We start from the raw sequence: 57,671 nt of genomic DNA on the forward strand, positions 1-57,671 counted from the left end.
ACTCGATCTGATGTTCATCGCCTTTATCAACTTTGCCCTGATCGTCGAAGCCCTTCGTTAGTGTGAACACGCCCTAGCGCGCACATGGTCACGCTGTTGCGCCCGCCGTTGGTACTGCAACTTCCACACGTCACAAAAATCCACGCCCTCAACCACCGACTTCACGATCGAAACGCGCTTGCCGTGCGCACGAATGCGATCAGCAAGAAGCTGCGCATGGTGTTCACCCGGCCTGAATCCGCGCCGGTGATCCACCTTGTCTCGATCGGCGTAGATGATCACGTAGTCGTAGTCGTTCCAGTTGATATCGGCATGCTCCAGGCCACCGCAATTCAACAGGCAGCGGACCTCGATGCGATTCTCGTACCGTGCGACGACCGCAAAGCCAGTCTCGGCGCCCTCCACCAGCGCTAGCGTGCGAGAGCGCGTCGTGTTGAGCCGCACCGACGAACCGAAACTACCGGCCGGCGCGCTCATCTCCAGCTTCGCTCGCGGCTTCCCGTTCTTCGTGAGAAACGGAACCTTCTCGCCGTCAGCCGTGAGGTAGGTGCGATGGACACGCCGCGGCTTCCCGGCTTGCGATCGCGCGCGCTGAAGCATCACGGGAAACTTCCCCTGCTTCTTGCCGAAGGCGTCGACGTACTCCAAGCCTGGGTGACAGCGCACGTCGCGCCCGATCCACTCGAGCCGTAGCCCGGGAATCCGCGTCGATAGGTATGTCCAGACAGGCGAATCAACCGTCACCGGAGCGGCGCCGTCCCACGCGGCCTGCATTTCACGACACTTCTGCTCGTCGCTTTTTTCAGGCCGAACCGGGACCGGCTTTGCCTTGCGGACCACCGCGACCGGAATACCACCGTTGTAGTTGCCGGTTCCGAGCTCGTAGTAGATCTCGCGATACGGTTTACCGGTCACCTCGTGAATCAGCTGTACGCCGGTACCGCCCTTCAAGCAGCGCGCACAATGCCAACCACCGCGGGGGTCTTTCTCGGCGGGATAGAGCCGGAAGGTCTCTTCCCCATCGCAAAGCGGGCACGTCCACCAGCGCCCTTTTCCGTTCAAAAATCGACTGTCGATGTAGTGCGGAAAAACATTGGGCCAGTCGATGGCCGCGAGATTCAGCTTCTTCAGCTCTCCCATGATTCGTCCTCCGTTCGCACAACGGCGAAAACGCGTGCATTCGCCACCGGTCGGATAGCCAGCACAGATGGATCAACAAACCTTCCTACCGCCGCGGACTCCAACGGCACGTCGAATCGACGCGTCATGGAGAGCCCAGAGCGGGACGAAAGGCAGAAACACTTCACGTTCACGGATCTCTCCAGTTGGACTGCGGGTTTTTCGATGCCTGAGACAGGCGCGGAAACGCTTGCTCAACGAAGCCGCGCGCGGGCGCGTCGGCTTGGTTCAGCAACGTCAGCGGAACAGGGAATTGCGGGTGGGAAGGAAGACGGCGTGTGACGTGCCCGAAGGCACGTCGCACGCTATAGGTGAGAGAAAACGGGAGCGAGAATCGGGATGGTGAGCCCTTTCGGGATCGCGTTTGAATCGGACCGAATTAAATAGGGTCTGATCCTAGAACGGGATATCGTCATCCATCTCGTCGAAACCGCCACCACCGCCATACGACTGCGTCTCGGCCGGCGGGGGCGCCGAGCGTTGCGGACGCGCCGCAGTGCTTGCCGGCGGTTGACCGGACGGCTGTCGCGAGGCCGGGGCGCTCGCATGACGACGCGTACCCTGCTCGAATTCGTTATCGCCACCATTGCCGCCGCCGTCACTGCGACCGCCACCATTACGACCGCCGAGCATCTGCATCTGGTCCGCGACGATCTCGGTCGAGTAACGATCCTGCCCGTCCTGGCCTTGCCATTTGCGGGTGCGGATGCGGCCTTCGACGTAGATCGAGCTACCCTTCTTCAGGTACTCGCTCACGATCTCGGCCAATCGGCCGAAGAACGAGATGCGATGCCACTCGGTCATTTCTTTGTAGTCGCCGCTCGCCTTGTCCTTATAGCGATCGGTTGTCGCCACTCGAGCGTTCGCGACCGCGTCGCCACTGGGCAGGTATCGCACTTCCGGATCGGCGCCAAGGTTGCCGACGATGATCACTTTGTTAACAGATGCCATCTAGAACTCCTTCACTTGGTAATTGACCACAGCCACTTGTCCCACATGACTTGCTGGCCATCTTTGTAAATAGGTGAACCGTCTTCCTTGCGGAACGCCGGCACCTTGATCTTGCGCAGGCGCTTGACAGATACGCGGTCGCCAACGCGGCAACCACACTCGCTGATCGCTTCCTTCAGGCCCTCGCCCTGCAATACCTGTTCGCCCCCTCTCGTCTCGAGGCGAAGGGCAAACGACCGATAGCTCCGAGATTTGCCTGGTCGACGGTCGGGGAAGGTTTCTTCGCCCCAGCCGTTAATCCGGCCTTCGACCGGAGCGGAACGGCCCGTTTCGGCATCGCTACCTCGACGTGAAGAACGGAACCCACTCGATTCACCCACAGACGTCTGGCGACCAACTTCGCGCTCAACGTCGGCTGGCGTTTCCGCACCCTCCGACGAGCGTGCCGATCGAGCTTCCGAATCTGCGGTTGGTGATGCGATACCCATAGCGCCAGTGGCCGGTACGCTTGTGCGGCGGATCGCTGTCGCGATCGCGTCCTTCAGCGGGGCCGGGTGCTGCTGCAACATCGCCCAGTGCGGCGCGAGCGCCGGAAGGATCTTCGTGCCGAACATCGTGTCGCCAGGTGCGTCATCGAATGCCGGTACGAACTCGACGACACAGTCGCCCTCGTCGACGAACAGATGGACGATTCCCGCGATTGTCACGAGCGTCTCATTTTCGGCGCCAGTGCCAACAGGCTTCGCGCTGCCGCACGCTGACGAAGGCTGCTCGACCGTCGACGCCGATGCCCGCGGACTGCCGGGGAAGGCCTGAGCGAGCACGCGCGTGAAGAACATGGCTACGCCGCCCATTGCGCCTCCAGCGACAGTTGACCGCTACACCAGCGGTTGAGTCGGTTGAAGTCATAGTTGAGCAACGGAACGTCGCGGATCGCGTCCTGCATCGCGCGCGGTCGGACACGCCCGAGTGCGCAGACGACCGAGTACGGAATCGCCCCCGTCCAAAGCTCCATGATCCAGCCGAGCGTCGCGTAGTAATCGACCTTGTCCACCGGTCGGTTGCACAGCCGTTGATGGAGCATTTCGGCGCAGTCGATCAACGCCTCGGGGACGTTGTCGCTATGCCGGCTGTCGAGGGCGAAGAAAACCACGGCCTCGGCGAGCTTTTCCCGCACGTGCGGCTCCCAGCGATCGGGATCCGGCAAAGGATCGGGTTTGGGTCGAGTGATGAGAATCGGCGAATCACCGCCGAACATGTCGAGCTGCCAACCAGCTACTTGCGGTTTCATGAGCGTGCTCCGGATATCAACCGGGCACCTCATTCCCCTTACCGGGAACGTGGTTCCCGGTGGGAGATGGGGGCGCCTGCGCGAATTGCTTCGCGCGGGCGGACAGGGGCGACTTACTTCGTGCCCGTTTTCAGGTGTTGGGCATTCGTCCGGTTCGACGAAGCCTTGATGGGGATGACAACAGCGGATTTCGCATACTGACGTTGCGGGACTGCCGGTGCCTGAGCTTCGGCTTTCGCCGTCGTGACAGGGCCGCTCTTCGCGTGCCGCGGACTTTCGTCGACATCGTGGCGATCCGCGGTGTCAAGATCCGACTGACGCGGGGCACCCTTCGCGCTGCTCTTGAAGTGGTGAACTGCAGCAATAGCCATAAAAACGAAAACGATGATCGAGTGCGCGGCGATATAGGCCGCCAAGCACAGAGCGAGGAGCTTGACAGGCGATTTGAACGCACCGCTGAACAGGGACTTCAACATGTTTCTCTCCAGAGAAAATCGAACAAGGGGATGTCCGGACAACGCCCGGTGGTTTCGATGCTCGAAACGAGCAAGGAAATCGGCGCGAAGCGCTTTCGTCCGCGACCTCGTTGGTCAGCGCACGAAATCACTCAGGGCCGATTGCAGGGAAGGCGCGGGCAAGCCGCGAAACGGCAGAGCCGGTTGGCTCAGGTAGGTCGATGCGTCGGAAACGCGTGATAGAGGTAGGGTAAGCCGCACCAATGCGCGGCGCACGCGGAATGCTCGGCAATCGCGTACAGCTTTGGGCGCGTCGCCTCGACGCAACCAGTTGAGGGGCTAAACCGAGAATGCTCCAGAAAATCGTATAGCTTTCTCCGGAACTTGACTTCGAAAAATCCGAGACAAACTGGACGCGTCACTTCATCAACCGAGGCGCATCCCAATGTTCTGGATTCTCATCCTTGTAGCTGGTGTCTGGGCACTGGCCAAGCACTACGCGAAGGCCCGTCCCCGTCGCCAATCGACTCCCCCGGTTACCCGCAGCCAGGCATCGGGCGATGCTGGCGAGGCGCGCGTGCTCGGCGAGTTGCGCCGCGTCCTGTCACAACTCTGCGGAAATGACTTCTACGTCCACCCCACGGCGCTGTTGTTGCTACACGCGCCTGGCACCGAGTTCCCGACCGCCGAAGTCGACCATCTCGTCGTCACGCCGTTTGGCATCTTCGTGATCGAGACCAAGAACTGGGCCGGCGCCATCGCGCCTGGCAGCAGCGCCGATACGGTCGTGTGCCACCTGCCGAGCGGCAAGCTCGAGGAGCGTCGCTCGCCGATCAGCCAAAACCGGGCGAAGATTGCCTTCCTCCGCGGCACGTTGCCTTCCGTCTGGAACGTCCAGGGCCTCGGCGTCTTCGCGAACGACAACTGCTCGCTCTCCCCCGACCTCCCGCTTGCCCTCGTCACCCTGCGCGATCTGGGCTATTGGTTGCGTACCCAACGGGATCGAAACGCGAAGTCCGGAAATCCGAACATCAACGTGCAGGCTGCGTGGGGCGTCGTGCGCCGCCTGAGCGTGGACGACCCGACCGGATCGGCGCTATCGGCTCACCGCCATAAAGTTGCCGGAGATTCATCCGTAAACAACTGACCACCCCCATTACATTTTCTAACAAACTGAAACAATCCGTTTCATTTTGTCGGCGTGCGCGATTTGGCGAAAGACACATTGTTTCGTGCAGCTTTCGCCCCTTGGCGCCGAAAAGCGCCGCGTAAGCTGGTGCAGGCCGCCAGGTCTCATTTCCGTCGGTCGGGCCTCCCCGATCCGACTAGTCGCCTAACCCGTGCAAGGGAAGGCATCCTCCAACGGAGAACACCTTGTCCAAGAAACCGCCTAAGAAACCCGAAGACGACGAGAACTTCAACCCTACCGTTCCCGACAATGCCACGCCGGCGGACGGCGATCTCGAACTGAAAGCCACGTTCGCGCATGTGCCGGACCAGCTTGAACTCACCACCGCCGCCCGCGAGATGTTCACCGGTCTGCCGGACGGTCTGATTAGAACAATCATTCAGGAAAGTGAGGAAGTCGCCCACTCGACGCGCAAGATCCTGCAGGAACACATGCGGATCGGCGGCAATTTTGCGCACATCCATGCATCCGTCATTGGCCACTTCGTCAGCACCCAAGGCGACAATCAGAAGGTCAAGAACCGGGCGGCCGAGCTCGTCTACTCCTTCCTCACCAAGGTTTTCCAGAAGTCGAAGTCGTCGGTCAGCCTGTACATCCGTGTCTACAACAAGTTCTCGAGCAACATCGGCGCGGTCGAGATGTTGACGTACAGCGATATGTCTCTGCTGGTGCACAACCACATTGGCGACGACATCATCGAGAAGGTCATCGAAGCGAAGCGTGATGACCCGACGCTCACGAAGAGCGAAGTCAAACAGCTCATCGCGACGCTGGAAGACCAGATCGCCGGAAAGGACAACAGCATCGAGGAGGCAACTTCGCAGCTGCATGCCACCATCGGCCGGCTGGACGACGCTCAGAAAGAGATCGACCGCCTGTCGTCCGAACTCACCAACGTGCGGCAGGAGCAAGCCCGGGAGAAAGAGAAAGCGCAGGAAACTCAGGTTTCGCTCGCCTCGACCGGCAAGCAGGTCAGCACACTGCAGCACACGATCGCGACCAAGGAACGTGAAGTCGAGCAGCTCACTGCCGAAATCGTCAAGCTCAAAGCGAACCCGGTGAAGACCGAGGTCCCGGTGCCGACGCTGCCGGAATCCTACGCGACCCTGCAAGAGGCAATGAAGGACAAGCTGGCCGAATTCGAGGCCGCCAGCGCGCAGCTGGAACAAGCGCAAGCCCAACTGTCCGAGCTTGAGGCGCGTGCGCAGGAACACCGTGCGTCGATCGAAGCGAGCGAGGTGCTCGAAAAGCGGATTCGCGGGCTGATCGATACCTTCAGTTCCTTCGTTCAGGACTATCACAGCGCGCAGTTGCTCGCGACAGCCGACGGAAACCCTGCCCGCTTCAAACCGCTGTTCCAGGCGTTCAGTGACCTGATCGGCAAGTTCCACGGTGAGGTGACGGCGGCCGCACGCGCCTGATTTTGCACGGGCCACGCTTTATTGTTGTGCAGTAGAAGAGAGACTCAGAAAAATGGACAAGAAAAACTCGCGCGAGACCTACCGTTCGATCGAGCGACTGTACGTACCCAACTGGTTGGCCGAACGCATCCAGGTAACAAACTTCGACCTCGTCGATCAGATGAAGTGGCTGCTCGAAATGAATGGGGATTTCAACGATATCCTCGCCGTCGAGCGCAAAGAGATCGACCACGTCAAACATAACGAGGAGTCGCTGCGCAACCTCCTGCGCACGCCGTTCCTGATGGTCGCGCCGACCCTCGAGTCGGTTGAGGACTGGCGCTGCTTCGTCGACGACACACCCACAACCGTCGCGGTCGACCAGCTGATTCGCAAGCTTCCGCCGCTGGACGCGCTCGCGAAGTTCTCGGTCGAACAGCACAACCGCGTCTTCCTCGACCTGGTCACGAGCGTCATTCACCTCAGCGTACTGGCCGCTCCGCTTCTCGGGGTGACGACCGAAGTGGTCGCCTACCTCGCGTCCGTGCCGACCTACAAGCTGCGTATCGCACTCGGTCGAATGAACGGATTGCCGCTGTTTCGCTGGCGCTTCAACACGCCGACGTTCTGGTATCAGTTCACCGCCAGCGATCTGACCGACGAGATGGTGGCGCACCAGATCATGGCGACGTCGCCGATCAGGATGAACAGCGCGCCCGGCAAGGCCGGCTGGAGCGAACTGCGCTTGCCGCGCGAGAAGAACGAGACGTACGCACATGCCCTGATGGCATATGGTTGCCGCGCGTCGACGGCCGCCAGCCTGTTTCGCCTGAATCAAAACGCGATGCGCCAACGGTATGTCGAGATGCACGGCACCAGCTCACCATGCGGCAACACGCCGAACTCGCTCAACTGGTTTGTCGAGACGCCGACCAATCGCCTGCACGGCACGATCTTCACCTGGCTGTACCGCGCTGCGCTCGCATCCGGCGCCAACGCACCGCAAGCGCTGATCGCAACCAACGACGTCTACCAGCAGATCTTCGGCGGGCAGCACGCGATCTCCGTCGACCGCGGCTGCAACCTGACGCGGGCGATGGCCGCCGACAACCGGCTCACGATCGCACCGTGCCGGACCTGCCGTACGGAATACATCGTCAGCAACAACGATACCAAGATTGAGATGCACCATAGCTTCGACTGCCCGGCCTGCACCGGGCAGCTTGGCGCGAAGCGGCGGAGCACGAAGGCGAGGTTGCGCAATGGCGACTAACGACGAACGCGTGGCACTGCATGCCCTTCCGGAACTACCGGCGAGCCTGATTGTGATTAACGGCGATCGCCGACCGCAGTTCGCTTGGTATGACGCCGAGACCGAGCAGTACTACTCCGAGGCAGACGGCCGGGTCATCGTCGACGTCCGAGCCGCGCTGCCGTGGGCAGCAGCCTACGTTCACTAGAGGGCACATGGACGACCTCGCCTACCTGGTCGCAGAAAGCAACGCCGCGTGGCTCGACGGCCGCGGCGACGGCCGATTCGAGCGATACGAACGGTTCTATCTGGCGCAACGCGAGACAAGGGCGGAGTCGTTCGAGCTCGAGCAGGTAAACGAAGCCTATCCCGAGTGGGTGGGCAGTCAGCCGCCGCCGGTGCTTGGCATGCTGGCCAGGCCGTGGTTCGGCAAGGTGCTGGTCGCCCTCACCTGCATGTACGTCGGTGCGGCAGCCGTCCCCGCCGTGTCTTCGGCCATTCCGTACAAATCGACCGTATTGCTGGGCGTGGCCTTCATCGGGCTGCGCGTGTTCCACTGGAAGCGACGCAAATCCAGATGACCTTCAGACCTTGCCCCCCGCCCGATGGCGGGATTTTTTTGCCGATTCACCATTAAGTCTGACGAAATCGAACCGTAATCTAGAATTGGCGGTTTTTGGCTCGCCCAAGCCATTTCAAAAAATGGGCCGCCGGCCGCGCGAACTTGACTTCGCCGCCGGGTCGGTAGGATGAAATTAAGGGTTCGCAGGGTGCGCGCCCAACAACAAGACGAGGACTCCAAGCAATGAAGAAGCTCACGACCATCAGCCTTTCCGCACTCGCAGCGGCATCGCTGGTCGCGCTCGCAGCCTGCGGTGGCGGAGGTGGCGATAGTGGCAGCACGAACACGGGATCGAACGGCAACAACCCGTCCAACCCTGGCACCCCGTCGACGACGGTCCCGGGCACGGTCGATAGCACTCAATACCCGGCCGGCAGCGCTCAGCTCGCAGCGATGAACCTGCTGAACCAATACCGTACCCAATGCGGATTCCCTGCCCTCAAGCAGAATACCGTTCTGGACCAAGCGGCGCAGAACCATGCGAAGTACATCGGCCTCAATGGCGCTGTCATGGATACCGAAAACTCCGGGAATCAAGGTTACACCGGGGCCTCCTATTCGGACCGAGCGGTCGCTGCCGGGTTTCCCACCGGGACCATTGGCATCGGCGCAAGCGGAGCCGGCAATGCTGTCTTCACCACCAATTTCAACGCTACGCTCGCGGGTCAACAGTTTGTGTACTCGCTCCTCGGGGGCGCGTACCACGCGGTCGTAGCCACGTTCCCTGTGGACAATGTTGGGCTCGGCGAATTCGAAACCCAAGTCGCATCCGGCTCCTACACTTACACGGAATCGTGGCAGTCGATCAGCATGTACGGTGCGGCCGCGATGCCGCTTTCAAATGGTCCGAAAACCTTTCCCTGCGATGGCGTGACGGGAGTTCCCTATCGTGAAGTCGGAGAAATTCCTGCTCCTCCGAACGTCTCCACTGCAGGTTGGGGCACCCCCGTCACCGTGATGGGCAATCTCACCGATGTGATCGTGTTGCAATCGGCCTCAATTACTGGACCTTCGGGAGCAGTCTCGGTACAGGTCCTCAATTCCGACACTGATCCGAACAAGTTGCTCGGTAAGTATCAGGCCGTTGCCTATCCGACTTCGCAGTTACAGCCGAACACTACGTATAGCGTAACGATCAACGGGACGGCGAACGGCACCGCGTTCTCACGGAACTTTAGCTTTACGACTGGTAACGTCGTCGGCTGATTATTCAAGCCGACAGAGCACAAAAGCGCCCAAGATAGGCGCTTTTTTTATCCGCCTTGATATCCGGAAATCGGGGTTGCGTAGAATTGGTAGATCGTCCCGTTGTCTATTCGGACGGCACAATAAAATTGGTAATCCGTCCCTTGGTAGTCACCATTTACGTAGTACGGCCCGCTACCCCAGTTGGCGGCCACCATTGTCACCACGCCAGTCCCAAACTGGTATTGGTTGAAATCTCCCGCCTGAAACGTGACCTTGAACCTGCCGCCCGAATAGGTCCGGGACGCATCGTTGCAAATCGTCGCCCAGTCCTTTGTCGTTTGAGGAGGGGACGGCGTAACGTGCGGCGTGCATGTCGGTTGAGTCCAATTCGAGCCGGTCCAGGCCGGACCTGCGACTGTATCGTATCCGGGAGGACAGCCCGGGGGAGCCGCATAGTTGCATTGCGGCTCCGACCAACGCGATCCTTGCCAAACGGAGGCTGACACCGTCGTCCAGCCGGCGCCAGATTGACACTGGGGTTGCGGAATTGCCCCGTTACGCAACGGCACGGCGCACGTTGAATCCTGATAGCCCGGTGTACACGGGATCGGCGCGCATGCCTGCCGCATGCCGATGTACGCACCAGTCCGGTCGTAGAACGGGTACGAACGAAGACCGAAACCCGGCTGGCAGGATCCGTCCGCAAATGCGCTGCCAGCAGCGACCGACAGCATCGCTGCCACTACCCACCTCATCCAGCTTCTCACTCACCTCTCCCTCAATACGAACAATAGGTTTCGACGATGGCGGTGCCGCTGATCCCGTTACCGTTGCCGTCAGTAATGAACACGGTCCACGGGCCGCTGCCCGAGGCTGAAACATTCACGGTCGCAGTCGGATTCACGTAGAAGCTCACCGGACTGAAGACGATCTGTGGCGTGCCTCCGGTCGCGCAGTTGGGCGCCGGAACCCCCCATCCGTTCTGGACCATGAAGTACCCGTGTCGGAGCGCCGGACCGCCGATTGGCAACCAAACGTGGTCCTGACAGGACAACACCTGTCCGCGCCCGTCGCTGTTTTGTGCCATCGCGCCGTTTACCGGGCACGAAGCGCGCGGCGTTGCGATCGCCCCCGGTGTGATCGTCTGCGTCACTTGCAGCTGGCCGTTCACAGTGCTATCGCCGGTTGAAATCGGCGCCGGTGCGGAACCATCTGCTGTCTGAACAGCCAGCGTGCCGGGCGACCGCACCGCGTTGCTGACCGCAACGTTTGACGCTGCGAGCGTAGGCGCTGCAATCGTCCCTGTGGCGTCGATGTTGCCGACGTTGTGAAGGTCAACGCCGTTGACATCTTGGCTCCCGGTCCACTTCAGAGAACCGTCCCGCCGGATGAACACCGAGTTGCCGTCCGACAATGGCCCGTTCGTCGCCATCACAACAGCGGCCGGCGCGCCAGGAACCGGATTCGTCGCTTTCCACGCGCCATTCAACCCGTTGACCGTCGCCGGATTCTGGGTTGTCGAAAACCCAAAACCGGTTCCGGCTGCCTGCGCGACGATACCCGCGCCGGCGACGTCGGGTTGACCGAGCCTGGTCACCGGTTTCGACGGATAGAAGACGTAGCTCACCTTGCACGACGCCGTTCCGGTCGCACAGTCGTCCGGGCCGACGCTCATCTGGATCATGTACGTCCCGCCCCAGAACGGCCCGGCCGCGTAGTCCACCTTCAGATATTCGCCGGCGCGCAGTTCGGCGAACGTCGGTGGTGTGACGGGCGTGGACTTTCCCCCGACCATCTGCCCCACCAACGTGCCGTACTTGTCCGTCACCCAGTTCGACAACGCGGCATTAATGACCGCCAGATTCTGCCCTTCGAGGCTCAGCACGTCGTGCCGGCGCTTCTCGACGTCGCGCTGGATGCCTTGGACCGTCATTAGCGCAGCAGCGACCAGCACGATCACGGCTTCTACAATGCTGAGCATCGAAGATCCTTAGTTATCCTTGGTCGCGTACATGACGATGCTCGCCATCGCACCTGCCGACGCGCATGCTGTTGTCGCAGTTCCCGAACTGAAGTCCGTCGACGGTCCCTTAATCGTCGTGTTGTTCACTTTGACTTGCGTATAAGTCCGCGAAACCGCTTCGGCCGAAAGCGTGCAGACCGATGTCGGAACCGGATAGGTCAGCGCAACCGCGTCGTTCGTCGCGGTCACCGTAGCGGGTGCCGCCGTGACGGAACCCCCGAAGATTCCCGTCAGCGTTCCGGTCGTTTTGTTAAGACGGCGGCCCGCCGTGTTAAATGCCAAGCCCTGCGTGAGCGACAGCATCGATACACCTGAGTAGTCGATTTCACCCGCAGTCGCATCCTGAATACCACTCCGGAAGTACTGAGCCTCGCTCTTGAATTCCGATGCATGGATGCGATCCATAACGTATGGTCGCCCCATATAAACAAGAAGTGCGATAAGCGCCCCTGCAGCCATTACGCCCGCGGCCTCAACCAGCGACAGCTCCCCTTTTTGCTTGCGACGACTTTTTCCGACGAAGTATCGGCGCTTTGTCGCCAGTGGCTTCTTGATCGGTTTCATGCGATGACTCCAGTTAGTTTTGATTGGCAGAAATAGAGGACCCGTCGAATGCGACAGCGCCCGTCGCAAAGTATGATCCCACCCCGAAAACGATGAACATCAGAACTGCCCCGCCGAGGAGCAGGTAGTGGGTAACCTTCGCGTTGCGGCGCACGGCTTCGACTACACGCGCGAGAGAGTTCTGACCAAGATCCTTGATCGACTCGACGAACTGGTCTCGCGCGGCCGCATCGGTCAGGATGTCGATCGTCATTTCCGAGAAGATCCCGGTGTCGAGCGCATGCATCGACTTGTCGGGATTCGCCGTCAGTCGTGCACTCATCTGCCGGAGATGCCAACGCATCCACGGGTCCGCCGACCTCGTGAGCTTGTCCAGCGCGGCGCGCAGCGTCAGCCCAGAGTCGAATAGGCCGGCCAATGAAACGATCAACAAGGCGGCCCGAAGATCGCGTCGATTGCGCCACATGAGCGGCATCGCATCGACTCGGTTTCTAAGTTCACCCGTCCAACGCTTCAGCGTTTGGAAATAGCCGAGAACTAACCCCGCGACGACAGAGCTTGTCAGCCACCAGTATTCGGCGCAGAACGTATCAAAAGCGTAGATGAACTTCCCGAACGCGGACCACTTTTCGAGCGGCAGCACATCCAGCGTCGCCGGCAGGATTTCCGAGCCGAACAGCACGCAGAACACGTAGAGATAGACGATCAGAAAGGCGGGATAGGCCATCTGCATCGATGTCGTCGCGGACAGCACACCTTTTGCGTGCGCCGCCATTTCCGCGAGTTCGAGACCGCGAATCGCAGCATCGTCGCGCGGCGATTGGCCTGCCAGTTCAAGCAGTACAAATTCGTCGTTGGGGATGAACGACTTGATCGCGGTCGCGAAATCGTCGCCGGCGCGCATCCGTTGCGCGATCTTCTGGAACACGGGCCATGAAAGGTTCTTGCGCGAGCGATTCCGAGTCTCGAGTGTCGTCAGTCGCTCGAGCAGCGTTTCACTGTTGCGCAAACCCTTCTTGGCAACATCGAGACGCGTTTCGCGATAGAACATTTCGCGCATCGCGCGGAACCGCCAGGTCGCGACGCGCAGTCGCTCCTTCGCCGGGAACATCATGAAAACCGAGTAGACGAGCGACTTGATCACGACGGAACCACCCCATCAGAATCCGGCGCCACGCGGTATGCGTCGAACGCGCACATCGACTCGTCGATGAACCGCGGATCGATGAGCCCACGCGACGCCTTGTACAGCGCGTGCTCGTAGATGGTCTTGCCCGTCATGCCGGCATCGGCGAAGTCGGTCTTCCGGCTGCTGCGCCACACTTGCTCGGCGCCCCGCCAATCGCGCTCGGACACGCGCTCGAGAAAATCGGGCGTCGGTCGATACAGCTCCATCGCCAGCGTCTGCCCCTTGATGCCGGCGGCTACCTTGCCCGCACGCGTGAACAGACCCGGGCGGCGGCACTGCTCGCACCCGTCCTCGTCCCGGCAGGCCATGGTTGACGTGTCCAGGCCGAACTTGCGCTCCAGCGTCGCGATCTGCTCCGGCGACAGCACGTCGCGCGCCGGCCGCTTGCAGTGCGGGCAAAGAATCGGGATCAGCTTCTGGTTGCCGACCGCGTTCAGGAAGCTGCCGGACGTCACTTCATCCATCGGCAGTTTCAGTCGGCCACCGACCAGTCGCATCACCGCACCGAGGATGCTGTTGCCGTGCAGCGTCGCGCGGACCGGGTGGCCGGTCAGCGAGAGCTCTGCAACCAGGCCGGCCAGCACCGAGTCGCGCACCTCGCCGATCGTGAGGTCGTCTGGGTCCATTCGCATCAGCGTGCGGATCACCTCGACGATCTTGCGGTTCGCATCGTCTTCGGTCTCGCCCGGCCGGCGCTGAATCGAAATATCGGAAAGCCACGGCGCCGGTACCTCGGACGGCTCGTTGACCGCGAACTGTTTGATGCGATCGCGATTCGGCACGAGGTACGACATCGCGCGCAGGAGCGTCGTCTTCGCGGATCCCGTTTCCCCGGTCAGGAACGTGGCGCCGCCCGTCACCTTGCCGAGACTCTCGAGGATCTCCAGCTGACTCGCCTCCAGCCCCATCTCATGCGGGAGCAGCACCTTCACGTGCTTGAAGTTCCCATCGAGCAATCGCAGCGCGACGTCGAACCCACCAACAAGGGGAGCGCTCTGCCACCGGATATTGACCAGATCCATATGCGCTACGAGCGGGATCATCGCGGACTGCGGTGCCGTGGGCTGGAACGTTTCGCCCGAGTTCGTGTTGCGTTGGACGAGATCCTGATATGCCGCCGACAACGCGCGGCGCACGAGCGCCTTCGGCATTTTCCGGTACGAGTACAGGTCGCCGTCGACGCGCAAACGCAGTTCGACGTCGTCGGCAAACTCCCGATATTCCCAGTGCACGTCGCCGGCCCCATACGCTTTTGCTGCTTCGATCACGTCACGGAACGCCCCGATAGCGCGAGACGACTCCGGTACGGTTGTCGACGCGCGCTGCTTCTCCTTGCCGTAAAGCGCAGCGATGACGTCCTCGTCCGCGACCAACTCTTCATGCACGGAAATGTCCGCGCGCGCGAGATCTTTCAGATAGGCCGCGTACAACTGGCTTTCGTGGAATCGCTGCGTCGACACCACGATCGAGATACCCGCCTGCAGCTCGACGGCGATGAATTCGCGACGCGCCGATTCGGTTACGGCGAGCGCCGCGTTTTCCTCGCGTTGGCACAACACGCGCTTGAAGGTCAATGATTCGGCATGCACCAGCCGCGGTCGCCCCGTCTCGATCGAAACATCCGGTGCCTCGGTCACATCCATTCCGATCCGTCGCGCCGTCGGAGGTTCGTCGTAATCGGCCGGCCGGCGCGAAGTGGTTTCACCTTCCTGCGCAGCGCCCGCAGCGGGTGGTTCGGTCGACTCCGTCACGCGCGCTGACGCATGCACTGGGTCAGCCGCCCGCTCGGCGCTCGTGCCCCCTTCGGGTTGCGGTGAAGACGCCGTATCCGCCCGCACTTCGACAGTCGAGCCGCCCGTGTCGGAGTCAGCAGCCATGCGTGGGCCGTCCGCTTCCATATTTGCGGAGCCGCGAGACAGCGAGACGTCTTTGTCGTCGCCGCGATGCGAACCGATTACCTCGTCGATGACTGCAACATCCTCAATTTCTTCCTGCGCACGACGCAGCATCATGCCCATCGTCATCGGCTGACCCTGGCTCGCTTGCCGAGGGTTCACCGGCTTGCTCGACGACTTGAAGCGCGGTTCCCGCACACCATTCGGTTCGGCCGCCACCACGGCATCGCCACCGTCGATCGGCTCCCGACCAACGATCGGCATCGACGACGACGAGCTATCGGTAAAGCCCGCCGCAAACGCCTTGAGCCTGCCGAGCAGACCGCGCTTCGCCGGTTCCTGCGGCTCCATTTCCGCGAAGAGGCTCATTGCGCACCTCCGAGCGGAATACCCGGCAGCGGCGCACCGGTAGGCAACGGCGAACCCAGATCCACGAGCGAACGGATCGCGTTCGTCGCCGGCGACTGTATTGGCGCGGCGCCGCGAATCGGCTCCTTCCATGTGCTCTTGCCTTCGGCCACCGTCACCGCGTAGCCGTCTACGCTCTTGACGCTCCAACCGTTGAGCAGCGTCGCGCCAACTCGCGCTGGGTAGATCGCTTCGCGGAAGGAATACAGGACGTGTGCACCGGTCTCGTCGTTGAACGCACCGAGGAAAGCAACAGGTTCGGCATGCGCGCGCGGCATACGAAGCGGCTTCTCGACCGGCTTCGGCGGCGTCTCAGCCGCGACGCCGCTCGCGGCGATGCCCGGCTGCGGCTGCGACATGGCGCCAGGCGGCAACATACCGGGGCCGGTCGCGCCCCCGCCCAAGCTTCGGATGACGCTCGCGCGGGCCAGTTGATCGATGTCGTCGATCGAAAGCTTGGCCCCGACGGGATCGGCATGCGCGGACACGGCGATACCGACGCCCGCCGCGATGAGTGCGTGCTTAATTAAAGACATAGTATTTGCCCTTCGCGGTGAAGTGGACGCCATACGGCGAATCACCCGTTTCCTTGTTGGTGGTCGCTGGTGCGCCCTCATTGAGGCGCAGCTCGACCTTCAAGGATTCGAGCGCCATGTTGGGCGGCAGCTTCGCGAGCAGCGGCGACTGCCACCGGAACCCTTCGATCGTCCATTCGCCCTGTCTGAGCAGGCGGCTGCCGTGCGCCCCCTCGCCCGCGCCCGGCGTGGTATTGAGAGGCCGCGCTTCGCCGAGGTTGACGACGTAGCCGTAGGCACGAAGGTCGAGGGGTTGGACCGACATCCGCTGCGGCGGCGTCTGCAGCATGTCGATGAAGGCTTGCTCAGCCGGCCAGCTTTTCGATTCGCTCTCCATCAGAGAAGCTGCTTTCGGAATGGCAGGCCCGCGCGAGGCCAGCGTGCGCCCGTCACGCGCGAAACTCAGTGGACGCATGTCCGCTGTCGCGGCCTGCTCGAACCCCGCGAAGGTTCCCCCGTTCCGGCGGAACGTCATCGTGCAGAACCCCGACGATGGACAGTTCGCCTCCTGGAACAGCCAACCCTTGATCACCGTTTCCTTGCCACCGACGGCAGCAAGCAACGCCGGCGCCAGCTCGGACGCTCGCGGCTGCATACGTGCGAACACGTCGCGAACAGCAACCGCGTACTGTTCAGCGAAGGTAGGTGCCCGCGGCGGCGGAGGCTGCGGCGACAGCATGTCCACCACCTTGGGCACGCCGAAGAATGCGCCCACCACGGTGACGAGCACCGGGATGGCGGTCGGCAACGAAATGGGCGGTCGGCGGAGGAGCCCGACCTTCCGGTTCGCGAGCAGCTCGCTCGCTTGAAACGGCTCGTCGACGTCCCCGATCCGGTCGCCCGTACCGAGCGTCTCGAGCGAAAGGTTGCTCTTCAGGCACTCTTGCTCCATCTCAAGACGACGCGACTGCGCCATCTCGGGCGTCAGCACCTCATCGCTACGGACCGCGCCGCGCACCACGAAAACCATGTAGACGCGCAAACCGTCCTGCAAGAGCACGAGGGCGGCGGCCCGATTCTTGATCCGCTCATGCAACGCGACGCGAGCCGCGCCAGAATACAGGCGCGCGCCTTTGATTTCCGACATGTCCGGCTCGGCGAACCCGCCGATCAGCTCGGTACCGACCTTGAACTCGACGAAGTGGGTCGCGTTGAACACGTCGGTATAGCGGCGACGCTCGGCACCGCCCCCCTTCACCGGGTAGGCCCGCCAGTCGATGCCGAACACCAGGCGTGCGCACTTGTCGGTCGGCAGAGGTTCCGTGATGTGCATCATGGCCATCACATCGACGGAACGACCGTCGCCTTCAGCATGATCACCTGGAACGTCTTCGACTTGTTCCAGCTTCCGGTGAGGCCGGCAATTCCGGTATTCGTCGTGCTGTCAGCCTGATCCGTGATCGCGCCATACAGCACGACCGTCTGGCCGTCCGACAGCGCGATCGTCTGGTCATCCTTCGTGCCAACCGTATGCGCCAGCTGGATCTGTTGCTGCGTTTGGCCAGAGCCAGCTCCTGCGCTTGTGAACGGCCCGTTGAGCTTCGAGCTGTCCGCCCAGTACGCGAGCACGATCTGGTTATGATCATTGACGGCCGGCAGCACATTGACGAAGTCGCCGGTCGTGATGGTGCCCGGCGTCAGTCCCGGCACACCGCCAGAGGATGCCGTCAGCGAGCCCGACGACGGCGTCGTCGACCGGAGGTAGTCATCGCTCTTGAACGACGCGATCGAGACCGGCAACCCGTTGACGGTCATCTTGGTCATCGTGTTGTCCTGCACCGTGCGGCCGTACTGGTTCAGCGCGTTCACAACCGCGTTCGTGCCGGAGAACGGCGCGTCCGGGCGCAGCACCGACACGCCGACCGCGCCACCGCCCGTCGCGAGCGACGTGGGCGACGTGAAGCTGATCGCGTAGCGCGCGAGGCCAGCGTGCATCGCATTGAATACGACGTCGGCATTCATGCCGGCCTGACTACTCTTGTTCAACGCAATTTGGAGTGTCCGGACCGTAATCGCCACCTGACGCGTGGAGATCGCATTCTCGTGCTTGAGCAGCTTGCCGATGTTGTCCGCGGCTTCCTTGGTGTCGTATACCATCACCAGCCGGCTTTGCGGGTTCACGCTCACCCGGCCCATCGGCGATTTCAGCTTGTCGATTTCCGCCGTGATCGCCGCGATTTGGTCGAAATCGCCTTCGCGGCCGGTCGACGTCTGGGCGGAGAACGAACCGGTGTTGCCACCGGAGCTACCGCCACCGCCGCTGCCGGACTGATTGCCTGTCGACGTGTCCATCCCCTTGCTCATCGTCGACTTGATCGACACCTTGCCCGGGATCGCGGCGATCTGGTACATGCGCGTGACGAACCGATTCACGTTGATCGTGCTGCCGTCGAACGACCAGTCGAGCCCCAGGTCGGTCGTCATGTTTCGCATGTACATGCCGGTCTTGCCGGAGAACGCCTGCCGGTAGACCGGCTCTTCGGTTCGCGCGGCGTTGTTCTGCCCTTTCGACTCCGTTTGGCCGGGCACCAGCGAGTCGCGCGGCACGAACACGTCCGGGCTCAGGTGCACCGGATAGCCGGTCGCCGTCGAAATAAGCGTGGCGATCTGCTTGATGCCGAGGTTCGCGGGCAGCGTGACCGCCTTGTCGCGGAACACGGCAGGCAGCGTCGCCTCGTACGCGAGCGGCACCAGCCGATCGCCGAGGAACGCGGTGGGCACGTCTTCGACGAGCGCCATCGGCGCCGGCCCCTTACCGAGCGCGTCGGAGATCGTGCGGTGCGCAGCGTCGTAACTGTCGTTGACGTTCTGCTGCGTGACGGCGCAGCCTGCGGCCATCAGCGCGCCTGCGATCGCGACGACGGATTTCAAAGGGTGAACACGCATGGTTCTCAATCCTGGCAATTGCCCGCGCGTGCGATCACGCGGATGACGTTGTTCGTGTGGCGGCACGCGCGCGTCGGCGTGCGCATGTGGTTCGTCGCCTTCATCACCTGCTGCAGCACCGACGTGAAATCGCCGGTAAAGGAGGCGTTGAACTCCAGCGGGAGGTCGTCGTCGATCTTCCAGGCGAGCTGCCAGCCTTGCTGCTGCAGCCAGCGGTCGAGCGCGTCGCGCAGATTCACGTCAGCCGGCGTCACCGAGAAGGTCAGCGTGCCGGTCGCGGCTGGCGCACCCGCGCCCGGCAACACGACGGCAGCGACGTCGGTGGACGGGGCCGCTGTCGTGCTCGTCGGCGCGGGCGCCGGCGCCGGTAGCAGTCGCCCCGGCTTCGGGCTCTCTGCAGCCGTCGGCTGCGCCTTCGGCGCCGACGCAAGCACCTGCCAGCCGTCGGCGTCGATGGATTTCGCAGTGGGATCGGCCGCAGCGTGTGCCGCGAGATGCAACACGGCCAGCCCCGCCGCAACGAGTGCGCGAACCCGCGCCTGATTCGAATGTGTCTTCTGCATGGTTACCGGCCCTGTTGCATAAAGCGGCGATAGATCGCGCTGGCGTAGACGAGCTGCTTGGACGGCGTCACCGCGTTGTAGGCGCCGACCGCCTTCCAGTTCGGTCCGAAGCGGCGCACGTTCGACGCGAGGATCCAGGCACCGACGTAGGCGCTGACGCAGCCGTTGAAGAGATGCTCACGACGGATGCCGTAGCGCGCCAACGTGGGTAGCCACGACGTGTTGATCTGCATGAGGCCGATGTCCTCGCTGCCGTTCGTGTTCCTGTTCACGGCGTTCGGGAGCATCCCAGACTCGTGCTGCGCGATCACGCGCAGCAGCCGCGGATTCACGCGATGGAAGGCCGCCGCGTCGTCAAGGCAATCTGCACGACTCGGCAGCGCAGTGAATGCCAGCACGGCGGCGACGATAGGCGCGATACGCATCACGACGTCGGCCCTCCGCTCGCCTGCAGCGTGGCGTCCGGCACTTCGCGGTAGACCACTTCCTTGCGGCGCTTGACGTGGATCGTGTTGCCGTCGGCCATCACCGTGAACAGGTCGGAGGTGCCTTCAAACATGAAGTAGCGACCCTTCTGTTCGCCGATGCCCAGGTTCCGCGCATCCGTCACACTCACCCGAACGACCGAGTCCGCAAACTTGAAATACGTCCGGCCCTCCCGATCGAACACGGCGTCGAGCTTTGCCGGGTTCGGCTGATCGAAGTCGTAGACCGTCTTCGCGTCTCGCATTACCTCGACGCGGTTCGTCTCGTCAGCAACCACGAACCGCTCTGCCCGGTCGATCGTCAGTACGTTCTTCGCGTCGTCCCAGCTCGTACGCAGCACCTTCCCGTCAGGCGTCTTGAATGTGACGGTCTTGGCGGGCTTCGACGTGAAGCGAATCTGCATGTGCGTGTCGTCGCCGTCCCGGATTGCCTGCGCGCCGAAGCGTTCAGCCAAGAGCGATACCGGCGGCGCTTCAGCCGCGACCCGTGCAACCACTCGGTTCAACCCCGCCTCGTCGGCATCGCGGCTCGACGACGCGTAGTTCAACGCAGCGGATTTCGGCGCGTCTCGATGCAAGCGCACGTGGCGCGCGGCGAAATCGACGTCCGCGTACAGCCCGGTTTGCGTCATCAAACGATCGAGCGCCTGCATCCAGTTTTCGCCGTCGCGCGTGCCGAACTGCTCGAGCGTCGTCAGGTCGACGTCCTTCTGAGCCGATCCGGTCCAGCCTTGGGGGACGAGCGCCTTGACGAAGCCGCCGACTGTCATCGACGCGCGAAGTGCACGGACAGGTTCGAGTGCCGGACGTGCGCCGATCATCACCAAGCGGTTGGTGAAGCCATCGAATCCGGCCGGCTGGTCGTCCTTCATCGCGGCCAGCGCACCGGAGCCGCCAATGAACGTGTTCGCCTTCTTCCAGCGTGCCGTGACCGAATGGGCGCCGACCTTGTATGTGATCGATGACGGTGTGCCCTCGACAACCACGTACGGACCTTCGGTATGGCCGCCCTCGGCGACGATGACCTGACCCGCACGCGGCTGGATGTAGGTTTTCTCGCCATCGTTGAAGATGAGCGCCGGCCGTTCAGAAATTCCGCCGAGGATGTCGTAGTCGAAGTCGAACGGATCGGTGTTTGCCGCCGATGCGGCTGCGCAAACGATCGCCGACGCGGCGCACGCCAGAAACTTGATCGTGTGCTTCACAGGCCTGCCTCGATCATTGAGAGGTGTTGAGCGAACCGCGCGAGGTAGGCGCGCCCGGGATTCGGGTTCGCGCTGTGGTAGTACGCGACCGCCTTCGCGACCGAGTCGGTGCGCGCGAAGTTCTCGGAGAGGATCGCCTCGGCTACGGCGATGTTTGTCGCCGGCGAGAGCGCATCCCATGCCGACGCAAAGCGCTTGCCGTGGTAGCACCAATTCACCTGCATCAGGCCGACGTCGAAATCGCAGCGATCGCGCGCAAGCAGCGTCTCGATCGCCTTGTACGCTTCCTCTCGCGACTTGAAGAAGTAGCCCTGGCCGGCGACGTTGAGCGTCCACGGCCACGCACGGCCGCGGTAGTTCGATTCGTTCAGCGCAATGCCGGCGAGAATCTTCGGATCGACGTTGGTGTGCAGCAGTTCGAACGGCACCACCGCGCGTGAGCACGCCCATCCGCCCCGCCGTTCGGCGAGTGCTGCCTGCGCGCCGTCATCGAGCACAAGCGGTTGCAGCCAGCCCCGGTCAATGAACAGGTCATCCAGTGCGACGTCGCGGCCATCGATCGACACCGTGATGCCAGTTTCAGGCGAGCTACGCACGGATTGTCCGATCAGCGGTGACGCCCATTCGACGAAGGCGTCGAGGCCGCAGTAATAGACCGGCTTGCCCGGTAGCATCGCGACACGGCGCGTCGCCCCGTCTTGAATGACGACGCTCACCGGGCTGATCACCTGCGCGATCACGGCCGACTGGGCATAGCTGCTTGCCAACGCCATCGCCGCCACGAATGCCATGCGCTTGATCATCGCGGCCCCCGATACGGTTCGAGCACCATGTCGCGATTGATCTTCATCATGAAATGCCGCTCGCCCGGTGCCGACGTGATCGTCGGCGGGATGTTCTGGTAGCGGTTGAGCACCGACTGAGCCGTTTGTGCCGCGATCTGACCCGCCGTGCTCCCCACTTGGGTGACACCAAGCGGGCCGGACGTCGTGGTCTGGTCACCGCTGCTAAAGGCACGAACCAGGATGGCGGTCAGGAACGAGGTCGAGTAGATCTTCAGGAAGTGATTGTTCACGTGACCGCTGAAGCCGGCTACGCCATTACCGTCCGCACCCTGCGCGCCGTACAGCGGCACGTGCTTGCCATTCGGTAGACGCATTTCTGCACCGGCCACGAGAATCGACTCCTGCCCCGGCTGAATGTCCGAGCTATACGGTGCGACGATCGTGGTGCCCCACGGAATAACCAGGCAGCGGCCGTCGCCGTTGTTCGCGTACACGTCGCTCTCGACGATCAGCGACGCGGTGCCTGGGCGATCCGAGTCGAGTGCTTCATTCGAGAGAACGGGAATCTTCGCGGGCGGCGACAGCGTGCAGCCGTGCGACTGCCCGACAAAGCCGGTTCGCGCGAAATCCTTGTCGCCCTCGTTCAACTGCGCAACGTCGCGCATGAACGCGTTGTCACGCTGCTGAGTCGTCAACGGGCCTGCGGCCTGACCACCGCGCGTAGCCACAGCCGCCTGTGCCATCGCTTCTTTCATCGCAGCGTCCTGAGCGGCCGCCTGCTGGAGCAGCATTTGCTGCGGCGAGATCACGCCGTTCGGCAGTTGCGGCTGCTGCGGTTGGGCGTCCTTCACCTTCACGCCCGGACGGAAGATCGGCGACACGTAAATAGTGTCTTCGTCGTTCGCAGCTTTTAACTGCGCCGTGCCAGCGCTCGGCATCACGGCATCAGCCGACAGCGTCGGCTTCTTCGCGTTTGCAGCTGCCGCAGCGCTCGCTGCGGCAGCCGCTTCCGCTGCCCGGCGACGGGCTTCAGCCTGCTGCTCTTCGATGATCTTGTCGACGTCGGCCTTGTTTGCGTTGCTCTTGTCGACCGCTTCGGCCGCTCGGTCGCGTTTGGCCTTCAGCGCTTCGGCCTCGGCCTTGTTGGCTTCGAGCGTCTGCGTGTAGAAACCCAGCGCGCCGATAGCAAGGGCCGCGATCGCGCCGATGGCAATCATGACGTTGCGCGGCACCTTGCCCTTGAACAAGGCTTTCTCTTCCGGGCTGGTCGGATCGGTCTGTTTCGCCATACCGTCCTCAGAACCCGAACAGACCGCGACGGCCACGTGTGATCGTCACTTCCTCGCCCGGTCGCGTGAGCTTCACCTCGTCGGCCAGTCGCTGGATGACGATGTATGGCCCACGGCGAATAAAGTTCGGGCTGACGATGTCGCCGCCGTCCTTGATCGTCGGCACGGCAAACGGCGTGCGCGGTGGCATCCGAATCCAGATGAACGTGCCATCGTCGAAGACCATCTCGGGTTTGAGTGAACTCGTACCGGACACCGTGTACTCGAAGTTCAGCTTGTCAGGCGACACGCCAATCGGCCCGGAATCCGATTTAGAGCCGTGGTCAGCGTCCTGGTTGTCGCCCGTAGCGTTACCGCGCGCGCATACCTTCGCCATCAGCGAGTTCGGGTAGTTGAAACGCACGTTCTGGTAAAACAGGCCGCCCAACGGCGACGAGACAAGCGTGAGCTCGTACTCGCGCTTGTTCGTACTCAGGTGCAACGTGTTGACGAGGCCCGGCTTGGTCGGCTTCACGTAGACGTGATTTGCGCCATCGGTGTCGAGCACCCACTGCACCGAGTCGCCCATCGCGGGCTCGCTGATCACGGTCTCTCCGCGCTCGAACTCGATCGTCGTGAGCTTCAACGGCGCAGTCATGACCCGGAAGATCTTGTCGCGGCTGTACGAAAACACGGCCATGCGCGCATCGCCAGGCATCGTGATCGGGTCGGCGCCGGAGTTGTACGGGTTCACCGGGCTCATCGCGTCACCGATGATGCTGCCGACGTCGAAATTCGGGATCGGGGCGATCGTATTCGCGGTGTTCTTCGTGGCGAAAGCATTGGCCGACGCTGCGATCAACGCGAGCGCGCCCCAGATCAGGAGGGAACGTGTTCGTTTCATGCGCCGGTTTTTTGCAGAGTGAAGAACGGGTAGTAGAGGCCGTACGGATTTGTGCCCAGCACGTCTTCCGCAGTCGGGGGGATGATCTGGTAGCGCATCGTCAACGCGAATCGGATGTCGACAGGTTTGTCTGCGGGCGATTGCCGCGTCGAGGTCGTGAATTCGACGACGACCGTCGAGTCCTCGAGCAAGGACACGTTCGTGACTTTCGTCTCACGCACCAGCTTCGGGTTAGTGGTGATCTGGTCGAACGGCTTGTCGTCACTGATCCACGCCGCGAACTGGTTCTTCGCGTTGCCGACCATCTTGGCCTTAACCGCGTTGATGTTCTTGGCGAGACGCGACGTACGGATATCGTCGGTAAGAACCGGCTCGATCGTGAACCAATGCTCGACGTCCTGTTTGATCGCCGTGCGCTTCGCCTGGTCGTCCGGGTTATATGCAGCCAGCTGCTTGACCAACGGATTGCCACCGGCGTCCGACGAGACGCCATACGACCGGACGACGGACGGCGGCGGCTGACGTGTATAGACAGCACCGCCCGCGATGATCGCGAGGATGAAGCAGAAGGTCTTCCAATGATTGGCTTCAACGCGCAGACGCGTCCCCTGATCGAAGACGATCGTTTCGGGATCGTTGTTCGAGTAGTGGCCGGGCGCCGGAGACAGGGCGACCTGCTTCTTGTTACGGGGAAAGAGTCGGGGGAATCGCATCACGGAGTTCCAATTGGGACGGATCAATTGGAACAGCCGAGGTGACAACGGCACGTGGGAAAAGAGCCGTCATTTCAGGGACCTTTTCGCGACAAGGAAATGAGCACAAGCAACAACCGCGAGCACTCAACCGGTTGCAGCGGGTTAAGGAGAAAGCTGCCCGAAATGGGCGAGCTTTCCGGTCTTGCGATTGCGTCTAGAACGATAGAATCAGGGAGTCGATCGTTGCACGCGTTGCACGCAGTACGACGGTCGTCACGCGAGTGACATTACTCCGATATGTTTCGAAAAAACAATGATTTGGGAGTGATCGTTATTCGAGGCATACCGGCGCCCCCCCTCAACCGGTTGCGCGGCATTTTTCAGAAATGACAACAATCAGTGGCTAACGATCATCCACTTCTATGACCTGTTCCAATTCGTGCAAGAGTCCATCCATTGAGAAAGCCGACATCCATCGAGACCGCTTGACCGCAATTGAACAACATGTCGATCTTCGTCGGGTCGATTCGCCCCCGGTAGTGTTGGGCCGTTTTTATCGTGAGCAGCTTGATCGCAAGCTTTGGCCCAGTCAGGCACAACTGGCCATAGACCTCAATGTATCGAAGGCTAGCGTCACACGATCGATTCAAGCATCTCGGCTTCCGCCCGAAATAATAGAGTCGTTTGGCGGCACGGATCATGTCTCGTTTCGCGCAGCGGAAATCGCTACGAAATTGATCCGCGAGCTCGGCAGCGATATTGTCGTACGAAGAGCATTAACGGTGCCGAGGGGGACCACTTCGCCAACCGTAAAATTGATCCTGTGTACTGGCGTTGCTCAAGCCGATGGGGGGCTCGCACTAAGGTTGTCGCCAGGGGCAAGCGGTCGACACATTCGGATCGACTCGCCGCAGATACAACGTGTGATTCCTCACCTTTCTATGTTGGAAGTTCTAGTCAACGCACTCCTTCCGTCATTGCTTGGACGTTCCAACTGAGCACGTAGGTTCAGTTGGCGGTGGTTCAGTTCACAACGCGTATTCTTGCGTTCGCCCTATGGGTGACAGATTCCGACCCAGCCGTCGTATAGGTGACATTTTCCGACCTCGATGTAGCCACTCTGGGTGGACGGACGTAGTTGATCCCAGGACTCATTCTGACGGTGACGTTTTCCGACCCGAGTGGGATGTTTATCTATGACAAATTCCGACCTGCTTGTGGCTCCCAAAATGTGACAAATCCCGACCCACTCAAAGGTCCTGAACAGTGACAAATTCCGACCCAGGTCTCCGTCGCGTGGAAAGTGACGTTTTCCGACCTAACGTGCTATGAGAATGGTGACGGATTCCGACCCATATCGCGGGCCTGATGGTGACAAATTCCGACCTATATCGCGGATCTAACGGTGACAAATTCCGACCCAAGTACCAGTGCGGCGGTGACATATTCCGACCTATAACGTGCGTCTGACGCGCGGCAAATCTGGTTCTCACATTGTGCTTGCCCTTGCTTGGAGCAAAGGTGACATTTCCCGACCCAGGCGCGTAGGCGGTCACGTCATCCCAAGTAGATTCGATGAAAAGTGAGTGAGTACTTAGTGTCATTCGGGCATTGAGGTCGGAAAGCGTCACCTTTTGGGGTTCGTGCGCCTCCTTTTTGCCATCCGGTTAGACGTTACCTAAGGTTATACGGACGGTCCGGGTCGAAAAATGTTACTTTTCAGCCATCGTGGCGGCAAGCCGCGAAGGGTTTTGGGGTGGTTTGGTTGCATCAGAGGAACTTTCTATCGGTTCTCTTTGTAAGACAGTTTATAGAACCGTTTGTAAAACCTTTTGTAAACGCTTTGTCACCGGCCGGAGAGGCTTGCTGGTTAAGGGTCTCCGGCCGGTCACAGTGAAACAACTGTGACGTATACCGACCTTGATGTGACACAATCCGACCCTAAGTGGACACAGAGCGGGCCAGGAGTGACAAATTTCGACCGTTATCCACAACGGTGACTTGCACCCTGCAGATGTCACCTTATAATTGCGACACCTCCCGCTGAAGGTCACTTTTGTGAACAAAAAGGCAAAGAATCGGCTCGAGCCTGCCCAAGTCGAGATTGTTGAGATCGAACCGCTCCAGATCGAGCCGTCGGACGAGCCGCCTCTGGACGGGGATGGCCGAGTAAGGGGCACTGTTGCCATGAGCCGCGCTCTGGTGAATGCTCAACAAGGGCTGACTCTCAACGAGAAGCGGGTGATGATGGCCGCGCTCCGATGTATAGATAGCAAGAAATCACCGTATTTGCATAGCAAGGGTAACGGTTACGTGAGCGTACGTGTTCGAGCGGACGAGTTTGCTGCCCTTGCTGCGCTTGCTCCTAGGTCTGGCGAGAAGCAAGCGACGGCTGCGTACGAGGGACTGAAGGAGGGATGTGCCAGCCTTCAGAAGCGACAGTTGACCTATATGGATGGCCCGAAGAAGGTCGTCCTGAACTGGGTATGGAAAGCGGTATATCACGAGCGCGAAGGATGGGCCGAGGTTTCATTTTCCCCCGATCTGACACCACATATCTTCATGTTGCAAAGGCGGTTTGTTTCGTATCAACTTGAGTTTGCACGGGGGCTGCAGTCGCTCTATTCTTGGCGCCTGCTTGAACTGCTGATGCGAGAGCGCGACCGTGGACGGCTCCTGATCACTCTGGAAGACTTCCGGCATGTGCTTGAGATCCCGGCAACATACCGCTTTGCAGACATCAAGCGTCGAGTAATTGAGACTGCAGTGAACGAACTAAACGCGAAGGCAGATCTCGTCATTTCCTGGACGCCGGTGAAGCTCGGTCGCGCCGTGAATTCGCTCGATTTCCAGTTTATCCAGAATCCGCAGAGCCGGCTGGCGTTGGACGGCGACGTGGCCTTTGCGGAAGCGAGTGGCGCGACGACTGCCGCGGGCTGAATTGCAAGGGTTCACTGGATCGCTCAAGCGACGTTGTTGGGAGTCCATCGCAGAGCGAATGCCGCCCAAGTGCTATGTCCTGGGCGGCGGGATTCGGAGTATTGAGCCCCTACTTCAGTTGGTGTCCATCGTCTGCGAGGAGTTTCTTGAATGCTACGACGTAGGCCTCAGCTTTTTCTGCCGATCCAAGGACGAGGTCGACGCGGACTTTCCCATCGCCCCACTCTTTGATAGCACCAATCTCAGCGCCGTCGTCAGTTGACACCTTGTACTGTCGCGAAAGCGACTTCCGTGGCGCACGGCCATTCTCGAGGCTCTCACGGATGGCCTTCACCTTCTGAAAAGGAAGTTCCTCATCACGAATTCGTTCTGCGAATGCCAAGGTGCGCTTGTCATCCGTGGCCTTTAGGTACAGGGTAAGTTCATAGCTCGTCGAAAGGCCAAATTGTTTCGGCTGCGCAGCGATTACATCAAGGACTGACTGCGGCAACTCCAGCAGCGAGAGAATCTTGCTGACCTTGGATTTTCCCTCTTCCACGAGAACCGCCAACTCGTCGTTGGACTTTGCGTGTCCCTGATCGAGAAGCTTCTTGTACCCGAGTGCAACATCCAGGACGGTTTCCTGCTCACGCTCGTTGTTTGCCGCGCGAGCAAGGCGATAGAAATCGATGGGATCTAGGCCTTCAAGCAGTTTGACATCCAGTGTCTCGGCGCGATTGCGGAGTGCCCCAAGCTTTCGGAACTGACCGTCGATCAGGATTGCTCGATCCGCGAAGTCCGGATGACGCCCGGCGAGTACGGGGACTAGTTGGCCATCTCGCGCCATTGAGGCTGCGCGCGCGGCGATCAACTCTTCCTTATAGATAGTTCGACTGTTGAGCGGATTGTCGTCGATATGGCTAATCGGCATCGTTATGTACCGCGACCGCACTTTCCCCGATTGCTCTAGGTTTGCCAAATATGCTTCTGCATCGGACGGCGTGGGCGAGACAACAGTTTCCTTGGCGGGCGCCAACAGACTGCTCCGCCCACTCAGTGCTTCATCGACACGGTCGAACCTTGAAGGCGCGGACGCTTCTCGCATCGTCTGGTCACGCTTCACGCCGGCGTTAAGCGCAGCAGAAAAATCCTTCTTCGTCATGCTCGCACCTCGAGGACTTCGAGAATTTCGTCGACAAGATCATTCAGTTCTTTATGAGCTGCCTTCGCAGATCGAAGTTGAAGGACCGTTGCGCCGGACACCTCAGCTTCCTTGTACGCGGTGCGAAAACCGAGCTTGGTTTTGAGCATCGGGAGTTCGTCGTCGCCTGCTGCTGCCTCGAAGATTTGCTTCACGATCGTCACGTTTTGATTCATGTTCGCAAATGATCGAAGTTTGAGATCGGGGTTTCGTATCTGCGCTTCCATTCCCAACTTTTTGGCCTCTTGAACGGCCCACAAGTTGCCGCCCGATGCGGCAATCGGAATAAGTCCCAGATCGGAGATGAGCAGGGCTACAGAGGGGGCCGCGGATTTGATGGCCGGCGGACAATCAATGACAATAAAGTCGTAATCATTGACATATTTTGCAATCTCACGATCGGGGCGCGGGCTAAGTGCGAGGTTCGAAATAGCAGCGGGATACGGCCGATCATCCGGGGCTGCACCGACAGAGAGCGTCGCGGTGCCCTGCTCGTCCAAGTCCACGAGCAGTGTTCGATAGCCTCGCACCCCAAATGCGCCTGCGATATTGGTGGATGTCGTCGTCTTCCCCGACCCCCCTTTCTGATTGAAGACTGCGATAATTTTCGCCGCCATGTTTTCTCCTTGTCGAAACGAAACTTGGACCGGGGGCAGTTTCTACGTAGAAACTGCCCCCGGTCGACTGCGGCCAATCTTAGGATGACTTGCGTAAAACATCAAGAAAAACGACTGATTCGGAGATGAAATTTATTACCCTAGGATGCAAACAAGCCATGCACTATGGAAATTCTTCTCAGCCGTCCCGTGAGTTTCTACGTGGAAATTAGTCGCGCTGACGAAGACGGGAAAGCTTAGGTCACGACAAAGCCTCGCGGCATCAATCGAATTTTGGCGAACAGTCGTGTCACATAAAGACGATGATGGGTGTGGGATTGCCTACGAGCTGCCACGTCAATTTTTTTCGATCTCCAGGGCATGCATTTTTCATCTTCGTATCAACAGCGGCCGCGTCGTCTGTTGGGCGGGCAGTTTCTACGTAGAAACTGACGTGGCGGAGCGCTACATCGCGCGTGCAACGGTCTGGATGCGCTGGGGGCATTCAGGTTCGCTCGTTTGGGGGCTTCGCTCGAAGGCCGGGGCCGGATAGTTTCTACGTTGAAACTGGGAGCTCGCATCCCGCTTGAAACGATGGCACCGCGGAGTCTCGCGAATTGAATAGTCCAAGAGGATCGATTGGTTTCTGCGCTAGATTGAGATGATGGGTCCCTCGGCCAGGGGGGGCGCCTTATATACTGAGTGTGCGTCTTGAACACGACTGGCTGCGTGACTGCGGAAATGCAGAGCGGATAGAACCGGCTGCGTTAAGTCCCAGATAATCTAGGACTTTTGGGTTGCACTCGTCCCAAACTGCCAGATTATGTTTGACTTCGACAGGGACTTCTCTCAAGGTCAGGCTTTATCTAGGGATTCGTACGGACTGGGCGCGGTCCGAAATGACAGAGCGCCCACCATGCTGGCGGGTGGACGCATGTCTGTTCGTCAGAAGAAGCGGGCGATCATCTGCCGAAATATCACGATGCCTCTTCTATCATGCACTGTTGCTCGGTCCTGATGTAGATGGACGCCGTCTGGAGTGATGCTTGGCCAAGAACTCGCTGCACTGCATCAATTCCCAACCCGGTTGGCCGGGTAGAGCGTCCAGCGATACGCGTATTGGGCTGGCGACTCAGTCCGAAGTCGTTCGTGATGAACGGTTCTATTGAATGCGGGTCGACAGCCACGCCGATCAAGCCAAGCTAGGCTCAGACTCGCGACCCGAGACAGCGCGCTGCACTCGGGTCGAAGGCGGCACGAAATCGTTGATTTCGCGATCCCAACGGCAATTCGACCGCGGTGGCAAGCGGTGAATGCTTAATAAATAGGGTCGCATCAATGGGGCTGCCTTGTCGACCCCCATCGCCTACCGGGAAATCCTTGTGACCTTCGCTCCAGAGTAACGCGAAGCCGAAGTCACGAATCTCAGAAAACCGAAAGTGGTCATCGAAACCGGGGTGAAAGCGCGAAGATATGGTCAATGTCGTGAAACAATCTTCCAACAACCGGCACTCCCGTGCGAAGGCCGTCCGACAGGGCTTTCCGCTGATCTAAGCGGTGATTCATCGTGATGTTTCACGATGTGGCGCGTCTCCGAACGCGAACGTTTCCGTCACACGCTGCAATTTCGTCGAATAGCTCATTCATCATGAAAATGTATTGTTTGATACGTGTTTTGTAGTTTTGCGTTCATGGATCCCTTTCGGGCGTTGCGGGTCAGATCGGCGCATGATCGCCACTCGGCCGCTTTTGAGCGTTCTCGGTGCAAGACGGTTGTCGCGCAGCGCTTGCGTGGAAGTCCGTTCGACCCTGAAGCACAAGATGCACTGCAACGGATAGGGGGCTACCGGAATTCTCAAAATTGCTCTGAGGAAAGTGCCGCACACCGAATTGGGGCCATTAAGGCTTGAGTGCGAATTTTTACGGACAACACCGGCTCATTGACATGATGGTTAACGGCTGGACATTGCGTTTGCACGATGCACCGATCTGCGGCATAACACCGGATGTTCGGTCTCGATGGCGGGGTCACGGCGAAAGTGCACGGCATGCCGGCAGGACGGCGTGATTTTCAGTCCTTCCGATTCCCGCCGGTTTGCCTATTAGCAGCGGTATGCGGTAGGGTGCGACTTTTACTTCGTGAGCAGAACTGTCTATGAACAAGCAGGAACTGATTGACGCCGTCGCTATCGGCTCGGGCATCAGTAAGAGTGAGGCGGCTAAAACCGTTCAGGTGTTACTGGATGTCATCACAGACGCAGTGAGCCGCGGGGAAGCTGTGCAACTTATTGGCTTTGGGGCATTCTCGCAGGGGAAGCGCGCGGCGCGTGCGGGTCGAAATCCCACGACAGGTGCGGAGATCGTGATTGCAGCGGCGAACACTGTGAAGTTCGCCGCTGGTAAGGCGTTCAAGGATGCGGTGAACGCGTCGTGACGCAGCGTGATGCGGGTCACGCCGCCTATGCAGGCCTGCACCCGTGAGATTTCCGGGGTCGTTGCGTGGATGCGCACTGCAGCCGCACGCAGCGTGAATGCTCTGATGACGGTGACTTATTGAGAGATCGGGTGACGGATCGTGGAATTCGAACAGGGTGGCGAAGGAGGGGTTGCTTATGGCGAGGCAATGATTCGGCGCTTGGGTGCCGACTTGTCGGAGCGATTCGGCCGGGACTTCGGTTGGCGGAATTTCGCAAAATGCGCGTTTTACTTGAGCCGGCCGGCTGCCCCGATTGTGCAGACGCTGTCTGCACAATCGCCCAAATCATCAAAAGCGATCGCGAACAGTGCGCTTGACCTGAACACCATCCCCTAGGCGTTCCGTTGCCTTGGTCGGCCTACGTGCGCCTCCTTTCGGTAAAGACGCCAGCCGCGCACGACATTTGACGTCCCCGCCTTTAGGCGGGGACGTCAACGCTACCTCGATGCGCTGGAGCAAGTGCAGTGCACCAACATACCGGACGTTGGTTTGCCAATTCGATCGGATGTGCGACCCACCATCAGCTGACTGAGGTCGCAAATGCTATATCCGGTCACACGGACTGGAAGAATCCATAGGGCAAAGCGGCTTTCCACCCAGGGCGCATGTCAATGCCTCCTTCAACTAAAAGTTTCTACGTAGAAACTTTTCGCAAACGAGACCCGACAAAGGTGAGAGGTGGCTGCGCAAATTCGGAGAGCTGGGTAAGTGGAACAACCGGGGGCTTGAACCGCTTGGGTTTTCTGAACAGTGCCGAGTGTTAGTGTTCGGCCTTTCTGCCGGTGCTACCCGAACACCGGGTTCGCATTCACGCCGTGCCGTCATGCTACGCCTGAGTCCGTCTCTCGCTGCGAACGCTTCTTGCACAATCGTCAGTTTCTCTTCGATGGAACGCCGCCGCTGCTGCAGTTCAGACAGAATTTCAACGCCTTCCACGTTATGCCTAGGCTTGAAACAAGTCACAAGATCACCTCTTATTTTAAGAAGTTGCTCCGCGTCCTGGGATTCGGCGGCCTTCTCCACTGGGCAAGATGGGCTCGATGGTGGCGCGCCTGCACGATGTGAATCAGAACCTGCCGTTTCGCTGGTGCAAGAATTTATCGGGAGTTGCGAACAGTCAACTCGAACTCAAAGCTCAGCGACCAAGCCGACGGCGCATCGACCACCCAATCATGCTGACTATCGTAGGGGAGCGTCAATCGCCCCTGTGCTTCATGCCAGGCAGGCGGATTCATCGGGCACGGCGCGAGCATGCCCGGACGCGGTTGTGGTCGCTCCACGTGCAACACAAAAAAACGTACGGTAGGTCCGGAAGGGGCGATCGGAATCCACTGTGCACGATAGGGCGCGTCGTTGCAGCTTTCTGCCTCCCACGTGCGTGCGATGAGCCGCACCGTCCAGTTTGATTCGTCGGTTTTGACGGGTACGTGCAGATGCCAACGGCGCAGTCCTGTCGCGAGCGGCGGCAATGTGCCCGCCTGTTCGTTCATCCGGTCGGATCGCATGACTGGCCCGCACGCTGCGAGTCCCAGGAGCCCACCTGCCAGTGCGAGCGCGCGCAGCCTTGGCCGCCAATCGAACGACAATGGGCAGCGGAGTAGGGAGGGGATGCACCAAATGCTAACCATGGGTTATCCACGTTGCTCGTGTCAAGTGACAATGATTACGGGTGTGATTCGATGGGGCGGATCACTTCAAAGCAGTGAGCGATACGGACAAGCTTTGCGTAGATAAATCGCCTACGTTGTCCAGTATGTCATGCGATTCCAGCCAGTGATTTCCGAATTCGTTGGGTGATCAATCGGCTTTGGCGTGACCGTGAGGCGCGCAATGTGGGCTGGACTGGCGGATCTCGCGCCACGATGGTGACACGCGATCACGGGATGTGCACTGGTCTGCAGAGACCTCGTTGTTGACATCTCCGGCCTGAATGCATGGGATTCCTACCGCTCCCAAAACGATGATGCTTGCTTCACATCGCCTCGGCGGGTTCCTGCTTCACGGAGGGGCTCGACTGCACCGACTCTCCTCAGGCGGCAACGCGGTGTCCCCGCGCCATGACATTGATCGCGCCGACCACGTCGGCGTTTTCCTCGAAACCGCATTCGATACAGGCGAACCGCGGCTGCGTAAGCCGATTCTCCGCGCTTACGCAGCCGCACGCCGGACACGTTCGGCTTGTGTGCGTGGGCCGCACCGCAATAAGTCAGCCGTCGTTCCATGCCAGCTTGTAGCCCAGTTGGCGACGCAACTCGAAGCAGCATCTTTGCCGGGGACGGCACGGGGTGCGGCAGCCCCGTCGGGTTGCTCGATGACTAGCGTCAGGGAGAGCCATATGATTCGATCAAGGTCGCCGCGTATGCCGACGACGCGACGGTTACGCACTGGATTCTCGCTGAGGTGCGGTTTCTGCGGATTTGCTCCGTGTGCGATGGGGGACCATCTGCCGATCGATTGGCATAGTGTGTGGGGGCGATCGTGAACACATGGTTTTCGACTTCGCCGCCTCGTGTACGCCGTGCAAGCTGGTCTCTTCCATCGGAACAACGTAAGCGTAGTTCGACTATCACAAGCGAGCTGCAGTTCATCGTGCAGGACCTGAATGAGATTGCGCAACGGCACGGCTTGCCCAAGTTTGACTGGATCCCGACGAGTGAGTCCGCCGCAATTGCAGTCCGCTATGGAGCGGTACAACTTCGGAGGAGCCTCGCACACAAATGGCAGACCCTTGACCCTAAAGTTGCTCAAGCGAACGCTCAACGTAGCCAGATTCAGGCACGACTCACATCGGTTGGCCTCACAGCCAGCACGTCGAGAAAGCAATCGGAAAATGCGACAGTATCAGATCCTGCTCGTCGCCGAAGGTCGCTGAACCTGGACGAATGGCCCGATTCACGAGGGCGCGTGGTAACCGGCCTGGATGCGTCGCCTTCCGTCGAAGCGAATGCGGATGACTCGGCGTCAGGCTTCGGTGCTATCGAACAAGAACGCGCCCACCGCATCGGCGAACGTGTTGTCCTGGAACAGCATATCAGTCGCATTGCTGAGTACGTCCGACATCTTGAGAAACAGTATCCGGTGCCGTCGCGTTATTCGAGGGCAGGCGGGGCAGTCGAATTGTGCCCGCTTGCTCAAGTTTCATCATCGAACGAGATCCTGGCTTCTACTGGTCTGCGGCGTCGCATCGCGCCTAGGGGGGGCGCCGATGAGGTTGATGTCACGATAGAACAACGCGCTCAGGAAGTCGGCGATCGACCCGTCGCGCTGTCTGCATGGAGGGTTGGCGCGGCGTGGGGCACGCACCTTCTTGTCAGCGCGGCAGTGCAGTTCATTGCAAGAATGAGTGGCAGTTTGGTTGACGTCGTTGTTCAACAGCTTCCCGAAGCCGTAGGTTGCATTGGCGGTTATCTCATGGTCCCGTTGTCGGTTGGCGCGTCCAGTGCTTATCTTGGGCGCCGAATGGCCCGTTATTTCGGATTTGGAGATCGCGGACGTCAAGCCATCTGGATGGTGGTGTCGGGGGGCGTGGGCAGTCTTTTGAGCGTGGCGGGCCTTTTCAGCATGGCGGAACTGATGGCCGAGCAGCCGACCCCGTGTCTTATTGTGATGGGGGGGGCTATACATCACATCGTGCTTTCCTGGATCGAAGCGATTGTGACCGATGCATTGCGCGATTGCGGGCCGCGTCCATTGCGACCAGAATCGGCATGGATGTTGCTGATGCCCCTTGCGAGCTGCGTAGGCAGTCTATCACTGGTTACCCCGTTGGCCTTGACATACCCGATCGGAAGCTTGGGCGGTGTGTTTGCGGCCGACACGCTCGGCGCTATTGGTCACGCTTCCGGCCAGACGTGGTTTCTCTTTTGGATTGCGAATCGAGACGTCCGAGCGTCTCGGGAAATTGTTAGCCACCGGGCGTGGATGCGCACGCCACACTATGACGATATCGTCATGCGTGGAACGGCTGGAACCGGGGCAGCTTCCATACAGATTCTTGTTGCGGGTGCGTTGCAGCAAGCGATGCGGGCGGTGGTCGTGGCAGATGAATCGGGTTACCCGATTGCCAACATGATGATGGGCGTCATTGTCCATGATGTTCTTCGCCTTCCGCTCGAACTGAGTGAGGCGGTGCGTATGCGATCGGGCGCGGAGGCGCCATCGGTTGAGCTAGTTCGATATATACGGACAGACGCATGATGGAGCGTATGACAAGTTGTGGGGTGGAGTTGACGAGCCGACAAATCGAAGCCGCACGGCAACGGCGTCGCAACGGCTGGCCGTTTCGGCGTTGACGCCGAGGGCTATGCTGACGATTGATGCACGCAATCATGGATCGACTCGCGGGTTCGTCACAGTTGCAGCACTCGCCATCTCCTGTCGCTTCTGCTTTAGCAACGAAAGAGTTGTTGTCGGTCCTGGTTGGAGATCTGCGCTCTGTGAGGCAATCGATAAATGAGATTGCAGAGCGACGCGGGATGGGTATAAGTCTGCGCCGCGACGCGCGGCTTGATACGGTTGAGGTGGCGTGCGGCGCTGTCGCAAAGAAGCTCACGAGCCGTCATGACCGTGTGGAAAAGGAGCAAAGACGCGTTGCACAGCATATTGATGGTATTCAGAATCACCTAACTGACCTGAAATCATTGCACAGCGGCATGGTCATGTTGGACGATCATGCGTTAATGCAACGCGAGGCTGGTTGGCGCGACTGGTGGAACCGGTTGACATCTTCGTCTTATCGTAGGCGGTGTGAGCGTGCCACGCGTGACTTCGGATCACCCGCCACGGTTGAGCGGGTTCGGAAGCGTCTGATTGATCGTGATCGCTCGTTAATGCAAGAGCAAAGCAATTTAGTTCGAGAGTGCGCGCAATTGGCGGAAGAGGTCGAATGCATCGAAGCTTGCCGTCAGCAGATCAGGAACGCACGGCAGCGTGCGGATGTCCAGTTGGTGCGTCCGCCATTCGAATCGGAGACGGTGATCCGACGGTACGAGCGAGCATTCGGCAATATCTATTCGACCGATGTGGGCGCGCATGTGATTAATCGATTGCTCTGGGATGAGGTGGCCTTTGATACGGAAAAGTTGACGAAGGCGGTTGTGCAGGCACTCGAGGCTCGTCATGGCCCAGATATTTTTAAGAAAGGTGGGCGTGTAGATCGTGACGAGATCGAGGATCTCTTGCGTTACATCGATCGTGCTCAGCTTGAAGAATACCTCAATGAGCGATACAAGCACGGGCGCACATATCCCCAGTCTCAGGAGCTCTATCGCGGTCACGCCGTGTCTCGCGGTGGCCTCGCGCAACTCCGTAAATGGGGGCGCGATACGAGGATCGCGGTGAGGCCTGGTCGGTTATGGTCCTGTACGCCAGTCGAGTCACTCGCGAGAGAATATACAGGGGCGATCGAAGCGACGGCCTCTTCGCCTGTCCTGCTTAAGATTTCCGGAAAGACCGCCTTTCGGGTCCCGGCTGCTTGGCAGCCTGTAACCGAGAAATCTGAACGTTTGCTGGCGCATTGCTGCATGTTCAGAGTGGTCGGAGTAGTACCGCGGAGCAATGGACTATACGTTGTGCTCTTGAAGGAGTTGCTGACCGGTTTTGATCAGTGTCAGGTTTTCCCAATGCCACATTAGCTTACGCGGTTTGCGTGATATTGACTCAAACACGTCGGTACATTTTGACTGCCGTAGTGGAGCCGCTCTCTCAAATTTCAACTGATCAAAAAATTGCCGGGCAAGTCAGCGCTTGATCAGGTTCGCGGCGAAGCCGGCAGATACCTACGTGCAAATGATCCGGGAAAAAAGGTAAACCCGCACGGTGGGGAATTGAGATGAACTGTCGGGCAAGGCACCACGGAATGAACGGGGAGTATCTGATGGATCGGGCGCTGACGGTGCGGTGGGCTGCGCTCAGGCTGGCCGATGGCCATAGGTGATCGGAGTATTTTCGTCGTCTTCATGTAGCCATTTTTTGGGGAGCATTGCCATGATTGCACGAACTACAGAATCTCGTCAGATGATGCCACGGGCATCATCATTACCGTCAGCGTCCGCTAGATCTGCATTCGCGAGCTCGCTAAATGAGGTTTCCGTCGGGTTGAGAGGAATGCTTAATAGCAAGTGTGATGGCTGGCTTCACGTCGATCAACGGAGTGATCTATTTCATTCAACCGTCGCGTTTTGTCGGGACGTGATGGATGAAGAGTTGACCTCGCTGGCGGCGATGCGTGTTGTCGAAAGTGGGCTACCAGGCGGATCGCCATCCGTGTCGAATATCGAAGGGACGGCGCAGTGTTCGACGAGTGGGGTGTCCGCAGGTGGTGCCAGACATCGGTATGCGACCCGAGCGACGGTGCATGCAGATCCAGAACGATCAACATCTGACTTCACTGCCGACGTGACGTGTGCGGAGACGGGGGAGGGGCAGTCAGAGGCGAGCGACCGAGTCGATGAGCATGCTTATGCGAGGCAGCTCGCCCGCTGTTTGGGGCTGCAGGTATTGTGCAAAATGATGAATTACGTTTCTAATGCACATCCTTTAGTCGCCGCCGACGTTGCCTCGGAAGGTGTGCATGTCACCCGATTGTGAGAGCGACGCAAAAGTGCTAACGATGGACGGTGACGTAAGGGGCGTGTTACGACGATCGGTGTGACAGTGTTCACCGAGAGGGCTCGTCGGTGCTGGACCGCATTCCACAGAAGAAGGGCGTATTAGCAGGTGGTATGTACGCGGTCAATTAATGACGCCTGTCAGAGTCGTGGTGTGGAGCGAGAGACTCAGCGCCATTCGGCGGGCATGGCTCAGGGCAGCAGCATGGCGTAGTCGTCGGCAGTCTGCGCGAGCGCAATGCGTTCGTTCATCTTGGCTGCATGAAAATAGGGGCTTGCGGACGCGGACGTTCGTGGAACGGCTGTTCACGCGCGTCAAGGCTTGCCCCCCCTCGAGGATGTATTTGCATGCGGGTTGTGCATCTAGGGTATCACTGATTGTCCAACACGCTATGGGCAGCAGCACGTGTCACACAATCAGTGTTTCTCTAGTCCCTGTTCATATTCTTTGCCACTTGGCGCGCTCAGACGAATTCAGAGTATTTCAATGTCGCCTGTGGTTATCGTCTTTTTAATATTTTTAACAAATTCCAGGGTATATTTAGAAATAGCGCTTTTGATTTTTCTTCGATCGGTCGACGAAAGTATTTTTCGTGTGAAGTCAATCTGCGCCTTGTAGACTTCAGAGCTTCGCATTTTTAGTCGGTGTTTAAGGTAATTGGGGCGTTTAACTAGTTCGTTGTTGCAATCGATATAGAAGTGATTCCCCGACATGTTTGAAAGTGAGTCGCTAAATTTTACATATGTGGTTAATGTGGTCATGTCCTCGATAAGGTTCTTGCATGATTCAGTTGTTATGCCGTATTGATCAGGGGACGCGTCAACCGACGACAGTCTCCACTGGCCGTTTCTTATATATGTGACAGTTCCCTTGAGCAGTGGACGACTGACGTCGATGCTGTCGTAAGGCGGCGGATTGTCTGTTGGTCGCATTGGTGCCGACGGTGCGCGTGAGTTACAAGAAGTCAGTTGCATGAGATAGCCCAAGATATCGGTTAAAAAGGTGACTTTAACAGTCACGCTGGAGCTGGAATTGTTGAATTCGCGCATTCCAGAGGGCGCGGGGCGAACAAAATGGGTGCGTGGTCAAGCGTTTGCGTGCACTGATTCGCCGCATGGGAATATAGTGAAATTGGCTTACGGTAGCCGGCTGGCTGCCGGATTTCCCGCTACTCGCGCATGCCGCAAGCGTTATCGAACTCCCGGTCCGGAAAGCGTTCGATATTTGAATGTGAAATTGCGGCAGCAGTTTGGAGACTTCCATCCTTGGCTCAGGCGCAGGGGCGTACTGTGGTCCCCCTCGGATTTCGCGTCATCGTGTGGCGGCGCGCCGATAGATATCTTTCGACTATATATTGGAACAGCAATCGCCCCATTAAGGACGCCTGCGGCGTCCGTGCTCCTGCCCCCGGACTAAACTCCGGGGCTTCCCGCACATCTGCTGAACCCGCAATTCTGCCGGCTACGGCGGACAATTCTTGGTCGTTTGCGGCACCTTCTTTCAGCAGAATATCGGTGGCCATCTGAGTGGATTTCGCGGTCACAAGGCCGTGAGTTCTAGTTCGTTGATGTTCTTTTTCACAGCGATCACGCGGGCGCCGTTGCCAAGCCTCATCAAATAGCGAAGTCGGTCTCGTGCCGCTTGAGGATCCTGTTGCATCATCTTGGCGCTACGAGCAAAGCAGCGATCGGTATTGTTGACCTTCCGCAGGTGCGTGGCGAAGTGCGAGAAACGAAAGGGTGGGCGAAGCGTGCGGGGCGAGGCAATCACCACCCGACTATGATATCCGCGGAGATAGGCGGCTAGGCGAGAAACAATCATCTTGTGGCACTCCCAAGTTGGCAACAGCTGCACATCACCAAATTTCCCAAGGCTTGCGCTACTCGATTTCGATCGCGGGGATGGCGCGGGTCAACTCGCCCAAGGCGTCATGTGCTTGCGGATTTCAATTGCCATTACAAACAACTTACAATGTTGCGTGGCGTGATTGGTCCGCGGGTGTGGTGTCGTGCGGTCCAGGTTGAGTGGTTTTAAGGTGGAGTGTGGTGATGGCGTCTGAAAAATCGGGTGGAATTTGCAGGTGGCTGGAGTGGGTCTGGGGACGTGGGATGCGTGGGGCCGACGGGCGGGGCGAGTGCGGGAGGCTACTCAGGTGTTTTTCTGATTCCTGGAATGGTCGGGTGCGGACAGAAATGGCGCGCCGAGTCTTACCTGGCGCGGATGCGTGGATCGGAGGCCGTCCTGCGATGTGCGCCCAAGGTCAGCGTGGCAAAGGTCGTGCTCATGCGATGACTGGTTCGTGCCATTCCGTGGTCTCAGTCAATTTTGGGGCGATGGGGGAGGCATTGAGTAATGCGCTTGTCACTGGTCTGACGCCTGATCTGTTGTTCGTCACGATACTGGGCTCCAGTCTGATCGTCGTGGGTCACTTATCGTTCAAGGCCTATTTGTCGCATCGGACGCAGGAAAGGGAATGTGTCGTGGCGGTCCGGCAATGTCTCGCGATGAGTCGGCAGGAGACCAAGCGCCTCGGCATGGTGCTGCAAGCCTTTGGTCGGCTTGGTGACCGGTGTGCCGGGCCACCGCCCCGCGCCGTGCGGGCGACAGCCCCGGATCGTCGCGCATGCAATATGTTGTGCGATCTTCGTCGGGTGCGTAGCGCACAGCAGGTGTTGCCGCGCCTCAAATCACCTTGTCGCTTGCTGCGTGTCGATATCGTATTTGTTGGGCAGGCACATGCCGATATCGACGAACCTTCGCCAAGGCGATTGTCCGGGATTCGGCGATCAATCTGAAGCGCCTTTATTGTTTTTCCAAGGGGGCGGGTTGATCAAGGAGGTCAAAAAAGGCGGGAAAAATGGCGCTCAAGGTACGATAGAGCTCGTGTGAGGCGAAACTTAAGGTAGGCGCGGTGCGGTAGATGCTGGGCGCTTCGAGGAAAAGGTCCGTGGAGGGGGCCGCAGCAGGGTACAGGCTGGAGCGTTAATTGAACGGGGCTGCCGTATAGTAGTTTGCCGCTCGCAACAGACGCCGTGCGCGCGTATGGTTCGTGACCAGTTCAGCAGTGGTGGAGCGGCGCCTCGAGTGTGGTGTCCTATCGTTGTCATGTTTGCGCAGGGTGAAGTCACGCAACCAGCGGGTCAAGGACAGACGCGATGAGTTGACGTGTGCGTAATCCTGGCGATGGTGTTGAACGGGGGCGCTGGGGATGGCTGCTCGGCCTGATGGGGCATTAATATGGCGGCCTTTCCGATTGGCAACTTATGTCGGATCGATGGACGGGGGGGCATCTCAGTGCGCAATACTGACGTGACGGGCCTGCTCGTGAATCTTGGTCACTTAGGAATTGCCATGCACGTATGGAGTGGGACAGCATCAGCAGCGGGCTGCGATTGGCGTGGGCCTATGGATATGGGTCGCTGGCCTGTGGGCGTGCATGCGACGTCACGCGGTGGAGTAGCGAATGTGAATTCTCTTTCGCAAAATCAGCCTTATCTGATTTTTGCCGGGGAGTCTTCGTTAGACAATGAACTGTCTCGGATTTTGGGGCAATTTTAAGATGGGGTGGAGTATGCGGCTGGTCTATTCGCGTGCACTTGTAATTGCGGGGCTTTTTGGAATCAACGCAATTTTGTTGGTGGCGTTCATTGAGCAGATTGTTTATCACGATTTGCCGTGTCCGTTATGTTTGTTGCAGCGGGTCGGATATATTGCAGCGGGGATGGGGTTGGCGCTGAATTTGCGGTTTGATGTGCGGCCCAGCCACTATGCGATTACGTTGTTTGGCGCCCTGTTAGGGGGCGGGGTGTCTGCTCGGCAATCCTTGCTTCATATCGTGCCTGGTTCCGGGTCGTATGGTGGCGAGGTGTGGGGCATGCATATGTATGTGGCAGCGTTTTTGGGATTCGTGGCCATTGTCATGTGCGTCGCGTTCATGATGCTGTTCGACAGCCAATTTTACGAAGAAGGCAATCAGATTCGTTCGGGGCAGGCAGCGACGACGCATTCGCTCGGCGGAATGGCGCTGATAGCCGTCGTGTTATTTGCTGTATTGACATTGGGAAATGCGGTGTCGACGGCGCTTGAGTGTGGTGCTGGACTTTGCGTGGCAAATCCGACTTCGTACATGTTGTTCGGCTAACCGGCGTAATGCAGGCGATGAGGCTATTTACGTTGTGTCGGAGGGAGAAATGCCGGAGTCTATCCATGTTTGGCCAAAAAGACCGGCCATTGCCCCAAATGTGACGAAGGCGACAGGCCCCGCACGACGGCACTGTGACAACGCAGAGTGTCCCGATGAAAAATGTTTGATCGATGAATTGGCTGATACGGTCCGTTTCTGGGACGACATGGATGATGCGATGCAGGCGCTCGATGTCCTGATCGATATTGCAGCGTGTCGGCAAAGTCTCGATTCGGCGCGCCGTGCGGTGAATACGATTTTATCCCTATATCGGGATGATCAGGTATCGCTTGGTGTGCTTGATGCATTTGGTGCCAAATTAGCGGATCTATATCGAGTTTTGCGTGATCGTCCGGATGGCAACTTTGGGATGCCTGTCGCACTGCTGCATCTTGGCGCGCAAATTGCGCGAAACGACGGTGGAACGAGCGACGACTTGCTCAGCTCGAAAGAGTGCGATGCAATCGATCAGCGGCTGCAAGAGGCGGCTGATATCCACGACGAAAAATCGCTGCTGAATTTTGCGCGGCAGGTAACCACCGATGAAGTAAGTGCCTATTTCGCTACTGTCTCGTTGGCACTCGATGCCGTGGTCGACATTGGCGCGGATAGGGTGGCGCAGCATGGCGCCGACCCGGAATATTTCACTAGTGCAGTGCAGGCATGGAAACAGGAGCATCGAGTTCACCCCTTGCTTTGGGTGCCACTTATATCGAAAAGTGAGAACCATTTTTTGCTGCTTGCATTTGAGCGAGACCGGAATGGGAAATCGTACGCGACGGTCGTGGATACGCGTGGTATGTTGGCCAACAACGAATCTTCTGGGGCGCGCAAGTTGAGGAATACTATCCAGTGGCTTGTTGAGCAGGTGGTGGGCGGTAATGGTGAAGAGATAAGGTGGCTTTCCCAGGATATTCAGGGGGAGGACAACCCGAATAGCTGTGGACCACTGATTTGTCGACTGGTTTCCGTCATGGAGGGAGGGCGGCACACTGATTATGATGCGGCGTCCTTCGAGATTGCGAAGGCATGGATGGAGGGTGCTGATGTATTTTTGAGGCAGCGTGCTATTGCCGCCACGCGGGCGGAAATGATCGAGGCGGTTGTTGCCCGGCGGCAAAATTTGAGCGGTGATGGATATATCGGTGATAGGAAGCGCGCGCTAGCATTTGTCGAGGTCTCGAATTGAGATGTCGGCCGAGCATATTGTGGAGTACTGCCCGCAGTTTGCAACTCCCCTACCCATGGGCAGCAGTCCTAAGCTGTATGTAATAGGCGTTTCGTGTGTCGTTCTTGGTTATTATAGAGCGATGCCGCTGAGCCGGTACAGGAGGACTGCGTGAGTCGGTGGCGTTGGGTCGTGATGGCGACTTTGGCATATTCCGGGTCGCCTTTTGCTAATGGCTGCTATTCGGCCCCCTATGATTGCCGACCAGTTGGCGACATTGCTCCCGACACGGGGCATAGCTACGCCGAACGGGCTCGCGCGTATGCGCAGTTCGCTTGGCAGGACTTTATGGCGCTGAATTTTCCGGCGGCGACCGGCGCAGACGGTCATCCGCTTCCAGAACCCAGTACGATGCGTGGTCTGGACGATCACGCAGGCTGCTATACCGCTGTCTGGCAAGTTTATCCCGAGGCGCGCGATCTGTTTCGGCCGGGGGGGCAGCCGCCGGCTCAGCCATTCGGAAGCGGACACGATGTGCCAGACATCTGTATCGCGGCAGGGCGGGCCGCGCGATTGAGTGCGTTTCGACGTCGACGTGATCGGTTGGGCGACAACATGGTTCTGGACGAATATGTCCAGGCGGATCTGATGGGGCCCGTGATCGATTCGTCCGGGCACTATGTTCGCTACGGCATCCACTTTAATCGGCCGATGTTTAATTACATTGTCGGGAACCAGCTGTATTCCCAGGAAGGTCAGTCGCAATTCGACGCGCATGATTTGCATCGTGACCACAGCAAAGTGCATTTTCCGCGTGGCCGCTATGATGCGACGGTGGGTTCGATTTTCATCAAGGCGGCTTGGAAAATCCTCGACGCACACGATGATCCGTTGACCTTCTATCGAGTACGCGCATACGTCTACGATGCACCAGGTGGGGCGTTTCATGACGAACCGACGGTCACGGCGCACTGCGAGGTCCGGACGATGGGCCTCGTTGGCTTTCATATCGTCCATTTCACGCAATCCGCGCCGCAGGGTGTCTGGTCCACGTTCGAACATCGGGACAACGCGCCGTGGCTGGCTGACTTCAAGATGGGAACGCCGGTGCGTCCCTATTCATTTTTTAATCCCACACGTTGTCCGTCGGTCAGCGGTCAGCCTGCCTGCCGATACAATGTTTTGCCGCCCCAGCCGTGGAATCCGCAACGGCCAGGTCAAGCTCCGACACAACTGGTGAGGATTGCGGCTCCTGGCGCATGGGCGATCGAGGCTAATCGTGCGGTGAGGCGTGCGTTGCGGCAATACGAAGGACAGACCGTATGGGATCACTATTTCCTGGTGGACGTTCAGTTTCCGACCGCGGGCAAGTCTGCTGACGCATCAGGGCGCGCTGATCCCGACGGCGCGCCGACCCCGACGTTGCTGGCCAATACCACGATGGAAACGTACATTCCAGGTTTTCACGCCCGCGAGCAGACGACTAACGGGAAAGCCGTGCCGAGCGACGACCGGATGACGGGCGTGGTGCTCGCACCCGGACCGGTCGATCCGTGGCAGCCACGTCAGTTCAATCGGGCTGGCGGGGCGCCGCGCGTCACCTCGAGCTGTATTGGTTGCCATCTCGATGCGTCGATGGCCACAGGTGCGGCCGGTGATTTCGTGTTTGCGCTGGACCGGGCACAGCGCTTGGCGCCCGTGCGCAATTCCGGCGACGTGTCTCTGCAGCGTCTGGAGCGGACACTGGCCCCAGCTCCTTGATAGGGGCCCCTTCCGCGCGAATACGCATCTTCGATCCTTGATGGGATACAGAACTATGACGCCGGCCATGACCCGAAGACAGTTCTTATATGGCGCTGGTGCGCTCGGCGGCTTGTTGCTGGCCCCCGCTTTGCCCGTATGGGCCCGGGCCGATATGCCTCCCGGCCGTCGCGCGCCGGCGGCGTTTGTCGACCTGTCAGCCGCACTGCTGGGCATTGAGCATTCGGTGCTCGACCCAGCGGTTGCGCCGGACGATTTAGCCTTGGCGAGCGTCTTCTACGACCTCGGCAGTCGGGCGGGACCGGATGGATTGCACCAACTCGAGCGCGAATACATACGATGGTCGACAAGCGGCATGCACGGGGCGGTGATTGCACACGCCCTGTTGACGGCGGGCGTCAACCTGCCACGAACGGATGCGGTCGGAACGTTCGCACGGCTGACTATGCTGATGTGGCTGTATGGAGTCTGGTACGGCGGCACGGAGTGCGATCGTCACTCCGGTGCGCGCGCGCATATCACGGACCCGGCGTATCAGGTCGACGGAATTGTCTCCGGCCGCGCTTATCGGGCTGCGTGGATTTGGCGAGTGGCACAGGCTCATCCCCCGGGCTTCAGTCAATTCAGCTTCGGCAGCTGGGCCGAGCCCCCGCCATCGCTAGCCGACTACGGCATCCACGTGTGATACGGCATTTCTGTCAGGCGGAGGGCGATGGCGTGAAGTAGCTGGGGCCAACGGAGGAGACATGACTTATGACGTGGTGATTGTGGGCGCAGGTCATGCCGGCGCGTATCTGGCTTGGTCGCTCGGTCTGCAGCGCAAGCGAGTGTTAGTGCTCGAGGCGGGCCCGGCGACGCATCGTAACCGCGAAGACTATATGGAGAATTTCTATTTAAGTACCTTCAAGTCGCCGGAATCGCCTTATCCGCCCGATGCCAATCGACTTGATCCAGCTCACACCAATGCGCCACGGCCGACGACTCAGGCGCTGGTGCTTGCCTGGGACCAACCTGACCGTTCCTATTTGACCTACGCATCCGGTTCGATGCCTTTTGCAAGTACCTACGAGCGAATCGCCGGAGGAACCGGGTTGCACTGGATGGGCACCTGCCTGCGGATGGGAGAAGCGGATTTCAAGTTGCGTGAGCGTTACGGACACGGGCGTGATTGGCCGCTCTCGTACGGCGATCTCGCGCCGTACTACGCGCGTGCGGAAGCCCTCGTTGGGGTCGCGGCGGATGTCGCGGCGCAGGTGCCAACGAATATCCCCTTTCCGTCGGACTATCAGTACCCGATGCCGGGGATTCCGCTGTCAAGGGTGGATGGGCTGATCCAGTCGCGCGTGGACGGTCCGCCGCTAACCGATGAAACCTATGCACCACCGCACGCCACGATCGTGACGCCGACGCCGGCGGGCCGCAATTCGGTGCCGTACGACAATCGGCGTGTGTGCCATGGGAACACCAACTGTACGCCCATCTGCCCGATTCGGGCCAAATACGATGCGGCCTACACACTGGATAAAGCCCTCGCGACCGGTTATGTCGAGGTGCGTGATCAGACCGTGGTGGACCGGGTGTTGGCCGATCGTGACAATGGCCGTATAACAGGCCTGCACTATGTCACCTACGACTCGATTGCCGTGCCTGCGACGGCGGGGCGAACCGGTGAGGGTGTCGCGGTTGGGGCAATCTACATTTTGGCTGCCCACGCCATCGAGAACGCAAAGATTTTGCTGAATTCGCCGTGGCGTGACGGTATCACGGTCGCGAATCGGAGCGATCAGGTCGGTCGGAATTTGATGGACCACCCGACGTTTCTGGCTTGGGGATTAATGCCGGCCGACGTGCGTGCCTATGGTTACCGGGGACCCGTGTCGACGGCAGGGATCGAATCCTTGAAGGACGGTGCATTCCGGCGCAAGCGCGCGGCGTGGCGAATCGAAATTGGCAATGAAGGTTGGTTGTGGCCGACGAATGATCCCTATACCACGGGACTGGACTACGTGTATGGTACCAACGAAGGCGGATTGAATGCGGCGCGGCAGGTGTTGGGCAATGCTTCCTATGTCCGGACGCTGAATAATCTGCTGACGCGACAATTCCGGCTGGCGTTTCTGGTCGAGCAGGACGCCGATCCAGCCAATCGGGTACAACTGTCGCTCGATCATCGCGACCATCTGGGCTTGGCACGGCCGATGCTCTCGTATCGGTTGTCAGACTATGTCAAGGCGGGTTTCGAACAGGCGCGGGCCGCGGCTCAGGAGCTGATGTCACGGCTGGATGCGAGCGATCATACGCGAGTCGATGCTGGCACGGCTTGCTCGTTTGAGTACCGTGGACAGCGCTACAACTACGCCGGAGCCGGCCACGTTTGCGGCACGCACGTGATGGGAGCGTCGCCGTCGGACTCAGTAGTGGACGCCGATCAGCGCAGTTGGGATCACGACAATCTGTATATCGTCGGATGCGGGTCGATGCCAAGCATCGGCTCGGCCAATCCGACGCTCACCATGTTGGCGATGACGGGGCGGACCTGTGACAGGGTCCTGTCAAGGTTATAGCGTGGCCGGCATCGCACGATCGGGTGACACCGACTGGGCAGCAGTCGATCGGGTTGCCACAAACGCCAGAACGCGCCGGACAGGGAGCGCAACTGGAACGGCATCCTGTCCGCACTGGTCCAGATCGAACCGGACTTTCCGACTGGCAGCACGCCTGACGTCCGGTGGTGCGGCGTGTTCGGGCGGAAGGGGCGAGTAAGCGCAGTGCATTGCACAGGCGGGCCAGATTGGACCCGCTTGCCAGATGCTGATGAGCGCGCGTTGCATCTGCCGATCAGGACGACCAAACCAACGCAACTGAAAATTCGGAAAATCGGTCGCGCCTGGTAGGTGCGGAGCGTCTGGTCGTCGGGTGACGAGCAGCCCCCACGCGGCTCGACCGTGCTCGTCGAGCATGCCCCAGAACTGATGATCGGCGCAATCGTGGGTTTGGCACATTGAGCCCACCAAATAGGTTTGGCCATCGATGATGCGATGGGTAACCGGGCTACTGGTGGCCTCGTCGCGATCAAGCCAGTGAGGCACGTCCAGCTCACCTGTCAACATCAGCCGCCACGCATGATCGTAAGGCGATTGCTGGACCAGGTTGGCCATTGTGGGTGATGACTCGCTGGCCGAAACGTGATTCGATTGGCTAGGTAGCACGACCAGCAGTGCGACCACGCACGCGAACGCGCGCGACAAGCATACTATCAACATGATACGGCGCTCCTTGGCAGGGGAGGATGCAGCAAATCAGGTGAGTTGTCCCGGTTTGTTTCGTGGTCCTTCTTGGTTCCGGATCGTCCAAAGTGCTGAAGTTGAACGGAAAGGCACGTCTACCGGCAAGAACGGCAATCCACCATGCAGTGTTGCAGCGGTTCCGAATACCGCAGATCAGGTATGGCTGATCCAGCACGGGAAATTGTTGGTTGTGACCGAGCGTATGCAAATTGGGTTCCAGTCGTCCCGATAGTCGAAGGACGTTCGGCAACGGGGTAACGAAACTCGCGCGACAATCGAGGTGTGGACGCGCTGCGATGCGAAAGCCCGCGTCGATCGGTGGTGCGATAAGTCTCGATAGGTGAGCCCGACAGAACGCCGTTCTGACTTATGTGAACCGCTCGGCGTGTCCATGATTCCCTGCTACGATCCAAGGAAAAATACCCTCGCAACCGTGGCGGACTGTTGGGCCACGATGGACAGACGAACAAGCACATGCGTGCGCGTGTCGGCAAAATATCGCGATGGAGTCGCGGTGCCAGTGGCAGCTCGAGTCGCTCGCTGGAGCGCCGTTAATTTTCTTGGGAGTACTCTCTTCGCACGGCGGATTTCTGCTCGCGGATGATTCTCAGGGATGCCAATTCGGAATCGAGTGTGGAAAGGATTCCATCCAATGAGTGGATTCCGCGAATCCGCAATTGATTGATTTCCCTGATTCTGCGGCTATCTATCTTTTCAAGGGCATTGAGTTGAATCTTGATGTTCTTGTATGCATGATTAATTCTTTGATAATCAGTGTCGTCGGCGTTGGCGATTTCATTCAGATTGGTTGCGATTGCCTGGTGTATATTTTTCCCATCTTCACTGCGAAGTTTGAGGTTGCCGGTGTCGATCCCGGTGGAAATTTTCTCCGACCAAGATTTTATGATGCTGATTCTTCGGGCGTTGCGAATGTCGCTGTCAAAGTATCGCGGGAGAAGGCGTGTGAGAATGTTCATTTGTGGTATTTGACTGGTTTGGTAGTGTTTGTCGATGGCAGGGTGCGCATGGATTATATTTCTTCAGTTTATAAATATCCCGATTTGCAGCGGCTTCAATATTGCACCCAAGCTTGTGCGTACGATCGCGTTGCCTGCTTGTCGCTGTACGGATAACGCTCGTGAGTTGCACTCGCGGCGGTATCTAGTTCCGTGTGGGTATGTCAAATCGGCGGCCCGAGCGCGAGAAGGCGTCGGGGGGGGGCTTCGCAAAGCTAACCAGTCGTGCAACGGCTTCTTGCTTCGTCGTACCTCGACATATCGAAGTGGGTAAAGTGGGCGGGGTTGCCGGGCAAGCCATAAAATGTGAAGTTGCCGAAGTCGACGACATAGCGCCGATCAGGCACGGCTTGGGTGAACATTTCATGACGACGCTCAATGGATAGTTCGGTAGCCGGAATTGTGCGGGCTAGCCAGTTGGCCGGAGAATGCATGATTGATCGTGTCGATCAGTTGCAGCTGGGTGAGTCCGTGCCGAGACAACTGGATGCCTTCGTCTGAAGCAAGCAATCGGGAGTCGTTGATCAACCGGTTAAATCGCGCTTTTACCTCAATGGTGTCTAGGAGGGCATGTTCTGCAGATCGTACGTTACCGAAAGGAACGCAGTCGGGTTGCAACTTCGGGCAGAGGGCAGAGGCTCGCGGGTTGTTGTTGAGCGAAAGATTGACAGCGGGCTACTGAGATTCGTGTGGAACAACGATGCGTGATGGTGTCTTGCGCACCGGATGGCAGCCGGTAGCGCAATGAGGAATGGGCGTGACACCGGTCGTGGAAGGTGAGGTTTTGCGGCATGATTCAGGGCTTCGGTGACGGAAGATTCATCATTGAGCAATGAAGCGATGTTGGGGGGCTATCAGAAAGCGCTGACGATCTCGAGCCGGGCGCTGAATGGTGGGCATCGCGTGCATGGTGACCTGAAATTGAGCATGGTGGTTCAAGGGGCGATCATGCACCTCATCGGCTGAGACGAAGTGGTGGTCCGCTGGCGTTTTTTCCTTGAGTATGCCGAATTGAGATATATTCTGCGCTGGTTTGATTGGATAATTCGAGTGGAGTGAATTGCATGGCAACATATCGAGAACTCAGAGCCCAGGCCGATGCATTGATGCAGCAGGCGGAAAATGCGCGTCAGGCAGAACTGCAAGCAATTCTGGATGAAGTGCGTGCGCGTGTGGCCGAGTACGGACTGACACCGGATCAGGTTTTTGGACGCGGGCCGCGCAAGGCGCGCGCGGTTCAAGCGAGTCTGCCACCCAAGTACCGGGATCCCAAGACGGGCGCGACGTGGAGCGGGCGTGGACGAGAGCCGGCATGGATCAAGGGCAAGCGACGGGACCGTTTCCTGATCGAAGCATAAAGGGCGTCGTTATCGCTCCGTCCTGTTATTTCGTCTTATGGGGCGAGTGGCTTTCATAGTGGCATCACCCATTATCCAGGCGCGTGGTTTGGCGTACGGGTGCGCAGGCGCCAGTCCCGTGCTTGACCTCGTTTGCGATGGCGAGACGCACGTCGTATCTCCGACTCGTAGGGCGAGAAAAAGGCCCGTGTGCGGGAATGGTGGCGGTTGCAACGCGGCAGCGCCCCGAGTTCGACCAAGATTGTGTCGGGCGAACGTGACTCGGAGATGCATCAGAGCAAGAAAGGCAATCTGTGGCACCTCGGCATGAAAGTGCTATCAGCGTGGACGCCAAATCGGGGTTGATGCATACGGTGCGGGGCACCGCGGGCAACGTCAGCAACGTGCCCGAAGCCAATAGTTTGCTTGCTGGGCGAAAAAACCGCCGCGTTTGATGATGCGGGTTGCCAAAGGGTACACAAGTGCCTATACACTCGGACCGGCGTGAACTGGTATATGGCGATGAATCCCGGATACCGCCGTATTCTGGACAAAAGCAAGCGGCTTGGTGATGCGCTCAGCTCACGGATCAGGTCGAGCGAACCAAGGCCAGTATCCGGGCAAAGGGCAAGTGCCCGTTCCAAGTGATCAAGCTGCAGTTCGGCTATGCCAAGGTTCGCTCTTGAGGGCCGAAGAAGAACACCATACGACTCATGACCTTGTTCGCGCGGTTCATCTTATGGAGATGGAGTGCGACAAATTATTGGTCGCTCGGGCATGATCGCGTTCCGGGGTTGCGCCGATGCCTTACGCGCAACCCGTAAATGCTGTCCGGCGCATGCCGACCAGCTTCGATTCGGGCGGACAGATTTGCGTCGTGGCACATTTATCTGCCTGTTAAGCGGCCAAGCACACTTGATTCGGGTTTGTGAAAAGCATCCTTAGTGCTGCTGCTTTCGAAATGAGCGCACCTGATCTCTCAATTTCACAACTTCCTCTGGCGACATTACAGAGAGCATCTTCCACATCTTTGTTTTTAATTCAGCGCTTTCGCTTTCTGAGTGACTGCGCCATTTTGGAATGTCGCGTTTGGTCTCGGCGAGTGCATTTTGGTATAGGCCACTTCGGATATTGGTCGCTACATCGTCGGGAACCGACACGCTTAGAATTGTCATGTTGTTAATAGACCTGATTAAAAGTTGGTGGCGGCTTGGCAGGTCTTGGGTCGTGTTTTTAGGGGGGGGCGGCGTAGTCGCCGTTTCGTTGGATACACGGGTTGGGCGGAGTGTCTTCGACGCATCCCGGGCATGAGTTGATTGACGGGGCTGACGTGCGAGCTTGAAAAACGGCAGGGCAGAGCCGATCAATGATACTGGTGGCATGAGAAACGTCCATAGATGATTTAAGTGATTTGACGATAAAGGTGTCGGTTATTGGGTAGGATGGCTATCAAGGACCGCTCTGTGCAATGTATGGCGGGTGCGGCCGCTGGTCGAATGCGGCTCGACGGGGAGCGTTATGCGCCAGCTGCTGATGGGCATCAATGGCCATGGGTTTGTCGTCTGCGAATTCGGTCGCAAACCATCCGGCCCTTTTGTTTTTGCGCATGCTCGATCGGGTCGTTTCGGTTGGGCTCGGTGTCTGCGGCAGCGCGGGAAACAGCAGTCCAAAGTGTCCGAGGGGCGGACCTATGGGCTATATCTTCACTTCCTCGAAAAGCCGCCTCGACATGGATTCGTTATCGCTAGGGGTGGCGCTTATCCGATGCTGGTTTCGGTGTCGGAATCGATGCGACCTCTTTGGGGTGGGTCTGTGTGTCGTAGATGGGGGGGCGGCTTTTTGATTGGTTCTTGATAGTCCAAAGCACAGGACTTGACCAAAAATGGTTGAATGCTATGTGAAGATGTGCGTCCCGTTTTCTGTGGTTTCCGAATTGTTGCGATGCCGCGATTCTTTGTTTCGACGGTGTTGGTGGGGTGTGGCGTCTTGGTGTGCGGTACATCAGCGCTGGCGCAAAATAGCGTGACACTGTACGGTGGACTCGACACGGGCGTGGCCTACTTCGACAATCGTATGGGCGCTCGTGGGTCCGGCAACAGTGTGCAAACGCAGGCCGGTAACCTATCTCCCAACCTGTGGGGGATAAAGGGGATCGGAGATTTGGGGGGCGGTCTTCAATCGATATTCAAGCTGGAAAGCGGTTTTAATGTCAACAACGGGCGTCTGACGCAGGGCGGGAGGCTCTTCGGGCGGACTGCGTCTGTGGGGTTGGGTGATGCGATATTCGGCACCGTAACGATGGGGCGCCAATACGACCCACTAGTCGATCTGATTCAGCCGCTCACCAATGATGGAACATTCGGTTCGACATTCGCGACGCCAGGCGATGTGGACAACTACGACAATAGCTATCGCACCGGAAATTCGATCAAATACGCGACCCCGGATCTGGAGGGGCTTCAAGGGGCCGCCATGTACGCGCTGGGTGGTCAACCTGGCGGAACGGCTGGGCGCACTTATGCTTTTGCGGCTGCCTATCACCATGGTTCGATCGGCGTGGGCGTCGGATATTTCTATGCCCATAGCGCACATGGTTCGGTTGCGTCGTTTGATGGCCTGCGCCCGAACGTCGATGTGGACATCGACTCACCAGCAATCACTGGGGGCTTCGTGTCGGCCAACTCGCTTCAGATTGTTCGCGCTGCGGCCAATTTCCAACTTGATCAATGGATTGCGGGAGGCGCGTTCAGTTACGTGCGGTATGGCGACTATGGGTTGGCCTCTGGCCGTACAGGATCGACAGCGTTCAATACAATTCAGACATTCCTGGACTACCGCTTGAGTGCGGCTGTTGTGGTGGGTATTGGGTACGACATCACGAAAGGCGCCGGTAACAACGTCAGCGTGCGCTATAGCCAGTGGAGTTTGGGAGGCAAATACCGCCTGTCGCCGCGTACCGATCTCTACGTGCTGGCAGGCCTTCAGTGCGCGTCCGGTAGCACGATCAATGTCGCCGGTGTTCTCGTGCCGGCAGTGGCGTCGATGGGGGATTTTGGTAACGATGCCAGCACCAACCGCCAAGCGATGGCCATGATCGGCATCCGTCATGCTTTTTAGTTGGTGGTCAGTCAACACAAAGGGCTGCTCGGGAGAAGGCGATCTCAGATTTATCTGGTGAAAATTGAGGTGGCGTCTTATTTTGGAATGGCGCGATCTTTCCGATAATGTCGTTCATTCCCATTCGTTACAGGGCGCCGAATCGCCCTGTTGAGGAGTCGAACGTGAAACACCGCCTACGAGTCTTGTGGTTGTCCCTGTGTTTGATTGTGCCGGTTGCGCATGCTGCGTCGATGACGCCTGTATCAGGCAAGGACTATGAGTTACTCAAGCCGGCTCAGGCAACTGCGGCGCCGAAAGGCAAAGTCGAAGTCACTGAATTCTTCTGGTATGGCTGCCCGCATTGTGCGGAATTTGAATCGCCGCTGGAGGCCTGGGCCCGAAAAGAGGGCGACAAGATTGCGCTGAAGCGGGTGCCGGTCGCGATGAACAGTGCATTGACGCCGCATTCTCGCATGTATTACGCACTGAATGCGCTGGGCGTATCAGAGCGCATGATGCCGATCCTGTTTGACGCAATTGGCCAACAGGGGCAGCCACTGTTGACGCCGCAGGATCAGGCTACGTTTCTGTCGAAATACGGCGTCAACCGGGCGCAGTACCTTCAAACCTATTATTCAGCGCGTGTCCAGGCCGACGTTGCGCGAGCTGCGAAACTGATTCGCGACGAGCGAATTGTGGGCGTACCGACGGTGACCGTGGCCGGTAAATATGAGACGGGACCTGGCTATACGGGCAGCCTGGAAGCAACTACGTCCGTTCTGGATTATCTCGTCAAGCAGGTTGATGCATCTTGAGTGAGGTGTGTGTGGGCGATGTAATGGTCGCCTGAGTCGGATTGGTGGGCGTGGTCACCCGTGCGGGCGAAGGATCACAGCGAACCGATGCAATGGTATTGACGAGGGTGTATGGGCAATGAGAATCGGCATTTCTTTCCTGACGCATGAGAACCAGAACCTTTGGTCCAATGGGCTGGATCAGAATATCGTGTTTCTCGCCCATTTGCTTCAACAATTGCCCTTTGTTCAGTCGGTGGGATTGATCAAGGTTGGCGATCAGAGGCGACGGCCACCGCAACTTGACTCGGTCGCGGAAGACTTGCCGTTGATGTCGTTACGCGACGCGGGCGAAGCGGTTGATGTCGTCATCGAGATGGGCGGGGCGCTGGATGTGTGTTGGCTGGACTGGATGCGTGCCCGGGGCAAGAAGGTGGTGTATCACTGCTGCGGTCAGCCGTACGTGGCATGGGCGGAGACCGTCGTGTTCGATCAGCCGAACCATTTCACCCGTCCGGACCGGTGCGATGAAGTCTGGTACCTGCCGAAAGACGCCTGCTTCGCGCCGATGCTGCGCACGATGCACCGATGCGAGGTACATGAGGTTCCGTTCATTTGGCATCCGCGGTTTCTGGACGCGCGCATCCGCGAGGTACGGGCGCAGGGCTACGAATATGGGTACACGCGACGAGATGCGAGTACCCGAGGACTGCACGTCGCCATCTTCGAACCCAACCTGTCGGTCGTCAAAAGCACAGTTCTACCGATGTTGATCTGCGATGCGGCGTATCGGGCAAACCGCGATAGCGTCACGTTCGCGTGCGCACTGAACGCGCGTCGCATGTATGAATGCTCGGCGTCGCAGTCGCGAGTTCGGTCGCTAGACCTCTTTCGTCATCGAAAAATGGGATTGTACGAACGTCACGACACCGTGACCGTATTGGCACAGCGCCCGAATGCCGTCGTGTCACACCAATGGCAGAACGACCAGAATTATCTATATCTTGACGTGCTATATGGCGGCTATCCGTTGATCCACAACTCGCCGTGGCTCAAGGACGTTGGCTATTATTATCCGGCATTCGATGTACAGCGCGGGGCAGCACAACTCCTGCGGGCGGTGGTCGAGCACGACGCCGCGCTGGGTGAATATTACGCGCGCGCACAAGATATCTTTGATATGGTGCATCCGTCGAGTCAGCCCAATCTGGCAGCATATGCCGAGCGGTTGTTGCATCTGTGTCAGGGCGCTGCTTTTGTGCCGAAGGCGGGTGCATGAGCGGCAACTGTTGCGACCGCTTCAGCGGGCGCCCCCGCGATCTGCGGGTCGGCATTGGCATCTCGGCGCGTACGCGCCGGAAATCGCTTTGGCTGGGCAATGGCATCCAGAATGCCCTCTTTCTCGCGATGCTACTGACCTGTGTGCCGACTGTCGGCGAGGTCCACTTGGTGCGGGAGGGTGCAGACGACCCATTCGACGACATCCGCGATTGTCTGGCTCTTGTGCCGGTGACGTTGGTTGGGATGTGCGAGGCGGCCGAGGCGCTCGACGTGATGATCGATCTGGACGCACAACTCGATCCCGAATGGATCGTGGCCTTTCGCGAACGTGGCGGCAAGCTTGTATCGATGCGCTTCGATCACGATTATGTGTGTGATATCGAGCAGATGATCTTCGGCCGGTTGCCGAACGCGCCAATTGTGCCGGGCGCGTATCACGAAATCTGGACGTTACCGCAATACGCGGCTAGCGGGATCCCCTACCTGGGCAGTGTGTGCCGCGTGCCGATCAGGGTGGTGCCACCCTTGTGGAATCCGATATGGCTGCAACACAAGACGGCGCTTTTGCCTGACGGGCGGCAGTTTGGTTATCAGCCAGGCCGGCGCCGCTGGCGGGTGGGGATCTTTGAACCGAATTCCTCCGTGGTGACAACGAGCTTGATTCCGCTGCTGACATGTGAGGCGGCGCATCGTACCGATTCCGGCATGTTCGAGCGCGTTCGTGCCTTCAGCACGTTCGAATGGCGGCAACATCCTGGATTCCAGAATCTCGTATGCAGTCTCGACGTTGTCCGGCATGGGTTGGCTTCGTTCGATCACCCAGTTTCGTTTCACGAGGTCATGGCGGGTGATGTCGATGCCGTGGTCAGCCATCAATGGGAGTGCGGGCTGAGTTCGCTCTATTGCGAGGCACTCTATGGGGGCTATCCGCTCATTCACAATTCCGCTCTGATCGGTGGTTGCGGTTATCGC

48 protein-coding genes and 3 pseudogenes (1 of these 51 running past the window's edge) are annotated in these 57,671 nt (G+C 59.0%); 24 read left to right on the forward strand and 27 right to left on the reverse strand.

The features are described from left to right. Positions 1–57: 57 nt before the first annotated feature. The 5 genes from WS45_RS28080 to WS45_RS28100 all read right to left on the reverse strand — a co-directional run bounded on the left by WS45_RS28080 (position 58) and on the right by WS45_RS28100 (position 3,897). Complete coding sequence (locus tag WS45_RS28080; protein ID WP_059702680.1) at positions 58–1,140, reverse strand: DUF7146 domain-containing protein; 1,083 nt, start codon at positions 1,138–1,140, stop codon at positions 58–60. Positions 1,141–1,575: 435 nt separating this feature from the next. Then, on the reverse strand, positions 1,576–2,130 hold the full coding sequence (locus tag WS45_RS28085; protein WP_059689143.1) for a single-stranded DNA-binding protein: 555 nt from the start codon (positions 2,128–2,130) through the stop codon (positions 1,576–1,578). An 11-nt stretch (positions 2,131–2,141) separates the two neighbouring features. Next, on the reverse strand, positions 2,142–2,984 hold the full coding sequence (locus WS45_RS28090; RefSeq protein ID WP_059689142.1) for a hypothetical protein: 843 nt from the start codon (positions 2,982–2,984) through the stop codon (positions 2,142–2,144). Beyond that, positions 2,972–3,421 (reverse strand): hypothetical protein, encoded by a 450-nt coding sequence (locus WS45_RS28095; RefSeq protein ID WP_059689159.1) that lies wholly within the window; start codon positions 3,419–3,421, stop codon positions 2,972–2,974. The genes WS45_RS28090 and WS45_RS28095 overlap by 13 nt, the downstream gene beginning before the upstream one ends. Positions 3,422–3,534: 113 nt before the next feature. Then, on the reverse strand, positions 3,535–3,897 hold the full coding sequence (locus tag WS45_RS28100; protein ID WP_059702682.1) for a hypothetical protein: 363 nt from the start codon (positions 3,895–3,897) through the stop codon (positions 3,535–3,537). Between the two features lie 424 nt (positions 3,898–4,321). On the opposite strand from WS45_RS28100, the gene WS45_RS28105 reads away from it, so the two are divergent. The 6 genes from WS45_RS28105 to WS45_RS28130 all read left to right on the forward strand — a co-directional run bounded on the left by WS45_RS28105 (position 4,322) and on the right by WS45_RS28130 (position 9,545). Then, on the forward strand, positions 4,322–5,023 hold the full coding sequence (locus WS45_RS28105) for a nuclease-related domain-containing protein (protein ID WP_059702684.1): 702 nt from the start codon (positions 4,322–4,324) through the stop codon (positions 5,021–5,023). Positions 5,024–5,250: 227 nt separating this feature from the next. After that, positions 5,251–6,486 (forward strand): hypothetical protein, encoded by a 1,236-nt coding sequence (locus tag WS45_RS28110; protein ID WP_059702686.1) that lies wholly within the window; start codon positions 5,251–5,253, stop codon positions 6,484–6,486. A 52-nt stretch (positions 6,487–6,538) separates the two neighbouring features. After that, positions 6,539–7,738, forward strand: coding sequence for a FlhC family transcriptional regulator (locus WS45_RS28115; protein ID WP_059534549.1), 1,200 nt, complete (start codon positions 6,539–6,541; stop codon positions 7,736–7,738). Further along, positions 7,728–7,925, forward strand: coding sequence for a hypothetical protein (locus WS45_RS28120; protein ID WP_059691597.1), 198 nt, complete (start codon positions 7,728–7,730; stop codon positions 7,923–7,925). Before WS45_RS28115 ends, WS45_RS28120 begins: the two co-directional genes overlap by 11 nt. Before the next feature lie 7 nt (positions 7,926–7,932). Further along, positions 7,933–8,298: a hypothetical protein gene (locus tag WS45_RS28125; RefSeq protein WP_059691596.1), complete on the forward strand. Its 366-nt coding sequence runs from the start codon at positions 7,933–7,935 to the stop codon at positions 8,296–8,298. A gap of 224 nt (positions 8,299–8,522) precedes the next feature. Next, positions 8,523–9,545, forward strand: a complete 1,023-nt coding sequence (locus WS45_RS28130; protein ID WP_059691595.1) for a CAP domain-containing protein — start codon at positions 8,523–8,525, stop codon at positions 9,543–9,545. Between the two features lie 760 nt (positions 9,546–10,305). Here WS45_RS28130 and WS45_RS28135 read toward each other — a convergent pair. From WS45_RS28135 to WS45_RS28200, 14 genes are read right to left on the reverse strand one after another with little or no spacing between them, the layout of a single operon-like run. Continuing rightward, a complete protein-coding gene (locus WS45_RS28135) occupies positions 10,306–11,508 on the reverse strand; it encodes a hypothetical protein (protein ID WP_059691594.1) in 1,203 nt (400 codons plus the stop codon). Between the two features lie 9 nt (positions 11,509–11,517). Next, positions 11,518–12,114, reverse strand: a complete 597-nt coding sequence (locus tag WS45_RS28140) for a type 4 pilus major pilin (RefSeq protein WP_059691593.1) — start codon at positions 12,112–12,114, stop codon at positions 11,518–11,520. Between the two features lie 13 nt (positions 12,115–12,127). Then, on the reverse strand, positions 12,128–13,258 hold the full coding sequence (locus WS45_RS28145; protein ID WP_059702688.1) for a hypothetical protein: 1,131 nt from the start codon (positions 13,256–13,258) through the stop codon (positions 12,128–12,130). Then, positions 13,255–15,567 carry an ATPase, T2SS/T4P/T4SS family gene (locus WS45_RS28150; protein WP_059702690.1) on the reverse strand — a complete coding sequence of 771 codons (2,313 nt, stop codon included), beginning with the start codon at positions 15,565–15,567 and terminating at the stop codon, positions 13,255–13,257. Before WS45_RS28150 ends, WS45_RS28145 begins: the two co-directional genes overlap by 4 nt. After that, positions 15,564–16,142 carry a hypothetical protein gene (locus WS45_RS28155; protein ID WP_059702692.1) on the reverse strand — a complete coding sequence of 193 codons (579 nt, stop codon included), beginning with the start codon at positions 16,140–16,142 and terminating at the stop codon, positions 15,564–15,566. Before WS45_RS28155 ends, WS45_RS28150 begins: the two co-directional genes overlap by 4 nt. Next, a complete protein-coding gene (locus WS45_RS28160) occupies positions 16,129–17,457 on the reverse strand; it encodes a hypothetical protein (RefSeq protein ID WP_059702725.1) in 1,329 nt (442 codons plus the stop codon). The genes WS45_RS28155 and WS45_RS28160 overlap by 14 nt, the downstream gene beginning before the upstream one ends. Positions 17,458–17,462: 5 nt before the next feature. Beyond that, positions 17,463–19,067, reverse strand: coding sequence for a hypothetical protein (locus WS45_RS28165; protein WP_059702694.1), 1,605 nt, complete (start codon positions 19,065–19,067; stop codon positions 17,463–17,465). Between the two features lie 5 nt (positions 19,068–19,072). After that, positions 19,073–19,630, reverse strand: a complete 558-nt coding sequence (locus WS45_RS28170; RefSeq protein WP_059702695.1) for a toxin co-regulated pilus biosynthesis Q family protein — start codon at positions 19,628–19,630, stop codon at positions 19,073–19,075. A gap of 2 nt (positions 19,631–19,632) precedes the next feature. Beyond that, complete coding sequence (locus WS45_RS28175; RefSeq protein ID WP_179950404.1) at positions 19,633–20,055, reverse strand: lytic transglycosylase domain-containing protein; 423 nt, start codon at positions 20,053–20,055, stop codon at positions 19,633–19,635. Further along, the gene (locus tag WS45_RS28180; protein ID WP_059702699.1) at positions 20,055–21,320 is read right to left on the reverse strand and encodes a TrbG/VirB9 family P-type conjugative transfer protein; all 1,266 of its coding nucleotides are present in this window, start codon (positions 21,318–21,320) and stop codon (positions 20,055–20,057) included. Before WS45_RS28180 ends, WS45_RS28175 begins: the two co-directional genes overlap by 1 nt. Further along, positions 21,317–22,123: a transglycosylase SLT domain-containing protein gene (locus WS45_RS28185; protein ID WP_059702701.1), complete on the reverse strand. Its 807-nt coding sequence runs from the start codon at positions 22,121–22,123 to the stop codon at positions 21,317–21,319. Before WS45_RS28185 ends, WS45_RS28180 begins: the two co-directional genes overlap by 4 nt. After that, complete coding sequence (locus WS45_RS28190) at positions 22,120–23,394, reverse strand: TrbI/VirB10 family protein (protein ID WP_059702703.1); 1,275 nt, start codon at positions 23,392–23,394, stop codon at positions 22,120–22,122. The genes WS45_RS28185 and WS45_RS28190 overlap by 4 nt, the downstream gene beginning before the upstream one ends. A 7-nt stretch (positions 23,395–23,401) precedes the next feature. Continuing rightward, positions 23,402–24,277, reverse strand: coding sequence for a TrbG/VirB9 family P-type conjugative transfer protein (locus tag WS45_RS28195; RefSeq protein WP_059702705.1), 876 nt, complete (start codon positions 24,275–24,277; stop codon positions 23,402–23,404). Beyond that, positions 24,274–24,990, reverse strand: a complete 717-nt coding sequence (locus tag WS45_RS28200; RefSeq protein ID WP_059534517.1) for a type IV secretion system protein — start codon at positions 24,988–24,990, stop codon at positions 24,274–24,276. Before WS45_RS28200 ends, WS45_RS28195 begins: the two co-directional genes overlap by 4 nt. 2,040 nt (positions 24,991–27,030) lie before the next feature. On the opposite strand from WS45_RS28200, the gene WS45_RS28205 reads away from it, so the two are divergent. Further along, complete coding sequence (locus tag WS45_RS28205) at positions 27,031–27,912, forward strand: replication initiation protein (protein WP_059534516.1); 882 nt, start codon at positions 27,031–27,033, stop codon at positions 27,910–27,912. A gap of 109 nt (positions 27,913–28,021) precedes the next feature. On the opposite strand, the gene WS45_RS28210 is transcribed toward WS45_RS28205, so the two are convergent. Then, positions 28,022–29,053 (reverse strand): ParB/RepB/Spo0J family partition protein, encoded by a 1,032-nt coding sequence (locus tag WS45_RS28210; RefSeq protein WP_059534373.1) that lies wholly within the window; start codon positions 29,051–29,053, stop codon positions 28,022–28,024. Next, positions 29,050–29,709 carry an AAA family ATPase gene (locus WS45_RS28215; protein ID WP_059702707.1) on the reverse strand — a complete coding sequence of 220 codons (660 nt, stop codon included), beginning with the start codon at positions 29,707–29,709 and terminating at the stop codon, positions 29,050–29,052. The genes WS45_RS28210 and WS45_RS28215 overlap by 4 nt, the downstream gene beginning before the upstream one ends. A 2,134-nt stretch (positions 29,710–31,843) precedes the next feature. Between WS45_RS28215 and WS45_RS28220 the strand changes: the two genes are divergently transcribed. Beyond that, the gene (locus WS45_RS28220; protein ID WP_059534367.1) at positions 31,844–32,122 is read left to right on the forward strand and encodes an HU family DNA-binding protein; all 279 of its coding nucleotides are present in this window, start codon (positions 31,844–31,846) and stop codon (positions 32,120–32,122) included. A 1,139-nt stretch (positions 32,123–33,261) separates the two neighbouring features. On the opposite strand, the gene WS45_RS35375 is transcribed toward WS45_RS28220, so the two are convergent. Together WS45_RS35375 and WS45_RS34265 are read right to left on the reverse strand one after the other, a co-directional pair. Next, positions 33,262–33,654, reverse strand: coding sequence for a hypothetical protein (locus WS45_RS35375; RefSeq protein ID WP_156437315.1), 393 nt, complete (start codon positions 33,652–33,654; stop codon positions 33,262–33,264). 539 nt (positions 33,655–34,193) lie between these two features. Further along, positions 34,194–34,421 (reverse strand): annotated as a pseudogene (locus WS45_RS34265) (zinc ribbon domain-containing protein); the annotation flags it as partial. 647 nt (positions 34,422–35,068) lie between these two features. Here WS45_RS34265 and WS45_RS35380 point away from each other — a divergent pair. Further along, positions 35,069–36,361, forward strand: a complete 1,293-nt coding sequence (locus WS45_RS35380; protein WP_156437316.1) for a hypothetical protein — start codon at positions 35,069–35,071, stop codon at positions 36,359–36,361. Between the two features lie 131 nt (positions 36,362–36,492). Then, the gene (locus WS45_RS35385) at positions 36,493–37,797 is read left to right on the forward strand and encodes a hypothetical protein (protein WP_156437317.1); all 1,305 of its coding nucleotides are present in this window, start codon (positions 36,493–36,495) and stop codon (positions 37,795–37,797) included. A gap of 1,449 nt (positions 37,798–39,246) precedes the next feature. Here the strand turns inward: WS45_RS35385 and WS45_RS35795 are convergent. Next, on the reverse strand, positions 39,247–39,822 hold the full coding sequence (locus tag WS45_RS35795; protein ID WP_156441327.1) for a hypothetical protein: 576 nt from the start codon (positions 39,820–39,822) through the stop codon (positions 39,247–39,249). A 229-nt stretch (positions 39,823–40,051) separates the two neighbouring features. Here WS45_RS35795 and WS45_RS36295 point away from each other — a divergent pair. Next, positions 40,052–40,151 (forward strand): annotated as a pseudogene (locus WS45_RS36295) (IS200/IS605 family transposase); the annotation flags it as partial. 161 nt (positions 40,152–40,312) lie between these two features. On the opposite strand, the gene WS45_RS35395 reads toward WS45_RS36295, so the two are convergent. Continuing rightward, entirely contained in the window at positions 40,313–40,594 is a 282-nt protein-coding gene (locus WS45_RS35395) for a hypothetical protein (protein WP_156437319.1), read from the reverse strand. A 1,750-nt stretch (positions 40,595–42,344) separates the two neighbouring features. On the opposite strand from WS45_RS35395, the gene WS45_RS28235 reads away from it, so the two are divergent. From WS45_RS28235 to WS45_RS28260, 5 genes are all read left to right on the forward strand, one after another. Continuing rightward, entirely contained in the window at positions 42,345–42,914 is a 570-nt protein-coding gene (locus WS45_RS28235) for a disulfide bond formation protein B (protein WP_059524645.1), read from the forward strand. A gap of 166 nt (positions 42,915–43,080) precedes the next feature. Continuing rightward, on the forward strand, positions 43,081–44,145 hold the full coding sequence (locus WS45_RS35400) for a hypothetical protein (RefSeq protein ID WP_156437320.1): 1,065 nt from the start codon (positions 43,081–43,083) through the stop codon (positions 44,143–44,145). Positions 44,146–44,316: 171 nt separating this feature from the next. Next, positions 44,317–45,885, forward strand: a complete 1,569-nt coding sequence (locus WS45_RS35800) for a hypothetical protein (RefSeq protein ID WP_179950401.1) — start codon at positions 44,317–44,319, stop codon at positions 45,883–45,885. 67 nt (positions 45,886–45,952) lie between these two features. Further along, positions 45,953–46,570, forward strand: coding sequence for a twin-arginine translocation signal domain-containing protein (locus tag WS45_RS28255; RefSeq protein WP_175981542.1), 618 nt, complete (start codon positions 45,953–45,955; stop codon positions 46,568–46,570). 61 nt (positions 46,571–46,631) lie between these two features. Continuing rightward, on the forward strand, positions 46,632–48,449 hold the full coding sequence (locus WS45_RS28260) for a GMC family oxidoreductase (RefSeq protein ID WP_063888594.1): 1,818 nt from the start codon (positions 46,632–46,634) through the stop codon (positions 48,447–48,449). Here WS45_RS28260 and WS45_RS34270 read toward each other — a convergent pair. Beyond that, a complete protein-coding gene (locus WS45_RS34270; protein ID WP_179950402.1) occupies positions 48,444–49,043 on the reverse strand; it encodes an Ivy family c-type lysozyme inhibitor in 600 nt (199 codons plus the stop codon). The two genes, WS45_RS28260 and WS45_RS34270, sit on opposite strands and share 6 nt — an antisense overlap. 785 nt (positions 49,044–49,828) lie before the next feature. On the opposite strand from WS45_RS34270, the gene WS45_RS35405 reads away from it, so the two are divergent. The 4 genes and pseudogenes from WS45_RS35405 to WS45_RS36300 form a co-directional block, all read left to right on the forward strand. Then, a complete protein-coding gene (locus WS45_RS35405) occupies positions 49,829–50,305 on the forward strand; it encodes a hypothetical protein (RefSeq protein ID WP_156437322.1) in 477 nt (158 codons plus the stop codon). A 708-nt stretch (positions 50,306–51,013) separates the two neighbouring features. After that, positions 51,014–51,154 carry a hypothetical protein gene (locus tag WS45_RS35410; RefSeq protein ID WP_156437323.1) on the forward strand — a complete coding sequence of 47 codons (141 nt, stop codon included), beginning with the start codon at positions 51,014–51,016 and terminating at the stop codon, positions 51,152–51,154. 98 nt (positions 51,155–51,252) lie between these two features. Next, a complete protein-coding gene (locus WS45_RS34275; RefSeq protein WP_082722059.1) occupies positions 51,253–51,546 on the forward strand; it encodes an H-NS histone family protein in 294 nt (97 codons plus the stop codon). 219 nt (positions 51,547–51,765) lie between these two features. Next, positions 51,766–52,208: pseudogene (locus WS45_RS36300) on the forward strand (transposase); the annotation flags it as partial. A 258-nt stretch (positions 52,209–52,466) separates the two neighbouring features. Here the strand turns inward: WS45_RS36300 and WS45_RS35805 are convergent. After that, on the reverse strand, positions 52,467–52,907 hold the full coding sequence (locus WS45_RS35805; RefSeq protein ID WP_179950403.1) for a hypothetical protein: 441 nt from the start codon (positions 52,905–52,907) through the stop codon (positions 52,467–52,469). Between the two features lie 559 nt (positions 52,908–53,466). Here WS45_RS35805 and WS45_RS28270 point away from each other — a divergent pair. The 4 genes from WS45_RS28270 to WS45_RS28285 all read left to right on the forward strand — a co-directional run. Continuing rightward, positions 53,467–54,642, forward strand: a complete 1,176-nt coding sequence (locus WS45_RS28270) for a porin (protein ID WP_059524630.1) — start codon at positions 53,467–53,469, stop codon at positions 54,640–54,642. A gap of 164 nt (positions 54,643–54,806) precedes the next feature. Continuing rightward, positions 54,807–55,439 carry a thiol:disulfide interchange protein DsbA/DsbL gene (locus WS45_RS28275; RefSeq protein WP_059524647.1) on the forward strand — a complete coding sequence of 211 codons (633 nt, stop codon included), beginning with the start codon at positions 54,807–54,809 and terminating at the stop codon, positions 55,437–55,439. A 118-nt stretch (positions 55,440–55,557) separates the two neighbouring features. Beyond that, positions 55,558–56,697: a DUF2827 family protein gene (locus WS45_RS28280; RefSeq protein ID WP_059702713.1), complete on the forward strand. Its 1,140-nt coding sequence runs from the start codon at positions 55,558–55,560 to the stop codon at positions 56,695–56,697. Then, on the forward strand, positions 56,694–57,671 hold the 5' portion of the coding sequence (locus tag WS45_RS28285; protein WP_059524634.1) for a DUF2827 family protein. It continues 198 nt past the right edge of the window; only the first 978 of its 1,176 coding nucleotides appear in the window; its start codon is at positions 56,694–56,696; the stop codon falls past the right edge of the window. Before WS45_RS28280 ends, WS45_RS28285 begins: the two co-directional genes overlap by 4 nt.

This window comes from Burkholderia sp. RF2-non_BP3, assembly GCF_001522185.1.
Lineage (GTDB): Bacteria > Pseudomonadota > Gammaproteobacteria > Burkholderiales > Burkholderiaceae > Burkholderia > Burkholderia diffusa.

What these genes read in the sequence shown, in the direction of transcription:
- WS45_RS28080 (WP_059702680.1), bottom strand. Translation starts at nt 1,140, where the DNA reads ATGGGAGAGCTGAAGAAGCTGAATCTCGCGGCCATCGACTGGCCCAAT.
- WS45_RS28085 (WP_059689143.1), bottom strand. Translation starts at nt 2,130, where the DNA reads ATGGCATCTGTTAACAAAGTGATCATCGTCGGCAACCTTGGCGCCGAT.
- WS45_RS28090 (WP_059689142.1), bottom strand. Translation starts at nt 2,984, where the DNA reads ATGGGCGGCGTAGCCATGTTCTTCACGCGCGTGCTCGCTCAGGCCTTC.
- WS45_RS28095 (WP_059689159.1), bottom strand. Translation starts at nt 3,421, where the DNA reads ATGAAACCGCAAGTAGCTGGTTGGCAGCTCGACATGTTCGGCGGTGAT.
- WS45_RS28100 (WP_059702682.1), bottom strand. Translation starts at nt 3,897, where the DNA reads ATGTTGAAGTCCCTGTTCAGCGGTGCGTTCAAATCGCCTGTCAAGCTC.
- WS45_RS28105 (WP_059702684.1), top strand. Translation starts at nt 4,322, where the DNA reads ATGTTCTGGATTCTCATCCTTGTAGCTGGTGTCTGGGCACTGGCCAAG.
- WS45_RS28115 (WP_059534549.1), top strand. Translation starts at nt 6,539, where the DNA reads ATGGACAAGAAAAACTCGCGCGAGACCTACCGTTCGATCGAGCGACTG.
- WS45_RS28120 (WP_059691597.1), top strand. Translation starts at nt 7,728, where the DNA reads ATGGCGACTAACGACGAACGCGTGGCACTGCATGCCCTTCCGGAACTA.
- WS45_RS28125 (WP_059691596.1), top strand. Translation starts at nt 7,933, where the DNA reads ATGGACGACCTCGCCTACCTGGTCGCAGAAAGCAACGCCGCGTGGCTC.
- WS45_RS28130 (WP_059691595.1), top strand. Translation starts at nt 8,523, where the DNA reads ATGAAGAAGCTCACGACCATCAGCCTTTCCGCACTCGCAGCGGCATCG.
- WS45_RS28135 (WP_059691594.1), bottom strand. Translation starts at nt 11,508, where the DNA reads ATGCTCAGCATTGTAGAAGCCGTGATCGTGCTGGTCGCTGCTGCGCTA.
- WS45_RS28140 (WP_059691593.1), bottom strand. Translation starts at nt 12,114, where the DNA reads ATGAAACCGATCAAGAAGCCACTGGCGACAAAGCGCCGATACTTCGTC.
- WS45_RS28150 (WP_059702690.1), bottom strand. Translation starts at nt 15,567, where the DNA reads ATGAGCCTCTTCGCGGAAATGGAGCCGCAGGAACCGGCGAAGCGCGGT.
- WS45_RS28155 (WP_059702692.1), bottom strand. Translation starts at nt 16,142, where the DNA reads ATGTCTTTAATTAAGCACGCACTCATCGCGGCGGGCGTCGGTATCGCC.
- WS45_RS28160 (WP_059702725.1), bottom strand. Translation starts at nt 17,457, where the DNA reads ATGATGCACATCACGGAACCTCTGCCGACCGACAAGTGCGCACGCCTG.
- WS45_RS28165 (WP_059702694.1), bottom strand. Translation starts at nt 19,067, where the DNA reads ATGCGTGTTCACCCTTTGAAATCCGTCGTCGCGATCGCAGGCGCGCTG.
- WS45_RS28170 (WP_059702695.1), bottom strand. Translation starts at nt 19,630, where the DNA reads ATGCAGAAGACACATTCGAATCAGGCGCGGGTTCGCGCACTCGTTGCG.
- WS45_RS28175 (WP_179950404.1), bottom strand. Translation starts at nt 20,055, where the DNA reads ATGCGTATCGCGCCTATCGTCGCCGCCGTGCTGGCATTCACTGCGCTG.
- WS45_RS28185 (WP_059702701.1), bottom strand. Translation starts at nt 22,123, where the DNA reads ATGATCAAGCGCATGGCATTCGTGGCGGCGATGGCGTTGGCAAGCAGC.
- WS45_RS28190 (WP_059702703.1), bottom strand. Translation starts at nt 23,394, where the DNA reads ATGGCGAAACAGACCGATCCGACCAGCCCGGAAGAGAAAGCCTTGTTC.
- WS45_RS28195 (WP_059702705.1), bottom strand. Translation starts at nt 24,277, where the DNA reads ATGAAACGAACACGTTCCCTCCTGATCTGGGGCGCGCTCGCGTTGATC.
- WS45_RS28200 (WP_059534517.1), bottom strand. Translation starts at nt 24,990, where the DNA reads ATGCGATTCCCCCGACTCTTTCCCCGTAACAAGAAGCAGGTCGCCCTG.
- WS45_RS28210 (WP_059534373.1), bottom strand. Translation starts at nt 29,053, where the DNA reads ATGACGAAGAAGGATTTTTCTGCTGCGCTTAACGCCGGCGTGAAGCGT.
- WS45_RS28215 (WP_059702707.1), bottom strand. Translation starts at nt 29,709, where the DNA reads ATGGCGGCGAAAATTATCGCAGTCTTCAATCAGAAAGGGGGGTCGGGG.
- WS45_RS28220 (WP_059534367.1), top strand. Translation starts at nt 31,844, where the DNA reads ATGAACAAGCAGGAACTGATTGACGCCGTCGCTATCGGCTCGGGCATC.
- WS45_RS35375 (WP_156437315.1), bottom strand. Translation starts at nt 33,654, where the DNA reads ATGAACGAACAGGCGGGCACATTGCCGCCGCTCGCGACAGGACTGCGC.
- WS45_RS35385 (WP_156437317.1), top strand. Translation starts at nt 36,493, where the DNA reads ATGGATCGACTCGCGGGTTCGTCACAGTTGCAGCACTCGCCATCTCCT.
- WS45_RS35795 (WP_156441327.1), bottom strand. Translation starts at nt 39,822, where the DNA reads ATGCGCGAATTCAACAATTCCAGCTCCAGCGTGACTGTTAAAGTCACC.
- WS45_RS35395 (WP_156437319.1), bottom strand. Translation starts at nt 40,594, where the DNA reads ATGATTGTTTCTCGCCTAGCCGCCTATCTCCGCGGATATCATAGTCGG.
- WS45_RS28235 (WP_059524645.1), top strand. Translation starts at nt 42,345, where the DNA reads ATGCGGCTGGTCTATTCGCGTGCACTTGTAATTGCGGGGCTTTTTGGA.
- WS45_RS28255 (WP_175981542.1), top strand. Translation starts at nt 45,953, where the DNA reads ATGACCCGAAGACAGTTCTTATATGGCGCTGGTGCGCTCGGCGGCTTG.
- WS45_RS28260 (WP_063888594.1), top strand. Translation starts at nt 46,632, where the DNA reads ATGACTTATGACGTGGTGATTGTGGGCGCAGGTCATGCCGGCGCGTAT.
- WS45_RS34270 (WP_179950402.1), bottom strand. Translation starts at nt 49,043, where the DNA reads ATGGCCAACCTGGTCCAGCAATCGCCTTACGATCATGCGTGGCGGCTG.
- WS45_RS34275 (WP_082722059.1), top strand. Translation starts at nt 51,253, where the DNA reads ATGGCAACATATCGAGAACTCAGAGCCCAGGCCGATGCATTGATGCAG.
- WS45_RS35805 (WP_179950403.1), bottom strand. Translation starts at nt 52,907, where the DNA reads ATGCCACCAGTATCATTGATCGGCTCTGCCCTGCCGTTTTTCAAGCTC.
- WS45_RS28270 (WP_059524630.1), top strand. Translation starts at nt 53,467, where the DNA reads ATGCCGCGATTCTTTGTTTCGACGGTGTTGGTGGGGTGTGGCGTCTTG.
- WS45_RS28280 (WP_059702713.1), top strand. Translation starts at nt 55,558, where the DNA reads ATGAGAATCGGCATTTCTTTCCTGACGCATGAGAACCAGAACCTTTGG.